47 protein-coding genes, 1 rRNA gene and 1 pseudogene are annotated in these 53,354 nt (G+C 73.0%); 35 read left to right on the top strand and 14 right to left on the bottom strand.

The genetic code is table 11. From position 1 onward, the window contains the following. From rrf to ABZ948_RS31115, 3 genes are all read left to right on the top strand, one after another. Window positions 1–91 (top strand): 5S ribosomal RNA (gene rrf / locus ABZ948_RS31125); the annotation flags it as partial. A gap of 225 nt (window positions 92–316) precedes the next feature. Continuing rightward, window positions 317–1,480: a hypothetical protein gene (locus ABZ948_RS31120; protein ID WP_359765128.1), complete on the top strand. Its 1,164-nt coding sequence runs from the start codon at window positions 317–319 to the stop codon at window positions 1,478–1,480. After that, the gene (locus ABZ948_RS31115) at window positions 1,372–2,097 is read left to right on the top strand and encodes a tetratricopeptide repeat protein (RefSeq protein WP_359765126.1); all 726 of its coding nucleotides are present in this window, start codon (window positions 1,372–1,374) and stop codon (window positions 2,095–2,097) included. The genes ABZ948_RS31120 and ABZ948_RS31115 overlap by 109 nt, the downstream gene beginning before the upstream one ends. 107 nt (window positions 2,098–2,204) lie before the next feature. Here ABZ948_RS31115 and ABZ948_RS31110 read toward each other — a convergent pair whose 3' ends face one another. Next, window positions 2,205–3,497: a DUF1015 domain-containing protein gene (locus ABZ948_RS31110; protein ID WP_359765117.1), complete on the bottom strand. Its 1,293-nt coding sequence runs from the start codon at window positions 3,495–3,497 to the stop codon at window positions 2,205–2,207. Between the two features lie 72 nt (window positions 3,498–3,569). Here ABZ948_RS31110 and ABZ948_RS31105 point away from each other — a divergent pair, with 72 nt between their 5' ends. The 4 genes from ABZ948_RS31105 to ABZ948_RS31090 all read left to right on the top strand — a co-directional run bounded on the left by ABZ948_RS31105 (window position 3,570) and on the right by ABZ948_RS31090 (window position 7,696). Continuing rightward, window positions 3,570–4,601, top strand: a complete 1,032-nt coding sequence (locus ABZ948_RS31105) for an HAD hydrolase-like protein (protein ID WP_359765115.1) — start codon at window positions 3,570–3,572, stop codon at window positions 4,599–4,601. Window positions 4,602–4,707: 106 nt separating this feature from the next. After that, the gene (locus tag ABZ948_RS31100; RefSeq protein WP_359765113.1) at window positions 4,708–5,751 is read left to right on the top strand and encodes a FecCD family ABC transporter permease; all 1,044 of its coding nucleotides are present in this window, start codon (window positions 4,708–4,710) and stop codon (window positions 5,749–5,751) included. Next, window positions 5,748–6,788, top strand: coding sequence for a FecCD family ABC transporter permease (locus ABZ948_RS31095; protein ID WP_359765111.1), 1,041 nt, complete (start codon window positions 5,748–5,750; stop codon window positions 6,786–6,788). Before ABZ948_RS31100 ends, ABZ948_RS31095 begins: the two co-directional genes overlap by 4 nt. Further along, window positions 6,785–7,696: an ABC transporter ATP-binding protein gene (locus tag ABZ948_RS31090; protein WP_359765110.1), complete on the top strand. Its 912-nt coding sequence runs from the start codon at window positions 6,785–6,787 to the stop codon at window positions 7,694–7,696. The genes ABZ948_RS31095 and ABZ948_RS31090 overlap by 4 nt, the downstream gene beginning before the upstream one ends. A 36-nt stretch (window positions 7,697–7,732) precedes the next feature. Here the strand turns inward: ABZ948_RS31090 and ABZ948_RS31085 are convergent, their stop codons facing one another. Next, window positions 7,733–8,080, bottom strand: a complete 348-nt coding sequence (locus tag ABZ948_RS31085) for an SCP2 sterol-binding domain-containing protein (RefSeq protein ID WP_359765108.1) — start codon at window positions 8,078–8,080, stop codon at window positions 7,733–7,735. 42 nt (window positions 8,081–8,122) lie between these two features. On the opposite strand from ABZ948_RS31085, the gene ABZ948_RS31080 reads away from it, so the two are divergent. The 5 genes from ABZ948_RS31080 to ABZ948_RS31060 all read left to right on the top strand — a co-directional run bounded on the left by ABZ948_RS31080 (window position 8,123) and on the right by ABZ948_RS31060 (window position 13,351). Continuing rightward, complete coding sequence (locus tag ABZ948_RS31080) at window positions 8,123–8,398, top strand: hypothetical protein (protein WP_359765106.1); 276 nt, start codon at window positions 8,123–8,125, stop codon at window positions 8,396–8,398. Between the two features lie 7 nt (window positions 8,399–8,405). Beyond that, on the top strand, window positions 8,406–9,221 hold the full coding sequence (locus tag ABZ948_RS31075) for a TlyA family RNA methyltransferase (protein WP_359765104.1): 816 nt from the start codon (window positions 8,406–8,408) through the stop codon (window positions 9,219–9,221). Further along, complete coding sequence (locus tag ABZ948_RS31070) at window positions 9,218–10,123, top strand: NAD kinase (RefSeq protein ID WP_031121112.1); 906 nt, start codon at window positions 9,218–9,220, stop codon at window positions 10,121–10,123. Before ABZ948_RS31075 ends, ABZ948_RS31070 begins: the two co-directional genes overlap by 4 nt. A 160-nt stretch (window positions 10,124–10,283) precedes the next feature. Beyond that, window positions 10,284–12,002, top strand: coding sequence for a DNA repair protein RecN (recN, locus tag ABZ948_RS31065; protein WP_359765123.1), 1,719 nt, complete (start codon window positions 10,284–10,286; stop codon window positions 12,000–12,002). A gap of 206 nt (window positions 12,003–12,208) precedes the next feature. Further along, entirely contained in the window at window positions 12,209–13,351 is a 1,143-nt protein-coding gene (locus ABZ948_RS31060; protein ID WP_359765102.1) for a glycosyltransferase family 4 protein, read from the top strand. On the opposite strand, the gene ABZ948_RS31055 is transcribed toward ABZ948_RS31060, so the two are convergent. Next, window positions 13,352–14,995 carry a PucR family transcriptional regulator gene (locus ABZ948_RS31055; RefSeq protein WP_359765100.1) on the bottom strand — a complete coding sequence of 548 codons (1,644 nt, stop codon included), beginning with the start codon at window positions 14,993–14,995 and terminating at the stop codon, window positions 13,352–13,354. A gap of 105 nt (window positions 14,996–15,100) precedes the next feature. On the opposite strand from ABZ948_RS31055, the gene ABZ948_RS31050 reads away from it, so the two are divergent. Next, window positions 15,101–16,057, top strand: a complete 957-nt coding sequence (locus tag ABZ948_RS31050; protein WP_359765098.1) for an LLM class F420-dependent oxidoreductase — start codon at window positions 15,101–15,103, stop codon at window positions 16,055–16,057. A 28-nt stretch (window positions 16,058–16,085) separates the two neighbouring features. Here ABZ948_RS31050 and ABZ948_RS31045 read toward each other — a convergent pair whose 3' ends face one another. Continuing rightward, window positions 16,086–17,888 carry a glycoside hydrolase family 15 protein gene (locus ABZ948_RS31045; protein WP_359765121.1) on the bottom strand — a complete coding sequence of 601 codons (1,803 nt, stop codon included), beginning with the start codon at window positions 17,886–17,888 and terminating at the stop codon, window positions 16,086–16,088. 528 nt (window positions 17,889–18,416) lie between these two features. Between ABZ948_RS31045 and pyrG the strand changes: the two genes are divergently transcribed. The 11 genes from pyrG (at window position 18,417) to ABZ948_RS30990 (ending at window position 31,589) form a co-directional block, all read left to right on the top strand. Then, window positions 18,417–20,075 carry a CTP synthase gene (gene pyrG / locus ABZ948_RS31040; protein ID WP_359765119.1) on the top strand — a complete coding sequence of 553 codons (1,659 nt, stop codon included), beginning with the start codon at window positions 18,417–18,419 and terminating at the stop codon, window positions 20,073–20,075. 94 nt (window positions 20,076–20,169) lie between these two features. Then, complete coding sequence (locus ABZ948_RS31035) at window positions 20,170–20,796, top strand: NUDIX domain-containing protein (RefSeq protein WP_359765096.1); 627 nt, start codon at window positions 20,170–20,172, stop codon at window positions 20,794–20,796. A gap of 322 nt (window positions 20,797–21,118) precedes the next feature. After that, window positions 21,119–23,158: a tetratricopeptide repeat protein gene (locus ABZ948_RS31030; protein WP_359765094.1), complete on the top strand. Its 2,040-nt coding sequence runs from the start codon at window positions 21,119–21,121 to the stop codon at window positions 23,156–23,158. 138 nt (window positions 23,159–23,296) lie between these two features. Further along, window positions 23,297–24,421: an alanine dehydrogenase gene (ald, locus tag ABZ948_RS31025; RefSeq protein WP_351342972.1), complete on the top strand. Its 1,125-nt coding sequence runs from the start codon at window positions 23,297–23,299 to the stop codon at window positions 24,419–24,421. Window positions 24,422–24,847: 426 nt separating this feature from the next. Continuing rightward, window positions 24,848–25,975, top strand: coding sequence for a ParA family protein (locus tag ABZ948_RS31020; RefSeq protein ID WP_359765091.1), 1,128 nt, complete (start codon window positions 24,848–24,850; stop codon window positions 25,973–25,975). Continuing rightward, entirely contained in the window at window positions 25,960–26,541 is a 582-nt protein-coding gene (locus ABZ948_RS31015) for a hypothetical protein (RefSeq protein ID WP_359765090.1), read from the top strand. Before ABZ948_RS31020 ends, ABZ948_RS31015 begins: the two co-directional genes overlap by 16 nt. 294 nt (window positions 26,542–26,835) lie before the next feature. Beyond that, complete coding sequence (locus tag ABZ948_RS31010; protein WP_359765088.1) at window positions 26,836–28,047, top strand: segregation and condensation protein A; 1,212 nt, start codon at window positions 26,836–26,838, stop codon at window positions 28,045–28,047. After that, entirely contained in the window at window positions 28,044–28,730 is a 687-nt protein-coding gene (scpB, locus tag ABZ948_RS31005; RefSeq protein WP_359765086.1) for an SMC-Scp complex subunit ScpB, read from the top strand. The genes ABZ948_RS31010 and scpB overlap by 4 nt, the downstream gene beginning before the upstream one ends. Continuing rightward, complete coding sequence (locus ABZ948_RS31000) at window positions 28,730–29,791, top strand: pseudouridine synthase (RefSeq protein ID WP_359765084.1); 1,062 nt, start codon at window positions 28,730–28,732, stop codon at window positions 29,789–29,791. The genes scpB and ABZ948_RS31000 overlap by 1 nt, the downstream gene beginning before the upstream one ends. 62 nt (window positions 29,792–29,853) lie before the next feature. Continuing rightward, a complete protein-coding gene (locus tag ABZ948_RS30995; protein WP_359765082.1) occupies window positions 29,854–30,573 on the top strand; it encodes an NUDIX hydrolase in 720 nt (239 codons plus the stop codon). After that, window positions 30,570–31,589: an ADP-ribosylglycohydrolase family protein gene (locus ABZ948_RS30990; protein WP_359765080.1), complete on the top strand. Its 1,020-nt coding sequence runs from the start codon at window positions 30,570–30,572 to the stop codon at window positions 31,587–31,589. Before ABZ948_RS30995 ends, ABZ948_RS30990 begins: the two co-directional genes overlap by 4 nt. 16 nt (window positions 31,590–31,605) lie before the next feature. Here the strand turns inward: ABZ948_RS30990 and ABZ948_RS30985 are convergent, their stop codons facing one another. Both ABZ948_RS30985 and ABZ948_RS30980 read right to left on the bottom strand, forming a co-directional pair. After that, window positions 31,606–32,286, bottom strand: coding sequence for a nucleotidyltransferase domain-containing protein (locus ABZ948_RS30985; protein WP_359765078.1), 681 nt, complete (start codon window positions 32,284–32,286; stop codon window positions 31,606–31,608). A 23-nt stretch (window positions 32,287–32,309) separates the two neighbouring features. After that, on the bottom strand, window positions 32,310–32,759 hold the full coding sequence (locus ABZ948_RS30980; RefSeq protein ID WP_359765076.1) for a Rieske (2Fe-2S) protein: 450 nt from the start codon (window positions 32,757–32,759) through the stop codon (window positions 32,310–32,312). A 177-nt stretch (window positions 32,760–32,936) separates the two neighbouring features. On the opposite strand from ABZ948_RS30980, the gene aroH reads away from it, so the two are divergent. The 5 genes from aroH to der all read left to right on the top strand — a co-directional run bounded on the left by aroH (window position 32,937) and on the right by der (window position 37,381). Further along, complete coding sequence (gene aroH / locus ABZ948_RS30975) at window positions 32,937–33,299, top strand: chorismate mutase (protein ID WP_190052225.1); 363 nt, start codon at window positions 32,937–32,939, stop codon at window positions 33,297–33,299. Next, window positions 33,296–34,381: a prephenate dehydrogenase gene (locus ABZ948_RS30970; protein ID WP_359765073.1), complete on the top strand. Its 1,086-nt coding sequence runs from the start codon at window positions 33,296–33,298 to the stop codon at window positions 34,379–34,381. The genes aroH and ABZ948_RS30970 overlap by 4 nt, the downstream gene beginning before the upstream one ends. A 139-nt stretch (window positions 34,382–34,520) precedes the next feature. Continuing rightward, window positions 34,521–35,183, top strand: coding sequence for a (d)CMP kinase (gene cmk, locus ABZ948_RS30965; protein ID WP_389625649.1), 663 nt, complete (start codon window positions 34,521–34,523; stop codon window positions 35,181–35,183). Next, complete coding sequence (locus tag ABZ948_RS30960; protein ID WP_359765070.1) at window positions 35,180–35,827, top strand: lysophospholipid acyltransferase family protein; 648 nt, start codon at window positions 35,180–35,182, stop codon at window positions 35,825–35,827. Before cmk ends, ABZ948_RS30960 begins: the two co-directional genes overlap by 4 nt. Window positions 35,828–35,905: 78 nt before the next feature. After that, a complete protein-coding gene (der, locus tag ABZ948_RS30955) occupies window positions 35,906–37,381 on the top strand; it encodes a ribosome biogenesis GTPase Der (RefSeq protein ID WP_359765069.1) in 1,476 nt (491 codons plus the stop codon). A 65-nt stretch (window positions 37,382–37,446) separates the two neighbouring features. On the opposite strand, the gene ABZ948_RS30950 is transcribed toward der, so the two are convergent. Both ABZ948_RS30950 and ABZ948_RS30945 read right to left on the bottom strand, forming a co-directional pair. Beyond that, window positions 37,447–37,839 carry a hypothetical protein gene (locus ABZ948_RS30950; protein ID WP_359765067.1) on the bottom strand — a complete coding sequence of 131 codons (393 nt, stop codon included), beginning with the start codon at window positions 37,837–37,839 and terminating at the stop codon, window positions 37,447–37,449. 86 nt (window positions 37,840–37,925) lie between these two features. Continuing rightward, a complete protein-coding gene (locus tag ABZ948_RS30945; RefSeq protein ID WP_359765065.1) occupies window positions 37,926–38,708 on the bottom strand; it encodes a DUF8842 C-terminal domain-containing protein in 783 nt (260 codons plus the stop codon). 545 nt (window positions 38,709–39,253) lie between these two features. Here ABZ948_RS30945 and ABZ948_RS30940 point away from each other — a divergent pair. Then, on the top strand, window positions 39,254–39,904 hold the full coding sequence (locus tag ABZ948_RS30940; RefSeq protein ID WP_359765063.1) for a LysM peptidoglycan-binding domain-containing protein: 651 nt from the start codon (window positions 39,254–39,256) through the stop codon (window positions 39,902–39,904). A gap of 72 nt (window positions 39,905–39,976) precedes the next feature. On the opposite strand, the gene ABZ948_RS30935 is transcribed toward ABZ948_RS30940, so the two are convergent. Genes ABZ948_RS30935 through ABZ948_RS30925 form a run of 3 tightly spaced genes read right to left on the bottom strand, consistent with a single transcriptional unit; the run spans window position 39,977 to window position 43,781 of the window. Further along, entirely contained in the window at window positions 39,977–40,618 is a 642-nt protein-coding gene (locus ABZ948_RS30935; protein ID WP_359765061.1) for an ABC transporter ATP-binding protein, read from the bottom strand. Then, on the bottom strand, window positions 40,615–43,296 hold the full coding sequence (locus ABZ948_RS30930; protein WP_359765058.1) for an ABC transporter permease subunit: 2,682 nt from the start codon (window positions 43,294–43,296) through the stop codon (window positions 40,615–40,617). The genes ABZ948_RS30935 and ABZ948_RS30930 overlap by 4 nt, the downstream gene beginning before the upstream one ends. After that, on the bottom strand, window positions 43,296–43,781 hold the full coding sequence (locus ABZ948_RS30925; RefSeq protein ID WP_359765056.1) for a hypothetical protein: 486 nt from the start codon (window positions 43,779–43,781) through the stop codon (window positions 43,296–43,298). Before ABZ948_RS30925 ends, ABZ948_RS30930 begins: the two co-directional genes overlap by 1 nt. Window positions 43,782–43,926: 145 nt before the next feature. On the opposite strand from ABZ948_RS30925, the gene ABZ948_RS30920 reads away from it, so the two are divergent. From ABZ948_RS30920 to ABZ948_RS30910, 3 genes are read left to right on the top strand one after another with little or no spacing between them, the layout of a single operon-like run. Continuing rightward, the gene (locus tag ABZ948_RS30920; protein ID WP_359765054.1) at window positions 43,927–44,490 is read left to right on the top strand and encodes an MTB12 C-terminal domain-containing protein; all 564 of its coding nucleotides are present in this window, start codon (window positions 43,927–43,929) and stop codon (window positions 44,488–44,490) included. After that, a complete protein-coding gene (locus tag ABZ948_RS30915) occupies window positions 44,465–45,751 on the top strand; it encodes an ABC transporter substrate-binding protein (protein WP_359765052.1) in 1,287 nt (428 codons plus the stop codon). Before ABZ948_RS30920 ends, ABZ948_RS30915 begins: the two co-directional genes overlap by 26 nt. A 38-nt stretch (window positions 45,752–45,789) precedes the next feature. Then, window positions 45,790–46,830, top strand: a complete 1,041-nt coding sequence (locus ABZ948_RS30910) for a helix-turn-helix transcriptional regulator (RefSeq protein WP_359765050.1) — start codon at window positions 45,790–45,792, stop codon at window positions 46,828–46,830. Here ABZ948_RS30910 and ctaD read toward each other — a convergent pair. Then, window positions 46,829–48,400, bottom strand: a pseudogene (gene ctaD, locus ABZ948_RS30905) (aa3-type cytochrome oxidase subunit I); the annotation flags it as partial. The gene ABZ948_RS30910 and the pseudogene ctaD overlap by 2 nt on opposite strands. 452 nt (window positions 48,401–48,852) lie before the next feature. Between ctaD and ABZ948_RS30900 the strand changes: the two are divergent. After that, window positions 48,853–49,068, top strand: coding sequence for an I78 family peptidase inhibitor (locus ABZ948_RS30900; RefSeq protein WP_351342934.1), 216 nt, complete (start codon window positions 48,853–48,855; stop codon window positions 49,066–49,068). 145 nt (window positions 49,069–49,213) lie between these two features. Here ABZ948_RS30900 and ABZ948_RS30895 read toward each other — a convergent pair whose 3' ends face one another. Together ABZ948_RS30895 and ABZ948_RS30890 are read right to left on the bottom strand one after the other, a co-directional pair. Further along, window positions 49,214–50,209: a phosphatase PAP2 family protein gene (locus ABZ948_RS30895; RefSeq protein WP_359765047.1), complete on the bottom strand. Its 996-nt coding sequence runs from the start codon at window positions 50,207–50,209 to the stop codon at window positions 49,214–49,216. 227 nt (window positions 50,210–50,436) lie between these two features. Beyond that, window positions 50,437–51,594, bottom strand: a complete 1,158-nt coding sequence (locus ABZ948_RS30890) for a putative hexosyltransferase (RefSeq protein WP_359765046.1) — start codon at window positions 51,592–51,594, stop codon at window positions 50,437–50,439. A 262-nt stretch (window positions 51,595–51,856) separates the two neighbouring features. Here ABZ948_RS30890 and ABZ948_RS30885 point away from each other — a divergent pair. After that, on the top strand, window positions 51,857–53,354 hold a 1,498-nt coding region (locus ABZ948_RS30885; RefSeq protein ID WP_359765044.1), incomplete at its 3' end, for an MFS transporter.

The following is a 53,354-nucleotide window of genomic DNA, read 5'->3' as shown; positions in this document are numbered from 1 at the left end:
GCCCGGTTACATTCCGAACCCGGAAGCTAAGCCTTACAGCGCCGATGGTACTGCAGGGGGGACCCTGTGGGAGAGTAGGACGCCGCCGAACAATCTTTGGAAGGACCCCTGGTCACCAGCGTTCAGCTGGGACCAGGGGTCCTTTTTGTTTTTGCACTGCGCGCTGGGCACCCGGCTGCGCGAGAATGACTTGCGGTACCGAAGACAGGAGTCACCATGTCCACCAACTCTCCCGACGACCGACCGGAGCGCGACCAGCGGCGACGGGAGGGGGACCGGAGCGACCGCGGCGGGCAGCGCGGGGACCGTGGCGACCGTGGCGGCTTCCGCCGCGACGGTGACCGTGGTGGCTACGGACGTCGCGAAGGCGACAGGACGGACCGGGGCGACCGGGGCGACCGCGGTGGCTTCCGGCGTGACGACAACCGCGGTGGTGGGTACGGCCGGCGCGACGACCGTGACCGTGACCGTGGGCCCCGCCGAGACGACCGCGACCGCGGCGGATTCCGCCGTGACGACCGCGGAGACCGCGGTGACCGCCCCGCCTTCCGGCGCGACGACCGTGGAGAGCGCCGGGACGACCGCCGTGACGACCGCCGTGACGACCGTGGCGGATTCCGCCGCGACGACAACCGCCGTGACGACAACCGCGGCGGTGGCTACGGCCGGCGTGACGACCGCCGCGGCGATGTCCGCCGGGGAGACGACCGAGGGCCGCGCGGTGGTTTCCGACGGGACGACCGTCGGGACGATCGCCGGGATGACAGGCGTGATGACCGTCGGGACGACAGGCGCGAGGGCGACCGCGGTGGATTCCCCCGCCGCGACGACCGTGGCGAGCGCCGCGACAACCGGGACCGCGGCTTTCGCAGCGACGATCGCGACCGGGGCGGCTTCCGCCGCGACGACCGCGGCGACCGCCCTGCCTACCGGCGCGACGACCGCAGTGACCGCCCTGCCTTCCGGCGCGACGACCGTGATGACCGGCGTGATGACCGCCGCGACGACCGCCGTGACGACCGCGGTGGTTTCCGCGGGCGGGACGAGCGCCGCGGGGACGATCGCGCGGACCGTGGCGGATTCCGGCGCGACGACAGCGGTCGGGGCGGCCGTACCGGATACCGTCGCGATGACGGTCCCCGAAGCGATCGCGGTGATCGCGGCGAGTTCCGGCGTGACGACAACCGCGGCGAGCGTGGCGATCGCGGCGGCTTCCGGGGCCGGGACGACCGCGGCGGGCGCGGGCCCCGGCGCGACGACCGAGGCGGGCGGCCCGGGGGCTTCCGGGGCCGTGACGACAGGCGTGACGACCGGCGCGGTGCCGGCCGGTTCCGTGAGGAGCGCGAGCGGGACAGGGAGCCGATCAAGCGGCTGCCGATCCCCGAGGACGTCACGGGCGACGAGATCGACAAGGATGTGCGGCAGGAGCTGCAGAGCCTGCCCAAGACGCTCGCGGACGACGTCGCCAGGAACCTGGTGATGGTCGCGCGGCTCCTCGACGAGGACCCCGAGGGCGCCTACGCCTACTCCAGGATCGCGCTGCGGCTGGCCTCGCGGGTCGCCGCCGTCCGCGAGGCCGCCGGGTTCGCCGCGTACGCCAACCAGAAGTACGGCGAGGCGCTGGCCGAGTTCCGGGCCGCCAAGCGGATGACCGGGAACATCGACCTGTGGCCCGTCATGGCCGACTGCGAGCGTGGGCTCGGGCGGCCGGAGAAGGCGCTCGACATGGCCGGGGCACCCGAGGTGCACAAGCTCGACAAGGCCGGACAGGTCGAGATGCGGCTCGTCGCCGCCGGCGCGCGGCGGGACATGGGACAGCTGGACGCGGCCATCGTGACGCTGCAGAGCCCGGAGCTGGCCGCCAACTCCGTGCAGCCCTGGACCGCGCGCCTGCGGTACGCCTACGCCGACGCGCTGCTGGCCGCCGGGCGGGAGAGCGAGGCCCGGGAGTGGTTCGCGAAGGCCGTCGAGGCCGACCGGGACGGCAGCACGGACGCCTCGGACCGGCTTGCCGAGCTGGACGGCGTGGAGTTCATGGACGCCCTCGCCGAGGACGACGATGAGGGCCAGGACGCCTCCTCGGAGGAGAAGGACTGACGTCAGGTGAAGTGAAGGGGGCGGATCCCGACCGGGATCCGCCCCCTTCACGTGTCAGCCGTCCTGTTGTGAGGGCCGGAGGGCTTGAGCGCTTGAGGATCGAGGGCTCAGAGGTCCAGAGCGCGCAGGACCAGGCCCGACGCCGGCTTCGGGCCGAACGACGTGGACTTGCGCGGCATCGTCACGCCCTGCCGGGCCAGGTCGCGGACGACCTCCTCGCGGACCGGGTGCAGCAGGACCGCCGTACCGCCGTCGCGTTCCGCCTTCGCGACCGTGGCGGCCGTGTCGTGGATGTAGGCGATGTGGGCGGGGGAGTCCTCGGGGATCCCCCAGACGTGGTCGAGGAGTGTGGCGTGCAGGACCGTCGCGTCGAGGGTGCGCCACGCGGTGGGGCGGTCGGCGGGGACCGTGCGGGCCAGGAGGTCCGGATCCGGGTCGTCGACCAGGTGGAAGGAACCGTCGCCGGCCAGCAGGAACGCGTTGCCCGCGCAGGCCGCGTCCGCCAGCGCCTCCAGGGCCTCCGGCAGCGGGACGTCGAGGCGGCGGACGCGGAAGCGGCCGTCCAGGGCGGCCACGGCGGCGTCGACCGGCAGGCCGTGCAGGAGACGGTGGATGGCGCGGACCCGGAGGGGGTAGCGGGCCGTGTCGACCAGGAGGACCAGGCCGTGGTCCCAGGGGCTGGGTGAGGGGTGTTCCGAGCGGAGGCGGCGGTAGGTCGCCCAGCGGTGGTGGCCGTCGGCGATGAGGGCCTGGTGACGGGCCAGGTCCGTCTGGATCGTGGCCACGTCGGCCGGGTCGGTGACCGACCACAGGCGGTGGCTGAAGCCGTCCTCCGTGGTGGTGGCGAGGAGCGGAGGCCGGTCGGCGGTGCGCTCGATCAGGTCCGCGGTGGCGGTCGCCGAGTCGTCGCCGCGGTAGGTCAGCAGCAGCGGTTCGAGGTTCGCGGAGGTGGCCCGCATGAGGTCCGCGCGGTCGGCGACGACGTGCGGCATGACGTCCTCGTGCGGCAGGACCACCTGCTCGCCGGGGTCCGACACGCGCAGCGCGCCGATGATGCCGCGCTGCAGCATGCCGTCGCCGTCGCGCTGCTCGTAGACGTAGAGGCCGGGGTCGGGGTCGGTGGTCAGGACGCCCTCGGACAGCCAGCGGCGCAGCGTGACGGCGGCCTGTTCGTTGCGGGCGCTGGGCGTGGCGGCCTGGGGGAGGATCAGGCGGACGATGTTGTGCGGGTCGGAGGACTCGAGGTGGTGCAGGCCGTCGGGGCGGACCACGACGTCGTACGGCGGGGATGTGACGGCGGCAAGGCTGCCGACCCGGTCGGGGTCGTAACGAAGGCCTCGGAACGGGGTGAGTTCCAGGCCTCGGTGCGCCGTTGCCGCCGAGTGACCTGCTGTGTTCATCCCGGCATCGTACGGGTGTCGGTGGCATGGGGGATGATCGGGGGAAAGCCGTCGAACGAGGAGCGATGCGGGATGAGCCGGAGCGTCAGGACGAGGCCCGAGGGCAGTGGGCAGGCCCTGAGCGAGGCGTACGACACGGCGCTGCTCGATCTGGACGGCGTGGTCTACGCGGGCGGGAGCGCGATCGCGCACGCGGTCGAGTCGCTGGCGGCGGCCCGGGCCGGCGGGATGCGGCTGGCGTACGTCACCAACAACGCGCTGCGCACTCCGGACACGGTGGCCGAGCATCTGACCGAGCTGGGGATACCCACGGGCGCGGACGACGTCATCACCTCGGCGCAGGCGGTCGCGCGGCTGATCAGCGAGCAGGTGCCCGAGGGCGCCCGGGTGCTGGTGGTCGGCGGGGAGGGGCTGCGGGTGGCCCTGCGCGAGCGCGGGCTGGTGCCCGTCGAGTCGGCGGACGACGATCCGGCGGCGGTGGTGCAGGGGTACGGCGGGCCCGAGCTGCCCTGGGGCCGTTTCGCCGAAGCCTGCTACGCGGTCGCGCGGGGGGTGCCCTGGTTCGCGTCCAACACCGACCTGACGATTCCGAGCGGGCGCGGCATCGCGCCGGGCAACGGCGCGGCGGTCGAGGTCGTCCGGATCGCCACGGGCGCCGAGCCGCAGGTCGCCGGCAAGCCGCTGCCCCCGATGCACCGCGAGACCATCCTGCGGACCGGGGCCCAGCGGCCGCTGGTGGTGGGGGACCGGCTGGACACGGACATCGAGGGCGCGTTCAACGGAGACGTCGACTCGCTGCTCGTCCTGACGGGAGTGACCGACGGCGCCCAACTGCTGGCCGCGCCGCCGCGGCACCGGCCGACGTACGTCGACGCCGATCTGCGCGGGATGCTCAGCGGCCAGCCGGACGTGGTCGCGGCGGGCGACGGCGGGTTCCGGTGCGGAGGCTGGACGGCCACGGCCGGCGCCGACCGCCTGGAACTCGACGGCGACGGCGACGCTCTGGACGGGCTGCGCGCCTTGTGCGCGGTGGCCTGGACGGCCGCCGGTGACGGTGGGTGCGAGCTGGACGGGGCCAAGGCGCTGGCCCGGCTGGGGTTCTGACGGCCGGTTGGGAGCGGCGGTTCGCGGGCACGCTGGTACGAGGTGCCCGGGGAGCGGCCGGGAGCCGACATCGTGATCGAATGCGAGGGTAGGCTAACCTAACTGCGTGTTGGTCGAGAGTCCCCCTGAACAGCGCGCGGAGACCGCCCCCGCGCCCCCGACCCGACGGGCGGTACGGGCCTTCGGGCTGCTTCTGTCCGTCGCGATCCTGGTGCTCGTCGCGCTGGCGAGTATCGCGATCGGAGCGAAAGAACTGTCCCTCGAGCAGGTCTGGCACGGCTTGTTCGAGGATTCGGGGACGTACGGCGATGTCGTCGTCGCGGAGCGGCTGTCGCGGACCGTGCTCGGGCTGCTCGCCGGTGCCGCGCTCGGCCTGGCCGGGGCGGTCCTGCAGGCCCTCACCCGCAATCCGCTGGCCGATCCCGGACTGCTCGGCATCAACGCGGGCGCGTCCGCCGCGGTCGTCACGGCCATCACGTTCCTGGGGATCACCTCGCTCAGCGGCTATGTGTGGTTCGCGTTCTTCGGCGCGGCCGCGGTCGGGGCGCTGGTGTGGTTCCTCGGCGGCAGCCGGGGCGCGACCCCGGTACGGCTCGCGCTCGCCGGCACGGCGATCAGCGCCGCGCTCTACGGCTACCTCCAGGCCGTGATGATCATGGACGACGCGGCGCTGGGCAAGATGCGCTTCTGGACGATCGGTTCGCTCTCCGCGGCGACCGACTCGGTCATCACGCAGGTCCTGCCGTTCCTTCTGACCGGCATGGTCCTGGCGCTGGCCCTCGCCCGGCCGCTCAACGCCATGGCCATGGGCGACGACACCGCCAAGGCGCTCGGCGCCAACCTCAACCGGACGCGGGCGCTGTCCATGCTGGCCGCGACCGTGCTGTGCGGGGCGGCGACCGCCGCCTGCGGGCCGATCGTGTTCGTCGGGCTGATGGTGCCGCACGTCGTGCGCTCCTTCACCGGGCCCGACCTGCGCTGGATCCTGCCGTACGCGGCGGTCCTGTCGCCCGTGCTGCTGCTCGGCGCCGACGTCCTCGGCCGGATCGTGGCCCGGCCCTCGGAGCTCCAGGTGGGTATCGTCACCGCGATCCTCGGCGGGCCGGTGTTCATCTTTCTCGTACGACGGCGGAGGACGGCGCAGCTGTGAAGACCACCAACCGTGCTCTGCGGACCCCGGGCGGGCTCTCCGTGCGCCTGGACGTACGGGCCTTCACCGTCGTGCTCCTGCTGCTGGTCGCGGCGCTCACGGCGAGTGTCGTGCTCATCGGCACCGGCGACTTCCCGATCCCGGCCGCCGACGTGCTCAGGACGCTCGTCGGCGACGGCAACGCGGGCCAGGAGTTCATCGTCAACGAACTGCGGCTGCCGCGGGTCCTGGTGGGGCTGCTGGTCGGCGCCTCGCTCGGACTCGGCGGTGCGCTGTTCCAGTCCATCTCCCGCAATCCGCTGGGCAGTCCGGACGTCCTCGGCCTCGGGCAGGGGGCGGCGGCCGGCGCGCTCGTGGTGATCGTGCTGTTCTCCGGCAGCGCGAACCAGGTGGCCGTCGGCGCGCTCGTGGGCGGCCTGGTGACCGGGCTCGCCATCTACGTCCTCGCCTGGAAGCGGGGCGTGCACGGCTACCGGCTGGTGCTCGTCGGCATCGGCGTCTCCGCGATCGTCACCGCCGTCAACGGCTATCTGCTCACCAAGTCCGACCTGGTGGACGCGGCCCGCGCGGTCGTGTGGATGACCGGGTCCCTCGACGGCCGTGACTGGGCCCAGGTCTGGCCGCTGCTCGGGCTGTGCGCCGTGCTCGTGCCGCTCGTCCTCGTCAACGCGCGCGGGCTGCGGCTGATGGAGATGGGCGACGACGTGTCGTACGCCCTCGGTGTGCGGGTGGAGCGGGTCCGGCTGCTGCTGATGGTGGCGGCCGTGCTGCTCACCGCGTCGGCTACCGCCGCGGCCGGGCCCGTCAGTTTCGTCGCCCTCACCGCGCCGCAGCTGGCCCGGCGCCTGACCCGTTCGCCCGGCCCGAACCTGCTGCCGTCCCTGTGCATGGGCGCCGCCCTGCTGGTCACCGCCGACTGGGCCTCCCAGCGGGCGTTCGGCGCCGAGCAGCTGCCCGTGGGCGTGGTCACCGGCGTGCTCGGCGGTGTCTACCTGCTGTGGCTGCTGGTCACCGAACGCAGGGCGGGCCGGATATGAGCACCGGCACCGGTGTGGGCACGAACGCCGAGCGCAGCATCGCCAGCGGGCTGAACAACCAAAGGAGCACCGTGAACCGTCTGTCCGCCGAGAACGTCACCCTCGCCTACGACCAGCGGGTCATCGCCGAGCAGCTGTCGGTGGAGATACCCGACAACTCCTTCACCGTGATCGTCGGCCCCAACGCGTGCGGCAAGTCGACGCTGCTGCGGGCGCTGTCGCGGATGCTCAAGCCGAGCGAGGGCCGGGTGCTGCTCGACGGGCAGGTCATCCAGTCGATGCCGGCGAAGAAGGTCGCGCGCACCCTCGGCCTGCTGCCCCAGTCGTCCATCGCGCCCGACGGCATCACCGTCGCCGACCTCGTGGGCCGGGGGCGCTACCCGCACCAGGGCATCCTGCGCCAGTGGTCCACCGAGGACGAGCGCGTCGTCCAGGAGTCCATGCGGCAGACCGGCGTCGCCGAGCTCGCCGACCGCTACGTCGACGAGCTGTCCGGAGGCCAGCGCCAGCGCGTGTGGATCGCCATGGCGCTCGCCCAGCAGACCCCGCTGCTGCTGCTCGACGAGCCGACGACGTACCTGGACATCCAGCACCAGATCGACGTCCTGGACCTCTGCGCGGAGCTGCACGAGGAGCAGGGGCGCACGCTCGTCGCCGTGCTGCACGACCTGAACCACGCCGCCCGCTACGCCACCCACCTCATCGCCCTGCGCGAGGGCAGGGTCATCGCGCAGGGCGCGCCGAACGACATCGTCACGGCCGAGCTGGTCGAGGAGGTCTTCGGGCTGCGCTGCCAGGTCATCGACGACCCGGAGACGGGCACGCCGCTGATCGTGCCGGCGGCGCGGAAGGCACGGATCAAGGACGCGGCCGGCCTGGAGAAGGTGTCCGCGGCGGACGCGTCCTGAGGCGGAGCGCTACAGCGGTTTTCTCGAGGGCGAGCGCTACAGGAGCTTCCTGAGGCGCAGCAGGTCCCGCAGGCCCGCGTGGAGTTTCACGCGGCCCGAGCCCCAGGCCGTGGCGAAGTTCAGCTCGCCGTCGACCAGGGCCACCAGGTCGTCGCCGGTCATGGCCAGTCTGATCTCGGCCTTGCCGGGCGGCGGCCCCTGCACCGTGTCGTGCACCTCGATCCGCCCGCCCCGCATCCGGCCGACGAAGGTGACGTCCAGGTCCGTGATGTGGCAGCTCACCGAGCGGTCCAGGGCCGCGGCCTCGCGGGCGTCCCCTTCGGCGCGCTGCATGGTGTCCGAGAGCTTGTCGAGTGCGCTGCGGCACTCCTCGATCGTGGCCATCGCGCTCGACGGTACCGCAGCGGTTCGCGGTAGCGTCGGGGCATGGACGACGCAGTTCCCGAGACCCCGGCGGTGGCGGAGGAAGAACCCGCGTACGACCCCGCCGCCCCCGCTCCCCTGAACGTGCCCCGCACCCCCACCGGCGACGCCGACGTGGACGCGGCCCTGGACCGGCTCGGTGACGCGGACCACCTCGCCACGGACGGACACCTCGAGGTGTACGAGGATGTACACCGGGGGCTGCGCGACGCGCTCACCGCGCTCGACGCCCGCCCGGGACCTCCGGCGCCCCCGTCGCAGCACGGACCTAGGAGCTGAACCGAACGTGGCAGGAGTCGCACGCCGCCGTCTGGACGCGGAGCTGGTCCGCCGGAAGCTCGCGCGCTCGCGTGAGCATGCCGGCCAGCTGATCGCCGCCGGGCGCGTCTCCGTCGGCAAGACCGTCGCGACCAAGCCCGCCACGCAGGTGGAGACGGCGGCGGCCATCGTCGTCGCGACCGACGAGAACGACCCCGACTACGTCTCCCGGGGCGGCCACAAGCTCGCCGGCGCGCTGGAGGCGTTCGTGCCGCAGGGCCTCGCCGTCGAGGGGCGCAGGGCGCTCGACGCCGGCGCGTCCACCGGCGGTTTCACCGACGTCCTGCTGCGCGCGGGCGCCGCCCACGTCGTCGCCGTGGACGTCGGATACGGACAACTCGCCTGGTCCCTCCGGAACGATGAACGCGTCACCGTCAAGGACCGTACGAACGTACGCGAGTTGACGCTTGAAGCGATCGATGGGGAGCCTGTGGATCTTGTCGTGGGGGATCTGTCCTTCATCCCGCTCGGGCTGGTCCTGCCCGCCCTGGTGCGGTGCGTGAAGCCGGACGCCGATCTGGTGATGATGGTCAAGCCGCAGTTCGAGGTGGGGAAGGAGCGGCTGGGCAGCGGGGGAGTGGTACGCAGCCCCCAGCTGCGGGCCGAAGCGGTCCGGGGGGTGGCCGAGAAGGCCTGGGGGCTGGGGCTCGGCGCGAAGGGCGTGACGGCCAGTCCGCTGCCCGGGCCGTCGGGGAATGTCGAATACTTCTTGTGGCTGCGGGCCGGGGCACCGGAACTGGACCCGGCCGACGTTGACCGTGCAGTGGCGGAGGGGCCGCGTTGACCGAGAACCGAGCTCGTACTGTTTTCCTGCTCGCCCACACGGGGCGGCCCGCGGCCGTGCGCAGTGCCGAGCTCGTCGTGAAGGGGCTGCTGCGCTCCGGACTGGGTGTGCGGGTCCTGGAGGACGAGGCGCGGGACCTGCCGCTGCCGGACGAGGTGGACCTGGTCAAGGAGGCGACCCCGCAGTGCCTCGACGGCTGTGAGCTGCTCATCGTGCTGGGCGGTGACGGCACGCTGCTGCGCGGCGCCGAGTTCGCGCGGGCGTCGGGCGTGCCGATGCTGGGCGTCAACCTCGGGCGGGTCGGCTTCCTCGCGGAGGCCGAGCGCGACGACCTCGACAAGGTGGTCGACCGGGTGGTCACCAAGGCGTACGAGGTCGAGGAGCGGATGACCGTCGACGTCGTGGTGCACCGCAACGGGGACATCGTGCACACGGACTGGGCGCTGAACGAGGCGGCCGTGCAGAAGGTGTCCGCCGAGCGGATGCTGGAGGTCGTCCTGGAGATCGACGGGCGGCCGGTGACGGGGTTCGGCTGTGACGGGATCGTGTTGTCGACTCCGACCGGGTCGACCGCGTACGCCTTCTCGGCGGGCGGGCCGGTGGTGTGGCCGGAGGTCGAGGCGTTGCTGATGGTGCCGATCTCGGCGCACGCGCTGTTCGCGAAGCCGTTGGTGACATCGCCGGATTCTGTGTTGGCTGTGGAGGTTCTGCCACACATTCCTCCGGGGGTTCTGTGGTGTGACGGGCGGCGGACGGTGGAGTTGCCGCCCGGGGCGCGGGTGGAGGTGCGGCGGGGGGCTGTGCCGGTGCGGTTGGCTCGGCTGCATCATGCTTCGTTCACGGATCGGCTGGTGGCCAAGTTCGCGCTGCCTGTCTCCGGGTGGCGGGGGGCTCCTCATTAGCGTGGTCGCGCGTCGTCGGCGGGTGCGGGGCGTCTGTGGCTGGTCGCGCAGTTCCCCGCGCCCCTGAAAAGAAGGGCGGCGCCACTCTCGTGGGTGACAGGACCGGGCCAGTCGCAATCCTCGGCCCGGACCTCGTAAGGTCGTGTCCGTGTTGGAGGAGATGCGGATACGGTCGCTCGGTGTGATCGACGACGCTGTCGTCGAGCTGTCGCCGGGGTTCACCGCGGTCACCGGTGAGACGGGTGCGGGCAAGACCATGGTGGTCACCAGCCTGGGGTTGCTGCTGGGCGGGCGGGCCGACCCGGCGCTCGTGCGGATCGGGGCCGGGAAGGCCGTCGTCGAGGGGCGTATCACCGTGCCCGAGGACGCCACGGTCGCCGTGCGCGCCGAGGAGGCCGGGGCCGAGCTCGACGACGGTGCCCTGCTGATCAGCCGTACCGTTTCGGCCGAGGGGCGCTCCCGGGCGCACCTGGGCGGACGCAGCGTGCCCGTGGGCGTACTGGCCGAGCTCGCCGACGAGCTGGTGGCCGTGCACGGGCAGACCGACCAGCAGGGGCTGCTCAAGCTGTCCCGGCAGCGGCAGGCGCTCGACCGGTACGCGGGCGACGCGGTCGCCGTGCCGCTGGCCAAGTACGGCGAGGCGTACAAGCGGCTGCGGGCCGTCTCCGCCGAGCTCGACGAGATCACCACGCGCGCGCGGGAACGGGCCCAGGAGGCCGACATGCTGCGCTACGGGCTCGACGAGATCGCCGCCGTCGAGCCCCGGGCCGGCGAGGACGTGGAGCTGGCCGAAGAGGCCGAGCGGCTCGGGCACGCCGAGGCCCTGGCGTCCGCCGCGGCGGCCGCTCACGCCGCGCTCGCGGGCAATCCGGAGGACCCCGAGGGAGTCGACGCCGGCACGCTTATCGCGGGCGCCCAGCGCGCCCTGGACGCCGTACGGTCGCACGACCCGGCGCTCGCCGCGCTCGCCGACCGCATCGGGGAGATCGGGATCCTGCTGCGCGACGCGGCCGGTGACCTCGCCGGGTACGCCGACGACCTGGACGCCGATCCGCTGCGGCTGGCGGCCGTCGAGGAGCGGCGGGCCGCGCTCACCGGGCTGACCCGCAAGTACGGCGAGGACATCGCCGCCGTACTGGCCTGGGCGGAGAACGGCGCCGCCCGGCTGACCGAACTCGACGGCGACGACGAGCGGATCGGGGAGCTGACCGCCGAGCGGGACGCGCTCCGCGCCGAACTGGGCGGGCTCGCCCAGGCGTTGACGGACGCGCGGACCGAGGCCGCCGAGCGGTTCGCCGCCGCCGTGACCGCCGAGCTGGCCTCCCTGGCCATGCCGCACGCGCGCGTGTCCTTCGACATCCGGCAGACCGAGGACCCCGAGGGCGTCGAGGTCGGCGGGCGGCCCGTGGCCTACGGGCCCGCCGGAGCCGACGAGGTCGAACTGCTGCTCGCACCGCACCCGGGCGCGCCGCCCCGGCCGATCGCCAAGGGCGCCTCCGGCGGTGAGCTGTCCCGCGTGATGCTGGCCGTGGAGGTCGTGTTCGCGGGGACGGACCCGGTGCCGACGTACCTCTTCGACGAGGTCGACGCCGGGGTCGGCGGCAAGGCGGCGGTCGAGATCGGCCGGCGCCTCGCACGCCTGGCGAAGACCGCGCAGGTCGTGGTCGTGACGCATCTGCCGCAGGTGGCCGCCTTCGCCGACCGGCAGCTGCTGGTCGAGAAGACCAACGACGGGTCCGTGACCCGCTCCGGCGTCAAGGTCCTGGAAGGGGAGGAGCGGGTGCGGGAGCTGTCCCGGATGCTCGCCGGCCAGGAGGACTCGGAGACGGCCCGGGCGCATGCCGAGGAGCTGCTGGCGACGGCCCGGGCGGACATGTAGCCGGAGGGTGGACCAGGCCGGGCGGGTCGCCCGACTTCACTCGTGTGGGTGACGCGGCCCGGCGCATTCCCCCGATGCCGCGCCCCACGGTCGCGCCGCCGGGGTTCCGGCGTTCCCGGAACCCCCGTATGTCCTGGCATCCTTGGCGGAGTACGCCGTGGGAAACCGCGCCGTGACCGCCCGACCCGAACCAGGAGCCCGGCCACGTGACCCCCGTGAGCAGCCACTCACCGCCTGGCCAGTCCCCGCTGCGCACCGTTCAGGTGCTGGGCGGGGGCAATGCCGCCAGCAGTGCGCATGTGCGCTCGCTGGCCGCGGGGCTCGTCGCGAGGGGCGTGAAGGTCACGGTGTGCGCCCCCTTCGAGGCGGATCGCGCCTATGACTTCAGCGGGGTCGGGGCCGACCACGTGCACGTGCCGCGCAGCAGCGACCCGGTGTCGGTGGCGGCCCTGCGGGCGGCCTGTGCCGACGCCGATCTGGTGCACGCGCACGGGCTGCACGCCAGCTTCCGTACCGTGCTCGCCCTCAGCGGGCGGCGCGTGCGGACCCCGCTGGTCGTGACGTGGCACGACCGGGCGCACGCCGACGGTGCGCGTGCCCACCTGCTGAAGGTGCTGGAGCGGCGGGTCGTGAAGACCGCCACCGTCGTGCTGGGCACCACCTCGGCGCTCGTGGACCGGGCCCGGCGGACGGGCGCGCGGGACGCGCGGCTCGCCGCCGTCGCGCTGCCCGGCCCCCGCCGGCCCGTGGAGCCCGACGACCCCGACCGGCTGCGCCCCAAGGTGCGCGCCGAACTCGGCGCCATCGGACGCCCGTTGCTGATGGCCGTCGGCTCCCTGGAGCACCATCGCGGGTACGACGTGCTGCTGGACGCCGCGCGGGCCTGGCGCCGCCTCGACCCGGTTCCCCTGGTCGTGATCGCGGGCGAGGGGCCACTGCGCGGCGAACTCCAGGGGCGGATCGAGGAGGAGGGGCTGCCGGTCCGGCTCATCGGGCGGCGCGACGACATCAGCGACCTGCTCGCCGCCGCCGACCTCGCGCTGCTGCCCAGCCGCTGGGAGGCGCGCTCCGTCCTCGCCCAGGAGGCCCTCCACGCGCGCGTGCCGCTCGTCGCCACCGGCGTCGGCGGCATCCCCGAACTCGTCGGCGACGCCGCCGAACTCGTGCCGTACGGGGACGCGAAGGCCCTCGCCGACTCCGTCGTGCGCCTGCTCGGCGACCCCGCCCGCCGGGAACTGCTCAAGGACAAGGGCGCCCGGCAGGCGGCGAGCTGGCCGACCGAGGACGAGACGGTCGCCCAGGTCCTCAGCGTCTACGACGAGTTGACCCAGCCCCGGCCCCTCGCGTAGCTAGGGGACGTGCCTGCGGGCCCGCAGCGCCAGGCTCAGGGCCAGTACCGTCTGCGGATCGTCGAGGTCCGTGCCCAGCAGCTCCCCGATGCGCGCCAGCCGGTTGTACAGGGTCTGCCGGTTGAGGTGCAGCTCCCGGGCCGTCTCCGCCTTGCGCCCCGCGTGGGCGAGGTAGGTCGTCAGGGTGGGCAGCAGCGGCGGCCTGGAACGGCGGTCGTGGTCCAGCAGCGGGCCGAGCGCCCGGTCGACGAAGGCGGCCAGGTCCGGGTGGTCGCGCAGCCGCCACAGCAGCAGGTCGATGTCCAGCCGGCGGGCGTCGTACCAGGGCCGGTCCGGCAGGCCCTGGGCCGCCGTGGCCGTCTCGGCGGCGTGCCGCAGCCCCGAGGCCGCCGCCGTCCAGCCGCCCGCCACCCCTACGACCACCACGGGTGGCGGCCCGCCCGGCCGCAGCATCCCGGCCCGCTCCACACCGGCCCGCAGCGCCGCCGCCACCCGGTCCGCGACCGTCGCCCGCTCCGACTCCGAGCGCAGCCCGAGCAGCACCGGCACCCGGCCCTCCACCGGCCGCACCCCGAGCAGCACCGGCACGCCCACCGCCGCCAGTTCCTCCGAGACCGCCCGGGCGAGCACGGCCCAGCCTCCCCCCGGCGCCAGGGCGTCCCCCAGCCGCATGACCACCGGCAACAGCGGCCCCTCGCCCGGCCGGAAGCCCAGCACGCGCGCCTGCGCCGGGGCGTCCTGAGCCGTGACCCGGCCCTCGGCGAGGTCCGTCAGGAAGTCGCCGCGGCCGCGGGCCGCCAGTTCCTCCTCCTGCCGCGCCTGCATCAGCACCACGGCCAGGATGCCCGCGGCCCGCTCGGCCGCCATCCGGTGCACCGGCGCCAGGGGAGTCCGCACGGGCAGCAGGACCAGACGCGCGCGGACGCCCCCGCTGCCGGGCCCGCCACCCGGCACGTCCACGAGGACCGAACCGGCGAGCGGCGGCTCGTCCCGGTGCTGCCCGCGCAGCCCCTCCCACACCTGGAGCGGGTCCGCGCCCTCGGGACCGGCCCCGGCGGCGTACAGCAACTGTCCGTCCGCCGTCTCCAGGAAGACCGGGTTGCCGCCGAAGTCGGCCAGGATGCCGAGCACCTGGGGCACCCCGCCGCCGCCCAGCACGGCCCGGGTGCACCGCCGGTCCACCTCCTCGGCCCGCTGGAGCAGCGCGTAGTGGCCGTTGACGATCTCGGTGTGGATCTCCTCCGTGACGGTGACGAACGGCACCTCGCGGTGCAATTGGACGAGCGGCAGCCCGGACGAACGTGCCGTGTCGACGAGGGCCGCGGGCAGCCGGGCGAAGCGCGGGCCGAGCTCCACGACCAGGGCGGCGATGCCGCGCTCGGCCAGCGTGCGCACGAACGCCCGCTGCTCGGCCGGGCGGGCACCGAGGCCGTAGCCCGTGGTCAGCAGCAGTTCACCGCCCTTGAGCAGTGAGGCGATGTGCGGCACCTCGCCGGCGTGCACCCAGCGCACGGTCCGCCCGAGCCGGTCGGCCCCCGCCAGCACCTCGGGCAGCCCGCTGCGCAGCCCCGGCAGCTCCAGCGCCCGCTGCACGGTGATCCCGGCGCCCTGCGTGTCGTACGCGCTGTCCGTCCCGCTGTCCATGTGCCGGACGCTACCCGCGCGGGTGCCTCCCGGACATCTCCGCGGCCACCAGGGAACGATCACGCCCCGGGATTACCGCGTGATCGACCGGGTACGGGCGCCGTCATGGACATCAGCGTGGTCGCCGTGGGGCGGGAGGACGACAGTCCGGTCGAGGAGCCACTGCGGGTCGCGGTGCTCGCCGACCGGCTCGGCTACCGGGAGGTGTGGGCGGGCGAGGGTCCGACGTGGGACTCGTTCGTCCTGGCGACGGCGATCGGCGCGGCCACGCGGCAGGCCACGCTGACGGCCGGGCCCGTGCCCGTGTCGGTGCGCGACCCGCTCACCGTCGTCCGGGGCGCCGCCTCCACCGCGGCCGTCACCGGCCGGCCCGTCGGCGTGGCCCTGGGCACCTCCAGCAAGCGGGTCGTCGAGGGCGTGCACGGCCGGCCGCGCACCCGGCCCGCCGCGACCCTGGAGGAGTCGGCCGCGACGGTGCGCGCGCTCATGGACAGCGTGCCGGGCGAGCCGGTCGTGCCCGGCAGCGGCTTCCCGCGCCGGCTGTCGCCGCCCGGGGGGATGCTCACCGTGGCGGCCTTCGGCGAGCGCGCGGTCGCCACGGCCGTCGCGCACGCCGACCGGATGCTGCTCGACATCGTCTCGCCGGAGCAGGTCCGCCTGCTGCGGGCGCGGATGCTCGCGGCCGCCGAGCGGGCAGGCCGTACGCCGCCGCGGCTGGCCGCCTGGCTGCCCGCAGCCGTGGACCCCGAGCCCGAGACGCTCCGGCAGATCCTGCGCAGCGTCGTCGGCTACCTCACCGTGCCGGGCTACAGCGACATGTTCGTCGACGCCGGGTTCGCCGAGGTCGTCGAGCTGGCCGCCAAGGGCGCCGACCCGGACACGCTGCTGCGGGCCCTGCCGCCCAAGGCCGCGGGCACGGTCGCCCTCGTCGGCGACGCGGCCACCGTCCGCGCCCGCATCGACGCCTACGCCGAGGCCGGTCTCGACGAGATCGCCCTCGTCCCGGCCACGGCGGGCGACCCGGCGGGGGAGCGCACGCTCACGGCCCTCAGGCCGCGGTGACGCCCGGGAGGAGGGCCACCGGCCCCGGTCAGCCGCCGTAGGCGCCGGAGGCGGTCAGACGCAGCGCCGTGTCGATGAGCGGCACGTGGCTGAACGCCTGCGGGAAGTTGCCCACCTGGCGCTGCAGCCGCGGGTCCCACTCCTCGGCCAGCAGGCCCAGGTCGTTGCGCAGGGACAGCAGCTTCTCGAACAGCTTGCGGGCCTCGTCCACGCGGCCGATCATCGCCAGGTCGTCGGCCATCCAGAACGAGCAGGCGAGGAACGCGCCCTCGTCACCGGGCAGGCCGTCGACGCCCTCGTGGCCGCCCGAGGTCGGGTAGCGCAGGATGAAGCCGTCCGGCGTGGACAGCTCCCGCTGGATCGCCTCGATCGTGCCGATGACCCGCTTGTCGTCCGGCGGCAGGAAGCCCATCTGCGGGATCAGCAGCAGGGAGGCGTCCAGCTCCTTCGAGCCGTACGACTGCGTGAAGGTGTTGCGCTCCTTGTCGTAGCCCTTCTCGCACACGTCCCGGTGGATGTCGTCGCGCAGTTCCTTCCAGCGCTCCAGCGGGCCGTCGGCGTCGCCGGACTCGATCAGCTTGATCGTGCGGTCGACGGCGACCCAGGCCATGACCTTGGAGTGCACGAAGTGGCGGCGCGGGCCGCGCACCTCCCAGATGCCCTCGTCCGGGTCCTGCCAGTGGTCCTCCAGGTAGCGGATCAGCTTGAGCTGGAGCAGCGAGGCGTAGTCGTTGCGCGCGAGGCCCGTCATGTGGGCCAGGTGCAGGGCCTCGGTGACCTCGCCGTAGACGTCCAGCTGGAGCTGGTGCGCCGCGCCGTTGCCGACCCGGACCGGGGTGGAGCCCTCGTAGCCCGGGAGCCAGTCCAGCTCCGCCTCGCCGAGCTCGCGCTCGCCGGCGATGCCGTACATGATCTGCAGGTTCTCCGGGTCGCCGGCCACCGCGCGCAGCAGCCACTCGCGCCAGGCGCGGGCCTCCTCGCGGTAGCCGGTGCGCAGCAGCGAGGACAGGGTGATCGCCGCGTCGCGCAGCCACGTGTAGCGGTAGTCCCAGTTGCGGACGCCGCCGATGTCCTCCGGCAGGGAGGTGGTCGGCGCGGCGACGATGCCGCCGGTCGGGGCGTACGTCAGGGCCTTCAGTGTGATCAGCGAGCGGATCACGGCCTCGCGGTAGGGGCCGTGGTACGTGCAGTGGTCGACCCACTCGCGCCAGAAGTCCTCCGTCGCCTCCAGCGACTGCTCCGGCTCGGGCAGCGGCGGCGGCTCCTTGTGCGAGGGCTGCCAGGAGATCGTGAACGCGATCCGGTCACCGGGGGCGACCGTGAAGTCCGCGTACGTCGTGAGCGACTTGCCGTAGGTCTCGGCCGATGTGTCGAACCACACGGAGTCCGGGCCCGCCACCGCCACCGTGCGCCCGTCGTGCTTGTGCACCCACGGCACCACCCGCCCGTAGGAGAACCGCATCCGCAGCGCCGAGCGCATCGGCACGCGGCCAGAGACGCCCTCCACGATCCGGATCAGCTGCGGGGCGCCGTCACGCGGCGGCATGAAGTCGGTCACCCGGACCGTGCCCCGCTGGGTGTCCCACTCGGACTCCAGGATCAGCGAGTCGCCGCGGTAGCTGCGCCGGACGGCCCGGGGCGGCTCCTGGTCGGAGGCGTACGCGGGGCCGAGCCGCCAGAAGCCGTGCTCCTCGTTGCCCAGCAGGCCGGCGAAGATGGCGTGCGAGTCGAAGCGGGGCAGGCACAGCCAGTCGACTGTCCCGTCCCGGCAGACCAGGGCAGCGGTCTGCATGTCTCCGATGAGTGCGTAGTCTTCGATGCGCCCGGCCACGTGCAACTCCAGTCGAACGGCCACGTCACCCCACGAGGGGGCTGTCGCTAGTGCGGTCAAGGGGGGTTTTCGGCAAGTCTTGCAATGCGTCGTTGAGCGGTGAAGCAAAACAGGTCACTCAGCCGTCATGCAAAGCGCCAATTGTTGCTCAACGAACTGACGAGCTCACGTTGTTCCGGGACTCACGGGCGGTGGGTGGTGCCGTTGGGCCGGGCGGGCTCGGCAGCGAGTGTCCGAGCAGGATACGACGCACGCAGATGATGTGTGTGCCGCTCCGGGCAAGGTGAGTACGCCGAACGAGTGAGCAACGGGTGAGAGACCGGTGACGACGCTCGCCTCCGTGTCGGCGCGTGCGCGGAGCGTGGCCGGAAGCCATCCTCCCGCGGCGCTGATACGCTGGTAGCCCGTGGACCGGTGGGCCCCTTCCCGACAGGGAACCCCCGAACCGCAGCGACGGCACCCCGGAGTTTTCCGGCGGGCAGCCGCACCGCACCCCCAGACCGCGACCACGGGAGCCCCGTCTTGGCCATGCCGCCCGCCGCTTTTCGTAATTCGACGACCAAGCACATCTTCGTCACCGGGGGTGTCGCCTCCTCGCTGGGCAAGGGCCTGACGGCCTCCAGCCTCGGCATGCTGCTCAAGGCCCGCGGTCTGCGCGTCGTGATGCAGAAGCTCGACCCGTACCTCAACGTCGACCCGGGCACGATGAACCCCTTCCAGCACGGTGAGGTGTTCGTCACCAACGACGGCGCCGAGACCGACCTGGACATCGGCCACTACGAGCGGTTCCTCGACCGCGACCTCGACGGCTCCGCGAACGTCACCACCGGCCAGGTCTACAACACCGTGATCGCCAAGGAGCGGCGCGGCGAGTACCTGGGCGACACCGTGCAGGTCATCCCGCACATCACCAACGAGATCAAGCACCGCATCCGCCGCATGGCGACGGACGAGGTCGACGTCGTGATCACCGAGGTCGGCGGCACGGTCGGCGACATCGAGTCGCTGCCGTTCCTGGAGACCGTCCGCCAGGTCCGGCACGAGGTCGGCCGTGACAACGTCTTCGTCGTCCATATCTCGCTCCTGCCGTACATCGGCCCCTCGGGTGAGCTGAAGACGAAGCCCACCCAGCACTCGGTTGCGGCCCTGCGCAACATCGGTATCCAGCCGGACGCGATCGTGCTGCGCTGCGACCGCGAGGTGCCCACCGCGATCAAGCGGAAGATCTCGCTGATGTGCGACGTCGACGAGGCCGCCGTCGTGGCCTGCCCCGACGCCCGCTCGATCTACGACATCCCCAAGACCGTGCACGGCGAGGGCCTGGACGCCTACGTCGTCCGCAAGCTGGACCTGCCGTTCCGCGACGTGGACTGGACGACCTGGGACGACCTGCTCGACCGCGTCCACAACCCCGACCACGAGATCACCCTCGCGCTGGTCGGCAAGTACATCGACCTGCCCGACGCCTACCTGTCGGTCACCGAGGCGCTGCGCGCCGGCGGCTTCGCCAACCGCGCCCGCGTGAAGATCAAGTGGGTCACCTCCGACGACTGCAAGACCCCGGCGGGCGCCAAGGCGCAGCTTGAGGACGTCGACGGGATCTGCATCCCCGGCGGCTTCGGCGACCGCGGTGTGCTCGGCAAGGTCGGCGCGATCAAGTACGCCCGCGAGAACAAGATCCCGCTGCTCGGCCTCTGCCTCGGCCTGCAGTGCATCGTGATCGAGGCCGCGCGCCACCTCGCCGACATCTCCGACGCCAACTCCACCGAGTTCGACCCGGCGACCGCCCACCCGGTCATCTCCACGATGGCCGAGCAGCTCGACATCGTCGCCGGTGAGGGTGACATGGGCGGCACCATGCGGCTCGGCATGTACCCGGCGAAGCTGGCCGAGGGTTCGATCGTGCGCGAGGTGTACGACGGCAAGGAGTACGTCGAGGAGCGCCACCGTCACCGCTACGAGGTGAACAACGCCTACCGCGCCGAGCTGGAGAAGAGGGCGGGCATCCTGTTCTCCGGCACCTCGCCGGACGGCAAGCTCGTCGAGTACGTCGAGTACCCGCGCGACGTCCACCCGTACCTGGTCGCGACCCAGGCGCACCCGGAGCTGCGCTCGCGCCCGACGCGTCCGCACCCGCTGTTCGCCGGGCTCGTCAAGGCCGCGGTCGAGCGGAAGACTTCGAAGTAACACACCAGTTGTACGGTGGCCGGGGTGCATCCCTTCAAAGGGTGTGCACCCCGGTTTTTTTCGGCAGGTCGTGCAGAGCAGTGGAAGGACAGGCATGACGATCAAGGACACCCCGGAGGAGTGGGACGTCCGGGCGACGGAGACCCCCTTCGTGGGCAACAAGACCTCCGTGCGTACCGACGACGTGGTCATGCCCGACGGCACCGTGGTGCGCCGCGACTACCAGGTCCACCCCGGCTCCGTGGCCGTCCTCGCCCTCGACGAGGCCGACCGCGTCCTGGTCCTGCGCCAGTACCGCCACCCCGTGCGCCACAAGCTGTGGGAGATCCCGGCCGGACTGCTCGACGTGCCCGGCGAGAACCCGCTGCACGCCGCGCAGCGCGAGCTGTACGAGGAGGCGCACGTCAAGGCCGAGGACTGGCGGGTGCTGACCGACGTGTACACCACCCCCGGCGGCTGTGACGAGGCGGTCCGGATCTTCCTCGCGCGTGATCTGTCCGAGGCGGAGGGCGAGCGCTTCGCGGTCGAGGAGGAAGAGGCCGACATGGAGCTCGACCGGGTGCCGGTCGAGGAGCTGGTCCGGGGCGTACTGGTGGGGGAGCTGCACAACAACTGCCTCGTCGTGGGCGTCCTGTCGCTGGTCGCCGCGCGGGCCGGTGACGGTCTGGACGCGCTGCGCCCGGCGCAGGCTCCCTGGCCGGCGCGTCCCTTCGAGGCGTAGCCGCTCGGCCGGGGGGTAGGTGGGTGCCGCGGTGGTCGTCGGGCCGGTGCGGCGCCGCCGTGGCCGGTCGCGCCCGCGCTGCGGAGCCGCCGTGGCCGGTCGCGCCCGCGCTGCGGAGCCGCCATCAGGCACAGCCCCGTGCCCCCTCTGGGACACGACCTTGAAGCCTGCGGTCCTACGATCTGTTGATCCGATCGGGCGAACGCTCGTCCCGCCCGCCGCGCTCCACCCGGAACGTTGCAGAGCGTGAACTAGGCTCTGCAACACGCCCGAACCGGAGTCCCGGCGGGCTCGCAGGTGCGGTGGGACGGGAGTGTGGCCCGTGACGGATCAGGTCGTGGAGACAGGCGACGCGCGGCTGACCGGACGCGCTGCCGTGGAGAACCGGTTCCTTGGCCGCACACGGGAGTTGAAGGAACTGCGCGCCGACATCGAGCGCGCCGGACTGGACACGCTGGCGGGCCGCAAAGCACCCCGCGCGCGGGTCCTGCTCATCGCCGGCCGGCCCGGCTCGGGCCGCTCCGCACTCGCGGAGGAACTCGTGCGGCAGGTCGCGGACCGTTACCCGGACGGCGTGCTGCGCGCCCGCCTCACCGACCCCGACGGCACCCCCGTCCCCGTCGAGCGCGCCGCCCGCGACCTGCTCACCGCCCTGGACGAGGAGGCCCCGGCCGGGGCCGCCGAGGACGACCTCACCGACGCCCTGCGCACCGCCCTCGCCGACCGCCGGGCCCTGCTCCTGCTGGACGACGCGGCCGACGCCGAGCAGGTCGACGCCCTGCTGCCCGATGCCCCGGACTGCCTGGTCGTCGCGGTCTCCGAGGGCCCGCTGACCGGGATCTCGGACGTCCGCCCCTGCACCCTGGGCGGCCTGGACGCCAAGTCCGGCGTGGAGCTGCTGTCCCGGCACACCGGTTCGGTGCGCATCACCGTCGATCCCCGGGCCGCCGAGGGCCTCGCCGAGGAGTGCCAGGGCCAGCCGGCCGCACTGATGCTGGCCGGCGGCTGGCTCGCCGCCCGCCCCAAGGCGGCCGTCTCCGACCTCGCCAAGCAGCTGCGCGCCGAAGAACCCGAGGGGACGGCACTCACCCGGGTCTTCCGCCTCGCCCACGCCGGCCTGCCCGCCTCCGCCGCCCGGATGCTGCGCCTGCTCTCCCTCGCCCCGGCCGGACTGGTCGACCCGCAGACCGCCTCCGCACTCGCCGGCTGCTCGGTCGGCACCGCCCGCACCACCCTCGACGACCTGGTCGCCCTCGGCTTCCTGCACGCCGTGGACGCGCCGCTGCCGCAGTACGAGGTGCCCGGCTGCCTGCACCCTCTGCTCCGCGCCTTCGCCCGCCACCACGAGCGCCCGGCGGAGCTCCAGCTGGCCCGCGCCCGCATGCTGGAGCGGACCGTACGGCTGCTCCAGGCATGCCGCGCGATCACCGAGACCGACAGCCCCGAGGCGCGTCAGAAACTCCTCGACATGCCGCGCGCTCTGCGCTTCCCCACCCCCCGGGCGGCGGCCGACTGGCTGCGCCTGACCCGGCCCGCCCTGCTGGCCTCGGCCCGGCTCGCCGTCGCCGACGGGGAGCTGGACACCCTGGCCCGGCGGCTGATGTCCCAGCTGGTGCGGGCCATGGTGGCCCACATCGGCACCCAGGCGGCGGCGCCCGACCTGTACGACATCCACAGCCTGGTCCTCGACATCGCCGAGCGCCGCGACCTGCCCCGGGAGCGGGCCGCCGCGCTGCTGAACCTCGGCGACCTCGACGCCCGCACCGGCCGCACGGCCGACGCCCTGACGCGCTACCGGGCCGCGCTGGACGCCGGGCGCGAGGTGAACGACCCGTATGCGACCGGCCGCGCGATGGAATCCGTAGGCGGCGCGCACCTGGAGCTCGGCGACTTCGACCGGGCCGCCGACTGGTTCGGCCGGGCCCTGACCGAGCGGCTCGCCCGGGGCGAGCGGGCCGACGCCGCCCGGCTGTACGGGCGGATCGCCGCCGCCCACACCTACGCCGGCCGCTACGGCGAGGCCCTGCGCAACTGGCGCTCGGCGATCTCCGGGCACCGGCGATGCGGCGACGTGGCCGCCCAGGCGCGGGCGTTGAGCGAGCTGGCGCGGGTCCAGGAGTACGCGGGCCGGCCCGAGGAGTCGCTGCGCACCTGCCGGGAGGCCGTGGAGTGGGCGCGACGGGCCGAGGACACGCGCTTGCAGGCCGCGCTGCACCTGCGGGTCGCCGACACCCTCGAACACCTCGGCGACCCCGCCTCGGCCGGGCTGCACCGGGGTGCCGCCGAGCGGCTCCTCGACGACTCAAACCTTCAAACGGAACCGGACGCCTGCGAAATCCGTACCGCATCGGCTGAAGATTGATGTAATGAAAGGCTAGACAGCGGGAACACCTTCATTAGACTGGCTCTGCCGCACGTTCTCCTGCGGTCTCTCCCGGTGTGCCCGTGCGTGCCCGGGTATGTCTAAGAAATACCCCCCATACCCTCTGAGCCAAGGACCGTGATCGACGTGAAGGTCGGCATTCCCCGCGAGGTCAAGAACAACGAGTTCCGGGTGGCCATCACCCCTGCCGGTGTGCACGAGCTGGTGCGCCACGGCCACCAGGTCGTCGTCGAGCGCGGCGCCGGCGTCGGCTCCTCGATCACGGACGAGGAGTACGTCGCCGCCGGTGCCCGGATCCTGGACACCGCCGACGAGGTGTGGGCCACCGCCGACCTGCTGCTGAAGGTCAAGGAGCCCATCGCCGAGGAGTACCACCGCCTCCGCAAGGACCAGACGCTCTTCACCTACCTGCACCTGGCCGCCTCCAAGGAGTGCACGGACGCCCTGCTGGAGTCCGGCACCACGGCGATCGCCTACGAGACGGTCGAGCTGCCCAGCCGCGCGCTGCCGCTGCTGGCCCCGATGTCCGAGGTCGCCGGCCGGCTGGCCCCGCAGGTCGGCGCCTACCACCTGATGCGCGCCAACGGCGGCCGGGGCGTGCTCCCCGGCGGTGTCCCCGGCGTGCCGGCCGGCCGGGCGGTCGTCATCGGCGGCGGTGTCTCCGGCTGGCAGGCGGCGCAGATCGCCATCGGCCTGGGCTTCCACGTGACCCTGCTCGACAAGGACGTGAACAAGCTCCGCGAGGCGGACAAGATCTTCGGTACGAAGATCCAGACCGTCGTCTCCAACGCCCTGGAGCTGGAGAAGGCCTGCCTGGAGGCCGACCTGGTCATCGGCGCCGTCCTGGTCCCCGGCGCCAAGGCCCCGAAGCTTGTCACCAACGAGCTCGTCTCCCGGATGAAGCCGGGAAGTGTCCTTGTCGACATCGCGATCGACCAGGGCGGCTGCTTCGAGGACTCCCGTCCGACCACTCACGCCGAGCCGACCTTCCAGGTCCACAACTCGGTCTTCTACTGCGTCGCCAACATGCCCGGCGCGGTCCCCAACACCTCCACCTACGCGCTGACCAACGCCACGCTGCCGTACATCGTCGAACTGGCCGACCACGGCTGGGCGGGCGCGCTGCGCCGCGACCCGGCGCTGGCCAAGGGCCTCAACACCCATGACGGCAAGGTCGTTTACCGCGAGGTCGCCGAGGCGCACGGCGTGGAGCACGTGGAGCTGTCCTCGCTGCTCGGCTGAGCCCCGCCCCGACGCGGTGGCAGCCGGTAAGTCGGCTAAGTAACCCCACGGCAAAGGCGATACGTCAACACGGCTCGTCAACGCCGCGCACCCGGCCGGACCTTGCCCGACAAGGTCCGGCCGGATGTGTGTATGGTCACTTCGCGATTCTCGAGCAACTCGCCTCGAACGTAACCCTTCAACCGATTCGCACACCGGTGAAACCTGCCGTGCGACGGCCGTACGCCCTTGACAGCGGGATGTTTCATTGCCGACACATCGGGCCGGGTCCGGCGGATTGTGTTGCTGCGGACGCCCGACACGCCATAGAGTCGCCAACCGTCGGCATGGTGCCACGCTGACCTGTCTAGAAGTTTCCTGGTCACCAAGGAGGTAAGACGACTTGTGAATGAGTCGACATTTACTCCCGGGGGTGGTCAACCAGGAATGCCTGCACGGGGCCAGGGCTCCGCGGGGTTCGAGGCTGTCGGCTCCGTCGCTGTGCGCACCTTCGCAGCCCACCAGAGTCAGCAGGCGACTCACACAGCACACCAGAAGATGGATGGCCATCACGTGAACGCCATGGCCGGCGACGGAAGTGGCGCGCCCCACAACCACTTCGCCGACTACGACGAACTGCCCGAGGGGCACTTCTACGACCCCGACGCGGAGTACGAGCCCGACCCCGAGTACGCGGCCACGCTCGCTCCCGACGCTGCCAGACAGCGCCGGGAGCGCATCGGCCCGACCGGGCGTCCGCTGCCGTACTTCCCGATCCCGGGCCCACTGACCGACCACGGACCCGCGAAGATCATCGCGATGTGCAACCAGAAGGGCGGCGTCGGCAAGACCACGTCGACCATCAACCTGGGTGCCGCGCTCGCGGAGTACGGACGCCGGGTCCTGCTCGTGGACTTCGACCCGCAGGGCGCGCTGTCGGTCGGTCTCGGCGTCAACCCGATGGAACTGGACCTCACCGTCTACAACCTGCTCATGGAGCGGGGGATGGCGGCCGACGAGGTGCTGCTGAAGACGGCGGTCCCCAACATGGACCTGCTGCCCAGCAACATCGACCTGTCGGCTGCGGAGGTCCAGCTCGTCTCCGAGGTCGCCCGCGAGTCGACGCTGCAGCGCGCCCTGAAGCCGCTGCTGCCCGACTACGACTTCATCGTCATCGACTGCCAGCCCTCGCTCGGCCTGCTCACGGTGAACGCCCTGACGGCCGCGCACAAGGTGATCGTGCCGCTGGAGTGCGAGTTCTTCGCCCTCCGTGGTGTGGCCCTGCTGACCGAGACCATCGAGAAGGTCCAGGAACGGCTCAACCCGGAGCTGGAGCTCGACGGAATCCTCGCCACGATGTACGACTCGCGCACGGTGCACAGCCGTGAGGTGCTCGCGCGTGTCGTCGAGGCGTTCGACGACCACGTCTACCACACGGTCATCGGGCGCACGGTCCGCTTCCCGGAGACCACGGTCGCCGGTGAGCCGATCACCACGTACGCCTCCAACTCCGTCGGTGCCGCCGCCTACCGCCAGCTCGCCAGGGAGGTGCTCGCCCGGTGTCACGCCGAGTGAGTCTGCCGGGGGCCGACGAACTCTTCCGTACGACTGGGGGGATGGGGCTGCAGTCGTCCACGCCCAGGCGCCAGGCCAACGGCGACGCCCGGGTGCCCGCACCGGCGGGCGAGGGCGACGCGGCGGCGGCAGCGGCCGCGGAGGACGCGCCGCAGTCGGTGCCCGCGCAGGGCGGTGACGGCGAGGGCGCGGAGCACGTCGCGGCCGACGCGGAGCCGGCCGAGGCCGGGGAGTCCCGCAGCCGTTCCGCGGCCGCCGAGCGTTCCGGTGCCGGGCGTCGGCAGGCGGCGCAGGAAGGTTCTGCCGCCGCGGCGGCACCGCGCAAGCGCGGGCGGGCGGCCGCGCGCCGTCCCAGCGGCCGTGAGCGGCACGACGAGAAGATCACGGTGTACGTCTCGGCCGAGGAGCTCATGGACCTGGAGCACGCCCGTCTCGTGCTCCGCGGCGAGCACGGCCTGGCCGTCGACCGCGGGCGCATCGTCCGTGAGGCGGTCGCCGTGGTCCTGGCCGACCTGGAGACCCGCGGGGACGCCAGCATCCTCGTACGCCGACTGCGCGGGCGGTAGCGGTAGCCTGCGGGGGCCATGACCTCGAACGCTTCCCCACCTCCCCCCGGCGGCCCGCCCGGCCGCCGGCGTGCGCTGGGGCGTGGGCCGGGGGCTCCACGGGTGGCTCCGCCGGTGGAGCCGACGGTTGCGGCGGAGCCGGATGTGCCCCCGACGGGCGCGGTCACGCCTGACGCGCTGTCGGCGGACACGGCCGGGCCTGAGGATCTGTCCGCGGACACGGCCGGGCCTGAGGCGCTCCCCGCTGAGACTGTCCGGCTTGAGGCGCTGCCTGCGGACGCCGCCGGACTTGAGGTGCTGCCTGCGGACGCCCGCGAATCGGGTGGGCCGTCGTCGGGCGGGCCGTCGGCCGGCGTCGGGGCTGCCGAGTCGCCGAGCGAGGCGGGCGACACGTCCGGGGCCGGGCCCCAGGTCGGCCGTGCGGCGGCAGGACGTGGGCACTTCGCCCCTGGGACGGTCGCTGCGGCCGGGGCCGCCGCTCCGGCCGTCGAGTCCGTCGGGACCGGGGCCCCGCGCCAGGGTTACGCCGCCACCCCCGGGGTCGACGCCGGGGTCCTCGGCCCGGACGCGGGAGCCACGGCTGTTCCTCCGCCGGGTCCGGGCGGAGCCGGCGCGGCCGGCGGAGCGCCGAACCCGCTGGGGCGGAGCGGGCCGGGGGACGCCGCCGAGCCCTCGGTCGGAGGTGCCGACGGCGACGACGGGGTCTTCAAGGTCCGGCTCGCCAACTTCGAGGGGCCCTTCGATCTGCTGCTGCAGTTGATCTCACGGCACAAGCTGGACGTCACCGAGGTCGCGCTGTCCAAGGTGACCGACGAGTTCATGGCGCACATCCGGGCCATGGGGCCGGACTGGGACCTCGACGAGACGACCGAGTTCCTCGTGGTCGCGGCCACCCTGCTCGATCTGAAGGCGGCCCGGCTGCTGCCCGCCGCCGAGGTGGAGGACGAGGCCGACCTGGCACTGCTGGAGGCCCGGGACCTGCTGTTCGCGCGGCTGCTCCAGTACCGCGCGTACAAGCAGATCGCCGACATCTTCAGCGGGCGGCTCGACGACGAGGCCCGGCGCTACCCCCGTACCGTCGGCCTCGAACCGGAACACGCCGAACTGCTGCCCGAGGTCGTCATCAGCATCGGGGCGGAAGGGTTCGCCAGGCTCGCCGTGAAGGCGATGCAGCCGAAGCCCAAGCCGCAGGTCTACGTCGACCACATCCACGCCCCCCTGGTCAGCGTGCAGGAGCAGGCGCAGATCGTCGTCGCCCGGCTCAGGGAGCTCGGCGAGGCCAGCTTCCGGGCGCTCGTGGCGGACACCGACGACACCTTGACCGTCGTGGCGAGGTTCCTCGCGCTGCTGGAGCTGTACCGCGAGAAGGCCGTCGCGCTGGAGCAGGAGGCCGCGCTCGGGGAGCTGCTCGTGCGGTGGACCGGCGGGGACGGGGACGAGACACCGACCGTCACCGACGAGTTCGACCGGCCGCCCGAACCGCCGAAGGAGGAGAAGAAGGCGTGAGCCAGGAAACCACCGAGGTCCCGGCCGGGCTGCGCGACGTCGCCGCTCTCGACCTCAAGCCCGCCCTCGAAGCCGTCCTCATGGTCGTCGACGAGCCCGCGACCGAGGAGCACCTCGCGAAGATACTGGAGCGGCCGAAGCGGCAGATCGCGGACGCCCTGCGCGAGCTGGCCGACGAGTACACCGTCCAGGGCCGCGGCTTCGAACTGCGGTTCGTCGCGAACGGCTGGCGCTTCTACACCCGCGCCGCGTACGCGCCCGCCGTCGAGCGCTTCGTGCTGGACGGCCAGCAGGCCCGCCTCACCCAGGCCGCCCTGGAGACCCTGGCGGTCGTCGCCTACCGGCAACCCGTCAGCCGCAGCCGCGTCTCGGCGGTGCGCGGAGTGAACTGCGACGGCGTCATGCGCACCCTCCTGCAGCGCGGCCTGATAGAGGAGGCGGGCACGGAACCCGAAACAGGTGCGATCCTGTACAGGACGACGAACTACTTCCTGGAGCGGATGGGCCTGCGCGGTCTGGACGAGCTCCCGGAGCTCGCGCCCTTCCTCCCGGAGGCGGAGGCGATCGAGGCCGAGACCCAGGAGGGCGTACCGTCGTTCGACCCGGACGCGCCCGACGACGACGCGCCGGGCCGCCCGGTGAGCCCGGGGACCGACGACGAAGACGACCAGACGGAACTTTGATGCGAAGCAGCGGCAGCGGCAAGAGCGGCGGGCGCGGTAACCACCGCGGCGCCGGCAACAACAGGGACCAGAAGCAGGGGCAGGGCCGCCCCCGCAAGCCCCGCCCCGAGGAGCGCCGCTACGACGTGGGCCCCGGGGCGACGAAGGACGGCCCCAAGGCAGGGCGCGGGGGCGCCGCGCGTGGCGGCGCCAAGGGCGGACCCAAGCAGCCCCAGAAGCAGGGGCGTAGCGCCCCTGCGCGCCCGCGTGAGTACGAGGCGCAGATCGAGGAGCGCAACCGCGACCGGTACGCCGGGAAGAAGGAGGTCAAGCTCCCGAAGACCTTCCCCGGCGCCGAGCAGGAGGGCGAGCGGCTGCAGAAGGTCCTCGCCCGGGCCGGCTTCGGCTCCCGGCGCGCCTGCGAGGAGCTGATCGAGGAGGCCAGGGTCGAGGTCAACGGCGAGATCGTCCTGGAGCAGGGCAGGCGGGTCGACCCGGAGAAGGACGAGATCAAGGTCGACGGTCTGACCGTCGCCACCCAGCGCTACCAGTTCTTCTCGCTGAACAAGCCCGCCGGTGTCGTCTCGACGATGGAGGACCCCGAGGGCCGGCAGTGCCTCGGGGACTACGTCACCAACCGTGAGACGCGCCTCTTCCACGTCGGCCGGCTCGACACCGAGACCGAGGGCGTCATCCTGCTCACCAACCACGGCGAGCTGGCGCACCGCCTGACCCACCCGAAGTACGGCGTGAAGAAGACCTACCTCGCGCACATCGTCGGCCCCATCCCGCGCGACCTGGGCAAGCAGCTGAAGGACGGCATCCAGCTGGAGGACGGCTACGCCCGCGCGGACCACTTCCGGGTCGTCGAGCAGACCGGCAAGAACTACCTCGTCGAGGTCACCCTCCACGAGGGCCGCAAGCACATCGTGCGCCGCATGCTGGCCGCGGCCGGCTTCCCGGTCGACAAGCTGGTGCGGGTCGCCTTCGGCCCGATCACCCTCGGCGACCAGAAGTCCGGCTGGCTGCGCCGGCTGTCCAACACGGAGGTCGGGATGCTGATGCAGGAAGTCGACCTCTAGAACTTGTGAGTGACACGCACCCCCTTTTATAGTCGCGGTGACTATTAAAGGGGGTGCAGGTCATGGACGGCTACGACAAGCACGCCCATGAACCCTTCGCCGTCACGGTCGACCTCGCCGTCTTCACCGTCCGCGACGGCGCCCTGCACGTGCTGCTCGTCGAGCGCGGGCAGGAGCCGTACGCCGGACACCGGGCCCTGCCCGGCGGGTTCGTCCGGCCGGACGAGTCCGCGGAGACGGCCGCGCGGCGTGAACTCGCCGAGGAGACCGGCCTGTCGGACGTCTCGGGGCTGCATCTGGAGCAGCTGCGGACGTACAGCGAGCCCGGCCGCGACCCCCGGATGCGGGTCGTGTCGGTCGCCTTCACCGCGCTGCTGCCCGACGCCCCCGAGGCGCACGGCGGCAGCGACGCCGCACGGGCCGACTGGGTGCCCCACGGCACGGCGGGGCCGCTCGCCTTCGATCACGACCGCATCCTGGCCGACGCCCACGACCGCGTCGGCGCCAAGCTCGAGTACACCTGCCTCGCCACCGCGTTCTGCCCGCCCGAGTTCACCCTCGGGGAGCTCCAGCGGGTCTACGAGACCGTGTGGGGCACCGAACTCGACCGGCCCAACTTCCGGCGCAAGGTGCTCGCCACGCCGGGCTTCGTCGAACCCGCCCCCGGCGCCGCGCGGCTGACCGGCGGCCGGGGCAAGCCCGCCGCGCTCTACCGCGCCGGTACCGCAACCACCCTCCATCCGCCTCTCCTCCGGCCGCCCCGGGAAGGACGCCCCACATGACCACGCTCGTTCACAAGCAAGCCGCCACCGGAGCACTCACGGGGCTCGCCCTCGGGGACGCGCTGGGGTATCCGACCGAGTTCGACGACGTGCCGACGATCCTCGCCAAGCACGGGCCCTGGCGGGAGCTGCCGCTGCCGAGGCACGCCTACGTCTCGGACGACACGCAGATGACGCTGGCGGTGGGGCGGGCGGTGCGTTCGGCGATGGACCGGGGGCTGCTCACCCCGTCCGGGCTCGCCCGGACCCTGCGTGAGGAGTTCCTGGACTGGTACCAGTCGCCGGAGAACAACCGCGCCCCCGGCGGGACCTGCCTGAGGGCCTGCTCGCTCCTGAAGGACGAGGCCCGGCCCTGGCAGGACGCCAGCCAGATCAATTCCAAGGGCTGCGGTGCCAACATGCGCGTCGCGCCCCTGGGCCTGGTGCCCGGCCTGAGCGACGAACAGCGGGCGGGCGCCGCCCAGTTGCAGGCGGGCCTGACCCACGGGCATCCGACGGGCCTGGCGGCCTCCGACCTCACCGCGCACGCCGTACGGCTGCTCGCGCAGGGCGCCGAGCCGGCCGCGCTGGTCGGGATGCTCCGGTCGTACGCCCTGGAGAACCGCAGCCACTACCACGAGCGCTGGCTCGGCGACCTGTGGCGCCGCGCCCAGGACCCGAGCCCCGAGCAGTTCATCGCGCGCGGCTGGGACGAGTGCCTGGAGATCCTCGACCGCCTCCAGCACGCCGTGGGCACCGTCTCGCCCGAGGCCGACCCGTGCCTGGCCACCGGCGAGGGCTGGATCGCCGAGGAGGCCATGGCGACCGGGCTGCTGTGCTTCCTGCTCTTCCCGGAGGAGCCCGTGACGGCCCTGCGGCGCGCCGCGTGCACCGCCGGTGACTCGGACTCGATCGCCTGCCTGGCCGGGGCCTTCGCCGGTGCCCACCTGGGCGCGGAGGTCTGGCCGAGCGACTGGGCCGACCGCATCGAGTACCGGAGCGACCTGCTGACCCTCGGGGCGCTCTGGGACTCCTGACGCCCGGTGCGTGCCGTTACTGGGCCGAGGCCCGGCGGGCGCGGATGAGGAAGTCCTCCACGCGCCGCCGGTCCGGTTCCGCCGGGAGCGGGCTGCGGTCGGCGGCCGCGTCGGCCTCCCGCTCCAGGCGGGCCATCCGGGACGCCACCTCGGACCAGGGCACCTCGCCGCGCTTCACCGCGAGCAGCGACTCCCGGTGCTCGCCGACGTCGACCGTGAGGGCGCCCGTGCGCAGCAGGTCCCGGGCGCTGATGAGCAGGCGCAGCAGGTGCATCGCGTGCTTCCAGCGAGGGGCGCCGTGGGTGCGGACGTCGGCCTCCAGCTTGCGGCGCTGGCTGCGCGAGTACCGCGTGAACGTCTCGTGGACCCGCCGGGACAGGAACGCCCCCCGCAGGGCGAGAAGCTCGTGGCCGGTGTCGTCGGCGTACTCCACGAGCGGGGAGTGCAGGCACTCCAGGATGTTCGGATTGGCGCGCAGGGCCAGCTCGCAGAACCGCTCCAGCTCCCAGCTGAACCGCTCCTCGCCGGGCCCCTCCACGTGCGTCGGCGGCTTGTCGAAGCGCCAGAACAGGGGTGTGGGGGCCAGGAACACGCCCCGGCGGTCGGTGTCGCTGCCGTCCGTCGCCAGCCCGAAGGCGCGCGACCCCATCACACAGGCGTAGATCGTGTGGTCGCGTACCAGGGTCTCGGGCTGCATGCCCGGGAGCGTACGCGGAACCCTCAGGCCAGCCGCACCGAATTTCCCTCCACGGTGATCTGCTCGGCGGGCAGCGGCCGGGTCGCCGGGCCGCCCGCGACCGAGCCGTCGGCGACGCGGAACCGGCTGCCGTGACAGGGGCAGTTGATCGTGCCGTCGGAGACGGAGCCCACCGTGCAGCGCTGGTGGGTGCAGATCGCCGAGAACGCCTTGAACCGTCCCTGCTCCGGCTGGGTCACCACGACCTCGTCGTCCTTGAAGATCTTGCCGCCGCCGACCGGGATCTCGTCGATGGAGGCCAGCTCCTTGCCGCCGCGGGCCGTCCCGGTGCCGGTGGTTCCCTGGTCGGTGGGGGTGCCCGTCGACGCGGAGCCGTTGTCGTCACCACCTGAGCCGCAGGCCGCGACGAGCGCCGCCGCGCCCGTCGCGCCCGTCGCGATGAGGACCGTGCGGCGTGTCGTGCTGGGGGTCATGTCGTCACTCCGAGGATGCCGAAGACGGATAAATCGGAAATAGCTGCATCCTGGCACCGAAGTCGCTCCAGGAGAAGCAACCCCGGCGTCTCACCCGGCGGGCGCCGCGCACCCGGTCCGCGCGGGCTGACTAGGCTTGACACCCAGAGCGAAGGCACGTCAGCGAGGAGCAGCGCCGTGGCGGTACGAGCGGTCCGGGGGGCCGTCCAACTCGAACGGGACGAGGCCGGACACATGGACGAGCAGGTCGGAGCGCTGCTCACGGCCATCCTGGAGCGCAACGACCTCACCGCCGACGACCTGATCAGCATCTGGTTCACGGCCACGCCCGACCTGCACAGCGACTTCCCGGCCGCCGCCGCGCGCAAGCTCGGCATCGTCGACGTCCCGCTGATCTGCGCCCAGGAGCTCGACATCGAGGGCGCCATGCCGCGCGTCGTCCGGGTCCTCGCACACATCGAGTCCGACCGGCCCCGCGCCGACATCGCCCACGTCTACCTCGGCGCCGCGGGCGCCCTGCGCAAGGACATCGCCCAGTGAGGACCGCACTCGTCATCGGCACCGGGCTGATCGGCACGTCCGCCGCCCTCGCCCTGTCCCAGCGGGGCGTCACGGTGCACCTCGCCGACCCCGACCCCGAGCAGGCCCGTACGGCGGCCGCGCTCGGCGCCGGCACGGACGAGACGCCGGACGGGCCCGTCGACCTGGCGATCGTCGCCGCCCCGCCCGCGCACGTGGCCGACGTGCTCGCCGACGCCATGAGCCGCGGCCTGGCGCGCGGCTACCTCGACGTCGCCAGCGTCAAGGGCGGACCGCGCCGCGAGCTGGAGGAACGCGGGCTCGACCTCGCGGCCTACATCGGCACGCACCCCATGTCGGGCCGCGAGAAGTCCGGCCCGCTCGCCGCGACCGGCGACCTGTTCGAGGGCCGCCCCTGGGTGCTCACCCCGACCCGGGACACCGACACCGAGGTGCTGAACCTCGCCCTGGAGCTGGTCTCGCACTGCCGTGCCGTGCCGGTGGTGATGGACGCCGACGCCCACGACCGGGCCGTCGCCCTCGTCTCCCACATGCCCCACCTGGTCTCCAGCCTGGTCGCCGCGCGCCTGGAGCACGCCGAGGAGGCCGCCGTACGGCTGTGCGGGCAGGGCATCCGGGACGTGACCCGGATCGCCGCCTCCGACCCCCGGATGTGGATCGACATCCTCTCCGCCAACCCCGGGCCGGTCGCCGACCTGCTCACGGAGGTCGCCGCCGACCTGGAGGAGACCGTGCGGTCGCTGCGCGCGCTGCAGTCCTCCGACGACCACAAGCGCCGTGAGGGCACCGGCGGGATCGAGGACGTCCTGCGGCGCGGCAACGCCGGGCAGGTCCGCGTCCCCGGCAAGCACGGGTCCGCGCCGCGGGCCTACGAGGTCGTGGCCGTGCTCATCGACGACCAGCCGGGACAGCTGGCCCGGATCTTCGCGGACGCGGGCATGGCGGGCGTCAACATCGAGGACGTGCGGATCGAGCACGCGACGGGGCAGCAGGCCGGTCTGGTGCAGCTGATGGTGGAGCCGAAGGCGGCTCCGGTGCTGTCCGCCGCGCTGCGGGAGCGGGGCTGGGCGATCCGGCAGTAGCCGGAGCGGGGCCGGGGGTGGCTCATCCCCGCTGTGCCGGACGAGTGACGCGCACCCAGTAACCTTGTGCGGGGCAGTCGCGCCCCCACCCCCGCCAGCCCGGTCCAGGAAGGTCCCCACTGTGGAAAGCGCCACGCCAGTGATTGTCGCCATCGACGGCCCCTCCGGCACGGGCAAGTCGAGCACCTCGAAGGCCGTGGCGGCGCAGCTCGGGCTGAGCTACCTGGACACCGGCGCCCAGTACCGGGCGATCACCTGGTGGATGGTGAACAACGGCATCGACATCGACGACCCCGCCGCGATCGCCGCCGCGGCCGGCAAGCCCGAGATCGTCTCCGGCACCGACCCGCAGGCCCCCACCATCACCGTCGACGGCGTTGACGTGGCCGGCCCGATCCGCACCCAGGAGGTCACCTCCAAGGTCAGCGCGGTCAGCGCGGTGCCCGAGGTGCGCGCGCGGATCACCGAGCTGCAGCGCTCGATCGCGGCCTCCGCGAAGGACGGCGTCGTGGTCGAGGGCCGGGACATCGGCACGACCGTGCTGCCGGACGCCGACCTGAAGATCTTCCTCACCGCCTCCGCGGAGGCGCGTGCCGCCCGCCGCAGCGGTGAGCTGAAGGGCGCCGACGTGCACTCCACCCGCGAGGCCCTGATCAAGCGCGACGCGGCCGACTCCAGCCGCAAGACCTCCCCGCTCGCCAAGGCGGACGACGCCGTCGAGGTGGACACCACCGAGCTCACCCTGGCCCAGGTCATCGAGTGCGTCGTCACCCTCGTCGAGGAGAAGCGGGCCGGGAAGTGACCGAGCTGCCTTCGACACGGGGCGCCGAGGTCGGGCGGCGCATCGGCGTCGGCCTGATGTACGGGCTGTGGAAGCCGCGGGTGCTCGGCGCCTGGCGGGTGCCCACGACCGGGCCGGTGATCCTCGCGGTCAACCACTCCCACAACATCGACGGGCCGATGGTCATGGGCGTGGCGCCCCGGCCGACGCACTTCCTGATCAAGAAGGAGGCGTTCGTCGGCCCGCTCGACCCGTTCCTGACCGGCATCGGCCAGCTGAAGGTGGACCGCGACACCACCGACCGCACGGCGATCACCCGGGCGCTCGGCGTCCTGGACAACGGCGGCGTGCTCGGCATCTTCCCGGAGGGCACGCGGGGCGAGGGCGACTTCGCCTCGCTGCGCGCGGGGCTCGCGTACTTCGCGGTGCGCAGCGGTGCCCCGATCGTGCCGGTCGCCGTGCTGGGAAGTTCCGACCGGCCCGGACGGTTGATAAAGGGGCTGCCTCCGCTGCGCTCGCGCGTCGACGTCGTCTTCGGCGAGCCCTTCGAGGCCGGCGACGGCAGCGGCCGCCGCACGCGCAAGGCGCTCGACGAGGCGACCGGGCGCATACAGAAGCAACTGGCCGCCCACCTGGAAAACGCCAGGCGCCTCACCAGGCGCTAGGCGACACTTGAGTAGTGGATCAGCCCGGACGACAGCGGGTGCTCCACCGACCACCACGATGAACGAGGTACGGACTTCATGAACGACCACAGCCAGCCCGAGGGCGCGCACGAGCACGACCACGGGGCGCTCGGCGACGCCGAGTACGCGGAGTTCATGGAGCTCGCCGCGGAGGAGGGCTTCGACCTCGAGGACGTCGAGGGCGCCATCGAGGCGGCGGGCCACGGCCCCCTGCCCGTGCTCGCCGTCGTCGGCCGCCCCAATGTCGGCAAGTCGACCCTGGTGAACCGCATCATCGGCCGCCGCGAGGCGGTCGTCGAGGACAAGCCGGGCGTCACCCGCGACCGTGTGACGTACGAGGCCGAGTGGGCGGGCCGCCGCTTCAAGGTCGTCGACACCGGCGGCTGGGAGCAGGACGTCCTCGGCATCGACGCCTCCGTGGCCGCCCAGGCCGAGTACGCCATCGAGGCCGCCGACGCGGTCGTCTTCGTCGTCGACGCCAAGGTCGGCGCCACCGACACCGACGAGGCCGTCGTGCGGCTGCTGCGCAAGGCCGGCAAGCCGGTCGTGCTCTGCGCCAACAAGGTGGACGGCCCGAGCGGCGAGGCAGACGCCTCGTACCTGTGGTCGCTGGGCCTGGGGGAGCCGTACCCGGTCTCCGCGCTGCACGGCCGGGGCACCGGCGACATGCTCGACCAGGTCCTGGAGGCGCTGCCCGAGGCGCCGCGCGAGACGTTCGGCGGGGGCGGCATCGGCGGCCCGCGCCGCATCGCCCTGATCGGCCGCCCGAACGTCGGCAAGTCCTCCCTGCTGAACAAGGTGGCGGGCGAGGAGCGCGTCGTCGTCAACGAGCTGGCCGGAACCACCCGCGACCCGGTCGACGAGCTGATCGAACTCGGTGGCGTCACCTGGAAGTTCGTCGACACGGCGGGCATCCGCAAGCGCGTCCACCTCCAGCAGGGCGCCGACTACTACGCCTCGCTGCGCACCGCGGCCGCCGTCGAGAAGGCCGAGGTGGCGGTCATCCTCATCGACGCCGCCGAGTCCATCTCGGTGCAGGACCAGCGCATCGTCACCATGGCCGTCGAGGCGGGCCGCGCGATCGTCCTGGCGTTCAACAAGTGGGACACGCTCGACGAGGAGCGCCGCTACTACCTGGAGCGGGAGATCGAGACCGAGCTCGGCCAGGTGGCGTGGGCGCCCCGGGTGAACGTCTCGGCGCGCACCGGGCGGCACATGGAGAAGCTGGTCCCGGCGATCGAGACGGCCCTGGCGGGCTGGGAGACCCGGGTCCCGACGGGCCGGCTGAACGCGTTCCTGGGTGAACTGGTCGCCGCCCACCCGCACCCGGTCCGGGGCGGCAAGCAGCCGCGCATCCTGTTCGGCACCCAGGCGGGCACCAAGCCGCCGCGGTTCGTGCTGTTCGCCTCCGGCTTCATCGAGGCGGGCTACCGGCGCTTCATCGAGCGCCGCCTGCGCGAGGAGTTCGGCTTCGAGGGGACGCCGATCCACATCTCGGTGCGGGTGCGCGAGAAGCGCGGCAGGAAGAAGTAGCGCAGCAGACAGTGGAAGGGGCGGCCCCCCGGCGGGGGCCGCCCCTTCCACTGTGCGGTGCTCGCTCAGACGCCGCTGCGCCGGCCCGGCGGCAGTGCGGCGGGCACGTGGTGCATCCCCGTGCCGCCGTGGGGGCCGAGGGTCCCGACACGCTGCCACTGCGGCTGTTGTCCGGCAGCGTGCCGGGCGCTCTGGGCCCCCGCGCTGTAGGCGCTGTACGAGCTGCCGTGTGAACTGCTGTACGAGCCCGTACTGTGCGGAATGTTCCCGAAGGCGGTGAAGCCCAGCTTCTCCTCGCCGCTGCGGTCGCCGGGCAGTGCGCGGAAGGACTTGACGTACTCGGCGTAGAGCGCGTCGTAGATCGGCGTGGCCGATGGGCCGCCCTGGGAGTCCTGAGCCGACCGCGCGGAGGGGATCGACGAGAAGGACTGGCGGCGGGGAACGTCGTATGCGTGCACGTATGTCCAAACGACCCCGCGGGTCAAGGGATGCGGCCCCGGTTACGGCTTTCGCGGGGCCGCGGCGCAGGCGGGTGACACGCGGCTCAGGTGCCGGCCAGCGGCAGTGCCGCACCGACCAGCTGGCCGTTGGCCGCCGCCTTGTCCAGCGCGTCCCGCAGCAGGTCCTCGCGCGGCTGGCGGCCGATCGAGCCGACCGGCGCGGCGAACATCAGCACCTGCTGGTGCTTGTTGGCGGCCGCCCGCCAGCCCTCGGTGACCTGGAGCGGCTGGTGCGCCTGCCACCACGCCACCGGCTGGCCGCCGTTGCTGCCCGGCTGGAGCACCGCGTGCAGCCGGCCGACGGCGAGCAGCACCGACCAGCCGTGCAGCACCGGCGGCACGGCGGACAGCTCGCTCAGCGGCATGAACCCCTGCTCGATGAGCAGCGGCAGGAAGTCGTCCCCGGCGCCGGTCGTGCCGGGCCGGGCGATGGGCGCGGTCGGCTCCACCACCAGGGCCGGGTGCAACTCCCCGCCGATCAGGACCAGTCCGCTGGTCACGCCGAGCACCGCCTGCTCGGGCACCACCTTGTCGGGCTCCAGGTCGACGGTGTCGCCGGTGATGGACTTCACGGCACCCCGGAGCTGCTCCTCGGTGACCTGGACGACCTGCGAGGGCAGGCAGCCGGCGTGGGCGAAGGCGAGGACGGCGGTCTCGTCCCCGATGAACAGGACGGTGCTGGTGCGCTCCTGTTCGGAGTCGCCCGGAGTGCGGCAGGACGTGCAGTCGTAACTGCCCGGGGCGGTCTCTCCGGCGAGCAGGCGGTCGGCTTCTTCGTCGCCGATCTCGGCGCGTACCTCGTCGCTGACGTCGAGCATGCGCGGCACGGGTGGCTCCCTCGGGGATGTGGTGCGGGGCGGGGCCGGGTGGCTCCCGGTCCGTGGTCCGGGCTGGTCCCGGCTCATGAAGAAGACAACGGGCGATCTGTGGCGGGAGTCACGCCTCGGAGCGAACGGAATCGAACCATCCAGCGCACAGGGTCACGTTCGGTCCGGAATCGCGCACTCAGCGTCAAGTGGGCCTATCCCAAAGGGCGTTGGGTCGGTGAACTGGGTCACAGGCCTTCGGGTGGGTTGGTCGACAAATCCGGAAATCCGCGAATGAAGTGGGTGTCCGGAAATTGCCGTTACCCGAGGTATCGGTGAACTGGCCTGCCACGACGGGCGACTGGTTGATGCCGGACCGTCAACCTCCTTAGATTCCTCGGCCGTGTGCAGCGAGCACCGCTCGGGTACGCCCACCGACCGCACGGTTCTCCGGAACCGGGCGCAGCACCGCACCGGTGGGCGGGGCGAGCGCGACCCCCGCGCCCCATGGCGCGGACGGTGGCGTTCCGCCTTGGGGGACCCCGGGTGTTCCGAGAGGGAACCACATGTCCGAATGTGCCGATACCACTCGCCACGACGCTCGGAAGAACCAGGTTCGTACGACGGCGGTCCTCGCCGGGGCGGCACTGCTCGCGCCCCTCGGACTGCTGGCCGCGACCGGAAACGCCGCGGCGGCCGACAGCGCGGTGTGGGACCGCATCGCCCAGTGCGAGAGCGGCGGCAACTGGCACATCAACACCGGCAACGGCTACTACGGCGGACTCCAGTTCGCCGCCTCCACCTGGCGGGCCTACGGCGGCACGGCCTACGCGCCCACCGCCGACCGGGCGAGCAGGTCCCAGCAGATCGCCGTCGCCACCAAGGTCCAGCGCGCCCAGGGGTGGGGCGCCTGGCCGACCTGCTCGGCACGCGCCGGGGCGAGCGGCAGCGCACCCGCCGCCGACCCGGTGAACACCACCGAGTCCGCACCCGCCAAGCCCTCCAAGCCCGCGAAGCCCTCGACGGCACCGGCACGTGCCGCGGAGCACCCTGACCGCGGCTCGTCCCGCGGCGACTACACCGTCCGCGAGGGCGACACCCTCAGCGGCGTCGCCGCCCGGCACGGAACCACCTGGCAGCGCCTCTACGCCGCCAACAAGGCAGCCATCGGCGACGACCCCGATGTGATCGTGCCCGGCCTGCGCCTCGAGATCTGAGCCGCTGCTCCCCCTAGCCGGGACACGGGCCCCGTCCGGTCGCTCCGACCGGGCGGGGTTCCGGCGTTCCGGTCAGCGCGTGAGTTCGCCCGCCTCCCCGGCGAACACGACGGCTCCTCGCCGCAGTTCGTACACCAGCACGGGCCGGTCCCGCAGCACGGGCGGCAGCCGCTGCTCGGCGACCACCACGCACGCGTCCAGCCCGCCCAGCAGCTCGTAGGTGCGGGCCGCGACCGCCGGCGACATGCCCTGGGCGGGCTCGTCGACGAGCACCACACGCGCGCGGGCCAGCAGCGCCCGGGACAGGGCGAGCATGCGCTGCTCCCCGCCCGACAGGGTGCCGGCGCGGCGCTCCAGCAGGGGGCGCAGCTGCGGATAGGCGTCCAGGGCCGTGTCGTGGACCGGGGCGGCGAGGGCGAGGTTCTCGCGCACGGTGAGCGAGCCGAACACGGCCTGCCGCTCCGGGACCATGCACAGTCCACGCCGGGCCCGCTCGTACGCCGGTACGCGGGTCACATCGGCCCCGTCCCACACCACCGCGCCGCCCGACAGCGGGACGGTGCCGGCCAGCGCGCGCAGGACGGTCGTACGGCCGGAGCCGTTGCGGCCCAGGAGCACGGTGAGACCGGGGCCGGGGGCGGCGAGGGTGACGCCGTGCAGGGCCTCCAGCGGGCCGTAGCGCACGCGCGCGTGGCGCAGGGAGACGACGGTCATCGGCCGGCCCCCGTTCCCAGGGCGTCCAGCACGCGTCCGGGTGGACCGGAGGCGACGATCCGGCCCGCGGTCATCACGTGCACGACGTCGGCGAGGCCGGCGACCAGGTCCAGGTCGTGTTCGACGACGAGCAGGGCCGTGCCGTCGGCTGCCAGGGCCTTCAGGACGCGGGCCAAGGCGGCGACTTCGGCGGTGTCGAGGCCGGCGGCGGGCTCGTCGAGCAGCAGCACGCGGGGGTCGCCGGCGAGCACCCGCGCCAGTTCGACGCGGCGCAGTGTGCCCGTGGGCAGCCCGGCGGCGGGCCGCGCCCGCACCGGCCCGTCCAGCCCGAGCAGCCTGAGCGCCCGCTCCACCGCGCCCCGGTCGGTCACCCGGCCCTGCTCGGCGCCGACCCGGACGTTCTCGGCCACGGTCAGCGAGGGGAAGACGGCCAGTTGCTGGAAGGTCCGCGCGATCCCGAGGCGGGTGCGGGCGTGCGCGGGCAGCGCGGTGACGTCCCGTCCGCCGAGGTGGACGGTCCCGCGCGCGGGCCGCAGTGTCCCGGCCAGACAGTGGAACAGGGTGCTCTTCCCGGCCCCGTTGGGGCCCACGACCGCGGTGATCCGCCCGGGGGAGAGGTCCAGGTCGACTCCGTCGAGGGCGGTGAAGCCGCCGTAGCGGGCGTGGAGCCGGCGGGCGGTGAGCAGGGGAGGGGAAGGGGTGGGCGGCGTGCGGGGGGCCGGGGAGGCCGGTGGCCGCCCGCCGGTGCCGGACGTCCGGCCCGCCGCCGCGCCCGTCGCCGTGGCCCCCACCGGCACCGGCGCCCCGCGGGGCCCCCGGGGCTCCGCCGGGCGCAGCAGGCCGCGGGCCCGGACCCCCGTCGGTGTCAGGGCCGGTGTGCGGCGCGGCCGCAGCCGCTCCGCCGCGGTGCGCAGGGCCTCGTACGGGCCGCCGGGGAAGCGGCCCACCAGGATCGCCAGGACGCCGATGAGGGCCGCGGCGACCCCACCGCGGGTGCCCGCGTCCAGGCCGACCAGGAGGGCCGCGGCGGCGAGGGCGCCGAGGGTGCTGTCGGCGCCCAGCACCACCACCGCGGCGAACCACAGCAGGCCCCGCACGGGGTCGTACGCGGCGGCGTCGAAGGCGCGCAGGCCCATGCCGAGCATGCCGCCGCCCAGCGCCGCGAGCGCGGCACCCGCCACGAAGGCGCCCAGCTTGAGGGACGGCACCCGCACGCCCGCCGCCTGCGCGCCCGCCTCGTGGTCCCGCATGGCCGCCAGCGCCCGGCCCGTCCGGCCCCGGCGCAGCGCGTGCGTCGCCAGCAGCGCGACCGCCAGCAGGACCAGCTCCAGGACGTAGTACGCGCGGTCCCCGTCGAAGCCCGCCGGGCGGCCCAGCGACAGGCCCGACGTGGCGTACGGCTGGGCGAAGACGAAGCGGCTCACCCCCACGCCGATCGCGAACGTCGCCAGCGCCAGCGCCAGGCCCCGGCGGCCGATCGCCGGCCAGCCCGTCAGCAGGCCCAGCGGCGCCACCAGGACGACCGCCACCGCGAGGGCCGCCAGCTCCGGCAGGCCCGGCAGGCCCGGGAAGCGGCCGGCCGCCAGCAGCGCAGTGAACAGGGCGCCCAGCCCCGCGTAGGCCGCCTGCCCCAGCGAGATCTGGCCGCCGCGGCCGGTGACCACCACCAGGGACAGCAGGATCACGGCCAGCGCCGGCACCTGGACCGACGTGTGCAGGTCCCGGCCGGCGAGGCCCAGCGGCAGCAGGAACAGCACGCCCGCCACGATCCACGCGCCGGGCGGCGTCGGCACCCGGGCGGTCGCCGTGCGCGGCAGCGCGTCGCGGGTGCCGACCCCCGGCAGCACCAGCGCCGCGACCAGCAGCGCGACGACGAACAGGTTCGTCGTCGCCGCCTGGAGCAGCGGCTCGCCCCACCCTGACGGGTGCAGCCGCGTCAGCTGGCTCTGCGCCACCCCGATGCCCAGCGCCACCACCACCGCGACCGGCAGGCTCCGCATCCGCGCGGCCACCGCGACCGCCACGACCTCCATCACGAGCAGCGGCAGCCCGTACGGATCGAGCCGCACGTACGGCGCCAGCAGCACGCCCGTCAGGCCCGCCGTGAACGAGCCGAACGCCCAGCCCGCCGCCGCGACCCGGTCCGCGTCGATCCCGCCCAGCACCGCCAGCCGCCGGTCGTCGACCACGGCCCGCAGCTCCCGCCCGAACCGCGTCCAGCGCACCACCGCCCCGACCCCGGCGGCCAGCACCAGCACCACCGCCAGCTGCCCCCACGGCTCGTCCGGCACCAGCTCCGGCGCGTCGTCCCGCGCCCCCTGCCCCCACAGCAGCGCCGCCCCGCCCACCAGCAGCACGAACACCCCGATGGACGCCACCAGCGTCTGCGCCGGGTCCGAGCCCAGGACCGACAGGGGCCGGAAGACGAACCGCTCCAGGACGACTCCCAGCCCCGGCGCCAGCACCAGCAGGGTCACCACCGCCCCGAGCCACAGCGGCCAGCCCCACTCCACCACGCACTGCCGCAGCGCGTACGCGCACACCATCGCGATCGCGCCGTGCGCGAAGTTGAGTACGCCGGTCGCACGGTACGTCACGATCAGGCCGATCCCGGTCAGCGCCGCCGCGCTGCCGACGGAGAGGCCGGCGAGGGTGAGGTCGTACGTCAGCGAGGACATCAGTCGGTTTCTTCGGCCGGCTCGCAGATCGGGCAGGGGCCCAGCTCACCGCTCGCCACCAGCTTGGAATCGACCGGGACCGCCTCCGCCTTCCCCGCGACCAGCGGGCAGTCCGCGCGGTGCCACAGCGTGCCGCCCGGCACCATCAGCAGGTCGCCGCTGACCGCGAGCGGCCCGTGCGCCGCCTGCCCGGTCCCGGCGTCCGCCCGGTCGTCGCCGGGCTCGGCCGCCACCAGCAGGCCGTACAGCTCCTCCACGCGCGCGGCGGCCACCGAGCCCCGCCCGTGCGCCAGCAGCACCGCCCCGGCGATGATCAGCGCGGCGCCGGGCACGGTGCAGGAGGCCAGGTAGGGCAGCTGCCGTTCGGCGTAGCGCTCGCCGGAGACGCCGTACCAGCCGACGACGCACAGCACCGCGCCGGCGGCCAGCGCGGCCCAGCCGGCCCACAGGACGGGATGCACGGTCCTCAGTCGGCTTGTCCGCATCGCTGGCTCCCACACGTCGGTCGTGGCTGGGCACGCGCCTGGCTGCCTGTTCAACTCCGCCGATCGCTTGCACTATGCCCTGTGGAAGCTGACCCTGAAAGCACCGGGCGCGCATCGCCCGGACCGACACCCGGTGGTGAGCCAGATGGTTCTCGGCAGCGACCTCAGGCGGGGGAACGCGACGGGGGGCCCGCGCACCGCGGGACGGGTCACGGCGATCACGGCCGCCCTCGTACTGGCCCTCTTCCCGGCCCTCGCGGCATGCGGCGACGACAACGGCGGCTCAGACGGCGCCACGCCGCCCACACCGACCGCGGAGCGCACCACGAGCGCCCCGGCCAGCGCCCCCGCGGACCGGGCGGCGGCCGAGGCGGAGATCAAGCAGAACTGGCAGAAGTTCTTCGACCCGAAGACCTCCGCCGAGGACAAGGTCGCCGTCCTGGAGAACGGCGACCGGATGGCCCCCGTCCTGGAGGCCTTCAGCGGTGACGCGCGCGGCGGGCAGGTCCAGGCGCAGGTCACCAAGGTCGAGTTCACCTCCGCGACCGAGGCGGACGTGACGTACACGCTCACCCTGAAGGGCGCCACCGCCCTGCCCGACGCCTCCGGGACGGCCGTGGAGCAGGACGGCACCTGGAAGGTGTCCGCCAAGACGCTGTGCGCGCTGGTGCAACTGAGCGGCAATGCGTCGCCGGTACCGGGCTGCTGAGGCCGTCGCCGCGGCGCTGCTGCTCGCCCTGAGCGCGGCCTGCGGCAGCCGACTTCCGGAGAGCGACTTCACACACGACGACCGCACTCCCGCACCCCGGGACGCCGCGCCCCTGCGCGTCGGCATCATCACCAGCGCCACCAGCCCGGTCGGCGGCGCCGCCTTCACCGGCCCGCGCGACGGGGCCAGGGCCTGGTTCGACCGGCTCAACGCGCGCGGGGGGATCGACGGCCGGCGCGTCGAGGTGCGCCTGTGCGACGACGGCGGCAGCGGCGTCGGCAACAACGAGTGCGTGCACCGACTGGTCGAGGAGGACGAGGTCGTCGCCCTCGTCGCCACCACCGCACTCGACTACGCGGGCGCCTCGCGCGTCTCCCGCGCGCGGGTGCCCGACATCGGCGGCCAGCCCATCGGCGCCGCCTACGACACCTACCCGCACCTCTACGGCATCTACGGCAGCCTCGCGCCCAGGAACGGCACCACCGGCTGGGACGGCACCCTGTACGGCGGCACCGAGGTCTACCGCTACTTCAAGCGGGAGCACGGCGCCCGCACGGCGGCCGTCGTCTCCTACAACCAGTCCGCGTCCGCCGCCTACGCCCGGCTGGTCGAGCGGGGCCTGCGCGCCGAGGGCTACGAGGTCGTCACCGAACAGGTCGACTTCGCCCTGCCCAACTTCCGCGCCGTCGCCGCCGACCTGAAGCAGCAGGGCGCCGACCTGGTGTTCGACGCCATCGACGGGCACGGCAACGCCCGGCTCTGCCAGGCCATGGACGAGGTCGGCGCCGACGTCACCGCCAAGGTGACCAACGTGCAGAACTGGACGTCCACCGTCCCCGACGACTACAAGGACGCCCCGCGCTGCCGCAACGCCCTCTGGGCGACCGGCTCCAGCCGCAACTTCGACGACACCGGCCACCCGGCCGTACGGGAGTTCCGCGAGGCGACGAAGCACCTGAAGACGCACTCCCAGTGGCAGCTGGAGGGCTGGGCAGCCGCCCGCTGGTTCACGGACGCCGCGCGGTCCTGCGCGCGGACGGGCATCACGCGCGCGTGCGTCGACGCGTACATGGACCGCAGCCAGGGCTACACCGCCGGCGGCCTGATCCTCCCCGTCGAGTTCGCACGGCTGGCCGCGCCGCCGAAGACCGGCGACACCTGTCTGTCGGTGGCCCGCTGGCAGGACGGCAGGGGCTGGGTCGGCCAGGGGGACATGAACCGCACCTGCTTCACCGTCCCGCAACTGCCCTACCGGCCTTGAGGACAGCGGCTGTCCGCAAGGGCTGGCAGACTCGCCCCATGTTGGAGACCTCGGCACGTCTGCTGCGTCTGCTGTCCCTGCTCCAGGCCCATCGCGAGTGGTCCGGCCCCGACCTGGCCGAGCGGCTCGGCGTCAGCGCCCGCACGCTGCGCCGGGACGTGGACCGGCTGCGCGAACTCGGCTACCCGGTCAACGCGAGCCCGGGCACGGGCGGCGGCTACCAGCTGGGCGCGGGCGCCGAACTGCCGCCGCTGCTGCTGGACGACGACGAGGCCGTGGCCGTCGCCGTCGGGCTGCGGACGGCCGCCGGACAGGGCATCGAGGGCATCGGCGAGACCTCCGTGCGGGCCCTCGCCAAGCTGGAACAGGTGCTGCCCGACCGGCTGCGCCGCCGCGTGGGCGCCCTCAACGCCTTCACGGTGCCCATGCTGCGCGGCCCGGTGCCCTCCGCGGTCGACCCGGCCGTGCTGACCGAACTCGCCCACCTGTGCCGGGACGCCGAACGGCTGCGCTTCGCGTACGAGGGCCACGACGGCACCTCCTCCCGCCGCACCGTCGAACCGCACCGCCTGGTGTGCACCGAGCGCCGCTGGTACCTGGTCGCCTGGGACCTGGACCGGCAGGACTGGCGCACGTTCCGCGTGGACCGCCTCACGCCCAAGCCGCCGCACGGCCCCCGCTTCGTGCCCCGCGAGCCACCCGCCGAGGACCTCGCCGCCTACGTCTCCCAGGGCGTCTCCACACGGGCGTACGCCACCCACGCCGTCGTGCGGCTCCTGGCGCCCCTCCAGGAGGCAGCGGCCGACATCTCGCCCTCCGCCGGAGTGCTCGAGGCCGAGGGCCCGGACACCTGCCTGCTGCGCTGCGGCGCCGGCAGCCTCGACGTGATGGTCATCCACTTGGCGATGCTGGGCTTCGAGTTCGAGGTGCTGGAGCCGGACGGGCTGATCGAGGCGGTCAGGAGGACTCGCGACCGGCTTGATGGGGCTCTGGCTCGGGCTGCGCAGTCACCGCCGCGTACTGCGGATGGTGCAGGTCGAACGCCGGCGACTCGGAGCGGATCCGGGGCAGCGTCGTGAAGTTGTGCCTCGGCGGCGGGCACGAGGTCGCCCACTCCAGGGAGCGGCCGTAGCCCCAGGGGTCGTCGACCTCGACCTTCTCGCCGTACTTGGCGGTCTTCCAGATGTTGTAGAGGAAGGGCAGCGTCGAGATGCCGAGGAGGAACGCGCCGATGGTCGACACGGTGTTGAGCGCCGTGAAGCCGTCCGCCGCGAGGTAGTCGGCGTAACGGCGGGGCATGCCCTCGGCGCCCAGCCAGTGCTGCACCAGGAACGTGGTGTGGAAGCCGATGAACAGCGCCCAGAACTGGATCTTGCCCAGCCGTTCGTCGAGCATCTTCCCGGTGAACTTGGGCCACCAGAAGTAGAACCCGGCGAAGATCGCGAAGACGACGGTGCCGAAGACGACGTAGTGGAAGTGCGCGACCACGAAGTACGTGTCCGTCACGTGGAAGTCCAGCGGCGGCGACGCCAGGATCACCCCGGTCAGCCCGCCGAACAGGAACGTCACCAGGAAGCCCGTCACCCACAGCATCGGCGTCTCGAACGACAGCGAGCCCTTCAGCATCGTGCCGGCCCAGTTGAAGATCTTCACGCCCGTCGGCACCGCGATCAGGAAGCTCATGAAGGAGAAGAAGGGCAGCAGCACCGCGCCGGTGGCGAACATGTGGTGCGCCCACACGATCATCGACAGGCCGGTGATCGCCATGGTCGCGCCGACCAGCGTCAGGTAGCCGAACAGCGGCTTGCGGCTGAAGACCGGGATGATCTCCGTGATGATGCCGAAGAACGGCAGCGCGATGATGTACACCTCGGGATGCCCGAAGAACCAGAACAGGTGCTGCCACAGGATCGCCCCGCCGTTGGCCGCGTCGAAGACCTGCGAGCCGAACCGCCGGTCCGCCTCCAGCACCAGCAGGGCCGCCGCCAGCACCGGGAACGCCATCAGGATCAGGATCGACGTGAACAGCGTGTTCCAGGTGAAGATCGGCATCCGGAACATCGTCATGCCCGGGGCGCGCATCCCGATGATCGTGGTGATGAAGTTGACCGCGCCGAGGATCGTGCCGAAGCCCGACAGCGCCAGCCCCATGATCCACAGGTCGGCCCCGATGCCCGGCGTGCGCTCCGCGCTGTTGAGCGGGGCGTAGGCGGTCCAGCCGAAGTCCGCCGGCCCGGAGGGCACCAGCAGGGAGCCGAGCACGATCAGCCCGCCGAACAGGAACAGCCAGTACGAGAACATGTTCAGCCGCGGGAAGGCGACGTCGGGCGCGCCGATCTGCAACGGCATCAGCTCGTTGGCGAAGCCCGCGAAGGTCGGCGTCGCGAACAGCAGCAGCATGATCGTGCCGTGCATCGTGAACAGCTGGTTGAACTGCTGGTTGTCGATGATCTGCAGCCCAGGACGGGCCAGCTCGGCCCGCATGAGCAGCGCCATCACGCCGGCGACCAGGAAGAACCCGAACGACGTGATCAGGTAGAGATGGCCGATCTTCTTGTGGTCCGTCGTCGTCAGCCAGTCGACCACCACCCGCCCGTGCCGCTTCCTCGGCGCGGGCCGCGCCGCCGCCTGTACGGTCTGCGTCCCCATCGCTCGCTCGCCCCTTCGCTCATCGCGTACCGGGCCCGCCGAAGCCCGCGCCACACGTACCCGCGAGCCCACGTCATGATGCTCGCGGCACCGCGGGCTCCGACAGGGGGCGTACCGGCCTCTTCACGCCGAAGTCCTGCATTTCCGGTGCGGCGTACGGCCCCGCGGACCCGGTGCGGGGCCGGAATGGAACGAGCCCCGGGCGAACCTCTCCCGGGCCTTTTCGACGGGCTTTTCCATCAGCTCATGCGGCAGCCGGGAATTACGATCGAATGCCTGCGGAAGGCCTACGGAACCGCTCGTCCGTGTGACCGGCACGCCACGAAACACCTGTCGTGATCTTGTGACAGAAGCGTGACAGGAGACGGACGGTGACCGGGGTCGCCGCCCCGCGCTTCCCCGGTCGCCGACCCGCACTTCCCCGGTCGCCGGGCAGGACATAGCGTGGCCGCATGGCACCGATCCCGACACCTTCCGCGGAACCCGACGACAGCCCGGACACCTACGTCGGCCTGGCGGCCGACCGGGCCGAACGCCTCGCGCGCGAGCGCGGCTGGGCGACGGTGCGCGCGCTGCCGCCGGGGGCGATCATCACGATGGAGTACCGCGTGGGCCGGCTGAACTTCGAGGTGAAGGGCGGCCGGGTGGCGCGGGCCTGGAAGGGCTGAGACACGGCGAAGGCCCCGGTTCCGCTCGGGAACCGGGGCCTTCGTCCTGTCCGGTCCGGGTGCGCGCCGATCCGGTCGTGCGCCGTGGTTCATGCGTGGTGATTCATGCGTGGTGATTCATACGCTGTGATGCGTGCGCCGTGGTTCAGCCGCCCGTCAGCGGCCGGGCCGAAGGGGTCGAGCCGCGTGGGTGACGCTCCGGCTGGGGCGGCCGGCGGCTGCCGGCCGGAGTGATCGGCGTGCGCTCCGAGCGGGCCGTGTGCGGGCCCGGCGCCAGGTAGACCGGGGCCCGGGGCGAGCGGGCCGCGACGTCCTCCCGGTCGGCGGGCAGCGGCGTGACCACCACGGGCGAGGGGCTGACCGGGGCGGTCGCGGCACGGCTCCGGCGCTCCCGCCAGCGGTCACGCAGGTCGAAGATGCGCTCCTCGGAGCGGGCGATGAGCGGCTCGAACCAGGGCAGGGCGAGCAGGATCAGCAGGCCCGCGGCCCAGCCGAGCAGCACATCGCTCAGCCAGTGCGTACCGAGGTAGACGGTGGCCATGCCCACGCCGAGCGAGGTCACGGCGGACACGGCGGACAGCCAGCGGCGCGCTCTCGGGGTGGAGGCCATATAGGCCAGGATTCCCCAGGTCACCACGGCGTTGGCGGTGTGACCGCTCGGAAATATATCGCCGCCGCGCCACATCTCGTTCGAGCCGATCACGGTCGCGTAGTGCGGGCCCAGGCGGCCCATGCCGTACTTCGCGGCGCCGACCGTCACGTTCAGCAGCAGCAGCGAGACGCCGAGGGCGAGCAGCGGGCGCAGCGTGTGCTGCCGCCAGGAGCGCCAGCCCAGCCAGGCCGCGACCATCACGGCGGTCGGGCCGCGCTGGCCGAGCACCACGTAGTAGTCGACGAACCAGTGGATCCCCGACCACTGCTGGTACGGCCGGAAGAACATGACCTGCCAGTCGAGCCGGACCAGCCAGGACGTGATGATCACGGCCCACACGATCGCGCCGTAGAAGGCCAGGGTCGCCGCGAAGAGCACGATGCGGTGCCTGCTCATCTTCGGCACATCGATGTGGGCCGGTCGTTCCGGCTCACGGTCCAGCCGGGCGAACACCCGGTCCAGACGGGTGAGCTTCGGTTCGGTACGCACCCAATCGACGTTACAGCGAGTGAGCTGAGATCCCGGTCGAATCAACGGCTTTGTGATGACGATGTGATGTGGGATTCCTCTCAGGAGGAGGTTTATTTCCAGCGAATCTGCAATCGTCGGCCACTGTGGCCTTCAATTCCTTTGATCATTCCGGAGGCGGGTTTTATTGCGCTTTTGAATTCGTTCACCGGAGCATGGGCCGGAATTCTCCCGGCGCTCACAGCGGGTCAGGGCGGACCGGAGCCGTTCAGCCAGAACGCCCCGTACACCGCCGAGGCGACCGCCACGGGCCCGAGCACCCACGCCGACCTGCGGATACTCTGCCTCGCCAGGGCCACGGCCAAGGGCAGCAGCAACGGGAAGGCGGGCATCAGCAGCCGCGGTTTCGAGCCGAAGTAGCTCGACGCGCACAGGGCGAGCGCGGTGACGACGCCGGTGTAGACCAGCAGCGGCAGCGGCTGGCGCTGACGTACGCCGACCGCATACAGCCAGATGACTGACGCGACCCCGAGGATCAGCCCCACGCCGGCCAGGGCCGAGGGGAACGACGTGAACTTTTCGGCGACGAACCGGGCGAAGGCGTAACCGCCGTCGAAGCCGTTGCGCCAGCCGGCCTGGACGTCGAGATAACCCAGCGGGCCCTTGCCCGTGCGGTGGCCGACCCAGAGCACGTAGCCGGCGGTGCCGAGGGGGGCGAGGAGCATGCCGACGGCGCGTGCCGTGCCGGTCGCACCGTTCGTGGGCCGGTCCCGCGCGAACGAGGCCACGGCCGCCACCCACACCGCCGCCACCACGGCCATCCCCACCGGACGGGTCAGTCCCGCGAGAAGGGCCAGCGCGCCCGCCGTCACCCAGCGGCCGGTCAGCACCGCGTACAGCGACCACGCGGCGAGTGCCGTGAACAGCGACTCGCTGTAGGCCATGGACTGCACGATCCCGACCGGCAGGGCGGCCCACAGCAGCACCGCGCACACCCCGGCCCGGCGGCCGTGGACGTGGTCGGCCACCGCGAAGATCCCCCACGCCGCGGTGAGCGAGGCGAAGAGGCTGACGAGGAAACCCCCGTCCGCGTACGACAGCGGGGAGACCGCCGCCACCAGCCGTTCCAGCCACGGCAGCAGCGGGAAGAACGCGAGGTTCGAGTGCACGTCCCCGTTCGCCAGCCGCACCTCGTAGCCGTAGCCGAGTTCGGCGACCCTGGTGTACCAGAGCGCGTCCCAGCGGGCGGTCAGCAGTGTGTACGCGCTCTTGTCCCGCGCCGCGCTCCACACGGCCAGGGCGATCAGGCCCAGGGCGCGGACGGCCGCGTACCCGAGGAGCGCCGGGGCCGCCCGGCGCAGCGCCCCGGCGCGGGACGGGGCCGCGCGCGTCTCAAGATCGGTCACGGGCCCGATTATCGACCGGGGCGGGAACCGGCCGGTCGGCCGGGGCGTGGTCGAACAGGGAGTGAGTGACGTACGCCACATCCCCTGGTCGAAGCTGTGAGAGGTCCGCCACTGGGCTCCGGCGTGGACTCGCGTACTCTGACGTGTCACTCGCTTTTCGTTTGCGCGGGCCGGAGACCACCGCTCCTCTCCGGCCGAGTCGCGGGGGCGTCCCCCACCCCGTGAGCCCGCCGATCGCGAGGAACATCTTGGAGGTACGTACATGTCCGGGACGACCACGGCCGCCGCTGCGCTGCGCCGTCGGGCGGCCGGGGCCGGTGCCAACCGCTGGGTGGTTCTGGTCGTCCTCTGCGTCAGCCTGCTGCTGGTCGCCGTCGACGCCACCGTGCTGCACGTGGCGGTCCCCGCCGTCACCGAGGACCTCAGGCCCGGCGGGATCGAGCTGCTCTGGATCGTCGATGTCTACCCGCTGGTCTGCGCGTCGCTGCTGATCCTGTTCGGCACGCTCGGCGACCGCGTCGGGCGCCGCAGGGTCCTGCTCCTCGGGTACGCGCTCTTCGGCGTGGCCTCGGGGCTCGCGGCCCTCGCGGACAGCCCGCAGCTGCTGATCGTGGCGCGGGCGCTGCTCGGGGTGGGCGGCGCGATGATCATGCCGGCGACCCTGTCGATCCTGCGGCAGGTCTTCCCCGACCGGCGTGAGCGGGCGCTCGCGATCGGCATCTGGAGCGCGGTGGCCGCGGTGGGGGCGGCGGTCGGGCCGCTGCTCGGCGGTTTCCTGCTGGAGCACTTCTGGTGGGGCTCGGTCTTCCTCGTCAACATCCCGTTGATGCTGGTCAGCCTCCCGGTGGGACGTTTGCTGCTGCCCGAGTCGAAGGGCGACGGCGACGGGCCCTGGGACGTCGTCGGCGCGCTGATGGCGGCCGCCGGTCTGTTCGGCGTGGTGCTGGGCGTCAAGCGGCTCGGGGGCGGGGAGCCGGTGGGGAGCCTGTTCACCGTGCTGCCCCTGGTGGTGGGCGCGGCCCTGCTCGTGGGCTTCGTCCGGCGGCAGCGGCGGCGCAAGCATCCGCTGGTCGACCTCAGGATGTTCGCCCGGCCGGCGTTCAGCACGTCCGTCGGGTGCATCGTGCTGGCGATGCTCGCGCTGGTGGGTCTGGAGCTGATCGCGGCGCAGTACCTGCAGCTGGTGCTCGGGCTGTCGCCGCTGGAGACGGGGCTGCGGCTGCTGCCGCTGACGTTCGCGGCGATGGCGGCCGGACTGGCCGGGGCGCGGATGCTGCGGCGGTTCGGGCCGCGGCGGATGGTGTGCGCCGGGTTCTGCCTCACCGCGTTCGCGGTGGTGCTGCTGACGGCGCTGGGCCGGACCGACGACTGCGCGCTGATGCTGACCGGGTTCGTGCTGCTGGGCTTCGGGCTGGAGACGACGCTGTTCGGGGCGTACGAGTCGATGCTGAGCGAGGCGCCGCAGGAGCAGGCCGGCGGGGCGGCGGCGATCGGGGAGACGTCGTACCAGCTGGGGGCGGGGATCGGGATCGCCCTGCTCGGCAGCGTGATGAACGCGGCGTACGCGCCCGGGCTGTCGGGCGTGCCCGGGGTGCCGGAGTCGGCGGCCTCCTCGGCGGGGCATTCGCTGGGGGAGGCGTACGAGGTCGCCGCGCAGCTGGGCGGTGCGGCGGGGGCTGCCCTGCGGCATGCCGCCCGGGACGCGTTCGTGCACGGGCTGCATGTGACGCTGCTGGTGAGCGCGGGGTTGTTGCTGCTCG

Source organism: Streptomyces olindensis (assembly GCF_040645895.1).
GTDB lineage: Bacteria > Actinomycetota > Actinomycetes > Streptomycetales > Streptomycetaceae > Streptomyces > Streptomyces olindensis.
Note: the sequence above shows the minus strand (reverse complement) of the source record. Positions and strands in the feature narration are given on the sequence as shown.

Excerpts from the sequence above, each read along its gene's own strand:
- ABZ948_RS31110 (WP_359765117.1), bottom strand. The coding sequence starts at position 3,497 with ATGAACACAGCAGGTCACTCGGCGGCAACGGCGCACCGAGGCCTGGAA.
- ABZ948_RS31105 (WP_359765115.1), top strand. The coding sequence starts at position 3,570 with ATGAGCCGGAGCGTCAGGACGAGGCCCGAGGGCAGTGGGCAGGCCCTG.
- ABZ948_RS31090 (WP_359765110.1), top strand. The coding sequence starts at position 6,785 with ATGAGCACCGGCACCGGTGTGGGCACGAACGCCGAGCGCAGCATCGCC.
- ABZ948_RS31085 (WP_359765108.1), bottom strand. The coding sequence starts at position 8,080 with ATGGCCACGATCGAGGAGTGCCGCAGCGCACTCGACAAGCTCTCGGAC.
- ABZ948_RS31080 (WP_359765106.1), top strand. The coding sequence starts at position 8,123 with ATGGACGACGCAGTTCCCGAGACCCCGGCGGTGGCGGAGGAAGAACCC.
- recN (WP_359765123.1), top strand. The coding sequence starts at position 10,284 with ATGCGGATACGGTCGCTCGGTGTGATCGACGACGCTGTCGTCGAGCTG.
- ABZ948_RS31055 (WP_359765100.1), bottom strand. The coding sequence starts at position 14,995 with ATGGACAGCGGGACGGACAGCGCGTACGACACGCAGGGCGCCGGGATC.
- ABZ948_RS31050 (WP_359765098.1), top strand. The coding sequence starts at position 15,101 with ATGGACATCAGCGTGGTCGCCGTGGGGCGGGAGGACGACAGTCCGGTC.
- pyrG (WP_359765119.1), top strand. The coding sequence starts at position 18,417 with ATGCCGCCCGCCGCTTTTCGTAATTCGACGACCAAGCACATCTTCGTC.
- ABZ948_RS31035 (WP_359765096.1), top strand. The coding sequence starts at position 20,170 with ATGACGATCAAGGACACCCCGGAGGAGTGGGACGTCCGGGCGACGGAG.
- ABZ948_RS31020 (WP_359765091.1), top strand. The coding sequence starts at position 24,848 with ATGCCTGCACGGGGCCAGGGCTCCGCGGGGTTCGAGGCTGTCGGCTCC.
- ABZ948_RS31000 (WP_359765084.1), top strand. The coding sequence starts at position 28,730 with ATGCGAAGCAGCGGCAGCGGCAAGAGCGGCGGGCGCGGTAACCACCGC.
- ABZ948_RS30995 (WP_359765082.1), top strand. The coding sequence starts at position 29,854 with ATGGACGGCTACGACAAGCACGCCCATGAACCCTTCGCCGTCACGGTC.
- ABZ948_RS30990 (WP_359765080.1), top strand. The coding sequence starts at position 30,570 with ATGACCACGCTCGTTCACAAGCAAGCCGCCACCGGAGCACTCACGGGG.
- ABZ948_RS30985 (WP_359765078.1), bottom strand. The coding sequence starts at position 32,286 with ATGCAGCCCGAGACCCTGGTACGCGACCACACGATCTACGCCTGTGTG.
- ABZ948_RS30980 (WP_359765076.1), bottom strand. The coding sequence starts at position 32,759 with ATGACCCCCAGCACGACACGCCGCACGGTCCTCATCGCGACGGGCGCG.
- der (WP_359765069.1), top strand. The coding sequence starts at position 35,906 with ATGAACGACCACAGCCAGCCCGAGGGCGCGCACGAGCACGACCACGGG.
- ABZ948_RS30940 (WP_359765063.1), top strand. The coding sequence starts at position 39,254 with ATGTCCGAATGTGCCGATACCACTCGCCACGACGCTCGGAAGAACCAG.
- ABZ948_RS30935 (WP_359765061.1), bottom strand. The coding sequence starts at position 40,618 with ATGACCGTCGTCTCCCTGCGCCACGCGCGCGTGCGCTACGGCCCGCTG.
- ABZ948_RS30930 (WP_359765058.1), bottom strand. The coding sequence starts at position 43,296 with ATGTCCTCGCTGACGTACGACCTCACCCTCGCCGGCCTCTCCGTCGGC.
- ABZ948_RS30925 (WP_359765056.1), bottom strand. The coding sequence starts at position 43,781 with ATGCGGACAAGCCGACTGAGGACCGTGCATCCCGTCCTGTGGGCCGGC.
- ABZ948_RS30920 (WP_359765054.1), top strand. The coding sequence starts at position 43,927 with ATGGTTCTCGGCAGCGACCTCAGGCGGGGGAACGCGACGGGGGGCCCG.
- ABZ948_RS30915 (WP_359765052.1), top strand. The coding sequence starts at position 44,465 with ATGCGTCGCCGGTACCGGGCTGCTGAGGCCGTCGCCGCGGCGCTGCTG.
- ABZ948_RS30910 (WP_359765050.1), top strand. The coding sequence starts at position 45,790 with ATGTTGGAGACCTCGGCACGTCTGCTGCGTCTGCTGTCCCTGCTCCAG.
- ABZ948_RS30900 (WP_351342934.1), top strand. The coding sequence starts at position 48,853 with ATGGCACCGATCCCGACACCTTCCGCGGAACCCGACGACAGCCCGGAC.